The organism is Streptococcus sp. 27098_8_99 (assembly GCF_041431935.1).
GTDB classification, from domain to species: Bacteria; Bacillota; Bacilli; order Lactobacillales; family Streptococcaceae; genus Streptococcus; species Streptococcus parasanguinis_D.
Genome location: NZ_JAPVYQ010000017.1, coordinates 1 through 55,554, shown reverse-complemented (window position 1 = coordinate 55,554; position 55,554 = coordinate 1). Strand labels below are relative to the sequence as shown.

Sequence of the window (55,554 nt, the reverse complement as noted above, 5' to 3'; positions counted from 1 at the left end):
CTCTTTTTATGGAAGGTAAGATGGCAATTGGAGTTAGGTTTTGTCTTCAAATTTCAATATTCAAATTAAAAAATTCGACTAAAATAAAAAAATCAGGCGAACCTGATTTTTATTTTTTTCGTTTATTGTAGTAAATTCGGAATCCTTGAATACTAGCAAAGCTAGAACCAATAGCTAAGGCAAACGCAAAGAAGGTATTCATTTTCGTTGCTAAAAAGATAAAACTAAATACAACCGTCAACACACAGAAAATAGCGATATTTAAAAAATATAGCAATTCACTTAATTGAGGTGCGGGTTCAACTTCAGGAGCATAGTCCTCAATAGGGGTTTCTTGGGTTTGTTTGGTTAATTCGATATAATCGAATTCTTCTTCATAGTGTCTTAAATTTCTTACGGGCATTTTCTCTCTCCTAACAGTACTCTATTATTCTATCATGAATTCAGGTATATAAATGTTACAAAAATGTTACAAATTTTACAAAATGAATAAATTTTTCTAGAATATCGGAATTTTTGTTATAATGGTTCTATGAAAAATATTATGATTACAGCAACAGCAGAGAGTGTTGAGCAAGCGCAAGCCCTGATTGATGCAGGGGTTGACCGAATCTATGTCGGTGAAAAAGATTACGGATTACGATTGCCTCAAACTTTAAGCTATGACGAAATAAATCGAATTGCCCAACTGGTCCATGCTGCTGGCAAAGAATTGACAGTAGCTGTAAATGCACTCATGCACCAATCGATGATGGATTCAATCAAGCCTTTCCTAGATTTTCTAAAGGAAATTCAGGCTGATTATATTACTGTCGGAGATGCGGGCGTTTTTTATGTCTTGAAACGAGATGGCTATCCATTCAAAACGATTTACGATGCTTCAACCATGGTCACTTCTAGCCGCCAGATCAATTTCTGGGGAAAACAAGCAGGGGCTTCTGAAGCTGTTTTGGCTCGTGAGATTCCGTCTGCCGAATTATTCGTAATGGCTGAGAATCTTCAGATTCCAGCAGAAGTCTTGGTCTATGGCGCTAGCATTATTCACCATTCGAAACGACCGCTTCTTCAGAACTATTACAACTTTATCAAGACAGAAGAGTCTGTGACCAAAGATCGGGATCTGTTCTTGGCCGAGCCAGGAGATCCAAATTCTCATTACTCTGTCTACGAGGACAAACATGGAACCCATATCTTCTCGAATAATGACTTGAATATGATGACCAAATTGTCTGAGTTAGTTGAACATGGCTTTGATCATTGGAAACTCGATGGTGTCTACTGTCCGGGGGAAAACTTTGTCAAGATTACAGAGTACTTTGTCAAGGCACGTGATTTGATTCAAAAAGGAACATTTACACAGGATCAAGCCTATCTGTTTGATGAAGAAATCCGCAAATTACATCCAGCTAATCGTGGTTTGGATACTGGTTTCTATGATTATGAACCAGATCGTGTAAAATAATAAAAAAACTAGGGCTTCTTCGTTTGTGAGTTTTCCTTTTTCAGGGAACGAAGAGGCTATTCATTATATCGACAATCTTGTAAATTGGAGAAAACATGACAAATACAAAAAAACGTCCAGAGGTTTTGGTACCTGCTGGAACATTAGAAAAATTAAAAGTTGCCGTTAATTATGGGGCAGACGCTGTGTTCGTTGGTGGACAGGCCTATGGTTTGCGTAGCCGTGCCGGAAACTTCACCATGGATGAGCTTCGTGAAGGTATCGAATATGCTCATGCACGTGGCGTAGATGTACACGTGGCTTCGAACATGGTAACCCATGAGGGAAATGAACAAGGGGCTGGTGAGTGGTTCCGTGAATTGCGGGATATGGGACTTGACGCCGTGATCGTCTCAGACCCGGCCTTGATTGAAATCTGTGCAACTTATGCACCTGGACTCAATATTCACTTGTCTACGCAAGCTTCTGCAACCAACGTGGAGACCTTCCATTTCTGGAAAGAATATGGCTTGACCCGTGTCGTCTTGGCCCGTGAGGTATCCATGGAAGAGTTGGCAGAGATCCGTAAGCGTACCGATCTTGAGATCGAAGCCTTCGTTCATGGAGCCATGTGTATTTCTTATTCCGGACGTTGTACCCTTTCTAACCACATGTCTGACCGGGATGCCAACCGTGGTGGTTGTTCTCAATCTTGTCGTTGGAAATACGATCTCTATGATATGCCATTTGGCCAAGAACGCAAGAGTATCAAAGGACAAGTCCCAGAAGAATATTCTATGTCAGCCGTGGACATGTGTATGATCGAAAATATTCCAGACATGATTGACAATGGGGTTGATAGCTTGAAGATCGAAGGTCGGATGAAATCTGTCCATTACGTATCAACAGTTGCCAACTGTTACAAGGCAGCTTGTGATGCCTATATGGAAAGTCCAGAAGCCTTTTATGCCATTAAGGATGATTTGATCAATGAATTGTGGAAAGTCGCTCAACGTGAATTAGCAACTGGATTCTACTACCAAACACCGACTGAAAATGAACAATTGTTTGGGGCACGTCGTAAGATTCCGCAATACAAATTTGTAGGAGAAGTGGTGGACTTTGATCCATCTACCATGACTGCGACGATTCGCCAACGGAATGTCATCAATGAAGGCGACCAAGTGGAATTCTACGGACCAGGCTTCCGTCATTTTGAATGCCAGATCCAAGACTTGCATGATAAGGATGGAGTGAAGATTGATCGCGCACCAAATCCGATGGAACTTCTTACGATCACCGTTCCACAAGAAGTCAAGCCAGGAGATATGATTCGTTCTTGCCAGGAAGGTTTAATCAATCTCTACTCAAAAGATGGGGCAAGTAAAACTGTTCGAGTATAACAAAAAAAGAGAGGGTTAAATCTCTCTTCAGAATATAGAAAAACTCTATTAGGACTAGAAAAACTTCTCCTTTAGAGTTTTTTCTTTATATAATTATGAAAAAAGATTGAAGAAAATTGTCAAAATGGACTTTTTCTTCAATCTGTATAATCAACTTTTAATTGAATGCATTCTGTTTGGTTTTATTCTTTTCCATAAAGGTAACGACTAGCAATTAACCAAGTAGCAATATACATTATCACGTTAACCAAAAATGCGACAACGATAACCATATTCCAATTATGGGATAAATTAGTAGTTAGAATCCCCATAATTGTTGTACCAAAAAGTCCACCAATTTGTTTGTTAGCGTTTAAAGTTGCACCAGCAATTCCAGATAATTCTTGACCAGCAGCTTCCATAAGAATGGTAGTAGTTGCTGGAGTTAACACTCCGATACCAAGGCTCATTAAAGAAAATAAAGGGATTAGGATGTATAGTTGAATTTCATGAAAAAGGACTCCAATTCCAAAAATTCCTGCTGCTCCTACAATGGCAAAAATAATTGAGACAGTAGCGAGGCTTCCCACGGAAAATCGTTTTACAACACGTGCGTAAAATAAATTACCAATAATTAAGACAATCATTCCTGGTAGAATGAGGAGTCCAGAAACCATTGAGGAGAGGTTTAAATAAGTTTGAAAATAAAGTCCTAGCACCAAAACAATACCATATAATGAAATGTTAACTACTAAACCTAACAGATTAGAGACAATAAACTTAGCATTTTTTAATAGTTGGTGGGGAACAATAGGTGCTTTACTTTTTTTATCGTGGACTACTAAACCAACAGTAAATAATATAAACAGGAGAAGAAACAATAAAAGATTTAGGTTACTATAGCCATATTGATTCCCTTCAACAAGGTAAATAACTAGACTTCCGATAGTTGCAACAAGAAATATATTACTGAAAATGTCAATTCTAGTCTTTGGATTGGCAATATTGTTTTTCACAAGAAGTAATATTGAAATTACTGTCAAAATTCCCAATGGAATATTGATTAAGAAAATACCCCTCCATCCGAAGTAGTTAATAATTAGTCCACCAATAAAAGAACCAGTACCGGTTGCAACAGAAATAATTGCTGTCCAAATTCCTAACATACGTGCTCTTTTAGTAGAATCAGGGTATGAAATGAATAAAAGTGCTAATGAACTAGGCATAAACAAAGAAGCACCGAAACCTTGAACGAATCTAAGTATGATTAATGTTTCAATATTTGGTGAAAAAGAGCACCCAAATGAGGCAAGTGTAAAAATTGTCATTCCAAATAATAAAATTCGTTTAGCACCATATTTTGTTGTTAGATTTCCTGAAAGTAGGAGTAAAGAGCCTAAAGCTAGTGTATAGGCGTTAATAATCCAAATGGATTGCTCTAATGAGACGCTCATAGCTGTTTCAATATGGGGAACAGCAAGAACCACTCCGGTTGTATCTAGGACCGCCATAATGTATCCTAGTGAAAGAATAAAAAGTAGATAAGCTGGCGCTTTTGTATTTGTTTTTTTCATCAAGCTTCCTCCGTTATTTCATCAAACCAATTTTCATTTATCAATCAAAAGCAATATATTTAACTTTCTGAAAATATTTTACTTGAGTATATCCAGTGCCAAAGTATCTTCCATCAGCGCAACCGAGAATATCTTTGATACGGTCAAACTTAGTTGTAATATCCATAGTAATTTCCCCTTTCAAATGATATAATTAGCTTATCATGTAATAATTTCTGAAACAAGAAGGGAAAAAAAGTATAGTAACTATCAAAAAAGGAGGAAATGAATGGAGACTTGCAAGAAGCAATCTTTGAAAAAATCAATTTGTCCAGCAAGAAGGGTCTTGAATTTACTAAAAGGTAAATTTACTCTTGAGATCTTATCTGAAATTATTGATGGTAATATACATTATAGTAGTCTTTTGCGTAGTGTAGAAGGTATTAATCCTAGAATATTAGCTCAACGATTACATGATTTTGAGCAAGAAGGTATTTTATCAAGAAAAGTTTTACCGACATCGCCTCCACAGGTTGAATATAAAATGACAAAAAAAGGTATTGCTCTAAGAAGTATCGTTGAAGAAATGAAAAAATGGGAGCATACTTATGGTGATTAGAGATTAGATTGAATTTACATAATTTATTACTAATATTTTTCTTTAAATAGATAATGTAATTATGAAAGATTTGGTGACCTTTTTAATCAAGGCAACGTCAATACTAGTAGTATGTACTGGAACTTTAACTTTTTACTAGGTTCAAAAGTTAAAGTTAAAATTTGATAGAATTTTTTTGATACTCTAATAAATTTAGAAATGAGATTAAAAGTAATAAAAACAAACGCCAAAAATGACGTTTGTTTTCAATATAAAAGAGAGGGTTAAACCTCTCCTTTTTGTTGAGCGATGCGAATATTATTGGGGACCAAACTGATTTTCTGGATCTCAGAAATCCGAATAATCGTGGACATACTCTTTTTAAAATTTTTCACGATCAGTTGTCGGCGTTCTTGGTCATACTTGACAATGTCGCCTGTAAAACTCTTATTTGAAAAAATAACATGTACCCCTTGTTTTTTTCGCAATGCTTGTTGAATGATGTCAATAATTCTCTCATCTTCTAATGGGGCAGGGGTACTGACTTTTCCATTGAAAAATTCATTTGCTCGGTCTTTAACGATCTCGAGAAATTTTTTCATAGCTAAATTCTCCATAACTTGATACAATATATTATAGATAATTTAAACGATTTTGTAAATGATTTACGAATATTAGAGATGAGAAGGCAAGAAAGGAGTCGTGAAATGGCAGAATTTTCATTCCAAATCGAAGAACATTTGCTAGTCTTGTCAGAAAATGACAAGGGTTGGACCAAAGAATTGAACCGTGTGAGTTTTAATGGTGCTCCTGCTAAGTATGATATCCGGACCTGGAGTCCCGACCATACAAAAATGGGGAAAGGCATTACACTCACAAACGAAGAGTTCCAAGTCATGCTCGATGCATTTAAAAATTAAGAAAAGGGGTCCTTCAAGGACTTCTTTTTTGTTATAGTCTAAGGCTATATAGATATCAAAGATATTAGATTATCCCAAACCCTTGTTTATCAGGTGTTGGACTGCTATAATGGTTGCATTGATGAATTAATGTAAAACTTATAGGAAAGAGGGAATCATATTGACACATACACATGCACCTTATCGCGTAGACCATGTTGGTTCATTTCTTCGTCCAGCTACTTTGGTTCAGGCTCGTGAAGATTTCGCAGCTGGAAAAATCAGTCAGGCTGACTTAACAAAAGTAGAAGATCAGGCGATTCGTGACCTCGTTGAAAAAGAAATTGCCGCTGGTCTGAAGTCAGTAACTGATGGAGAATTCCGCCGAGCTTATTGGCATTTGGATTTCTTCTGGGGCTTTGGGGGCATTGATCATGTCCAAGCTGCTCAAGGCTATCAATTCCATGATGAAACAACCAAGGCGGACTCAGCGCTTGTCGTTGGAAAAATCACAGGAGCCAATCATCCATTTGTAGAGCATTACAAGTTCTTGCGGGATCTTGTGGCAGATGTAGATGGTGTAGAGGCTAAATATACCATTCCAGCACCTGCACAATTCTATTTTGAATTGATCCGTGATGCAGAACATGTAGAACAATTGAATACCATCTATCCTGATTTTGCGGCTGTTCGTGAAGACATCAAGCAAGCCTATCTTCAAGTGATTCAAGATTTGTATGATGCAGGTCTTCGGACTCTTCAAGTAGATGATTGTACTTGGGGTGTCTTGGTAGATGATAATTTCTTGACGGCTTGGGGAGCAGCTCAAGGCAAGTCAAAAGATGAGGTTCGCCGGGAACTCGCTGATCTCTTCTTGACCTTTAACAACGATGTCTACCAAAATGTTCCAGCTGGTTTGACCGTCAATACGCACGTTTGTCGTGGGAACTTCCATTCCACTTGGGCTTCATCAGGTGGCTATGCGCCGATTGCCAAAGAACTCCTTGGAGAAGAAGCCGTTAATGCTTACTTCCTAGAGTTTGATACCGATCGGGCTGGTGGTTTTGAACCACTTGCAGAAGTAACCCCTGGTAAAGGAGTGGTGTTAGGCCTCTTGACATCTAAGAGTGGTCAACTGGAGAATAAGGACGAAGTGATTGCTCGTATTAAAGAAGCGAGTCAGTATGTACCGTTGGAAAATCTTTACCTGTCTACTCAGTGTGGCTTTGCTTCGACAGAAGAAGGAAACATTTTGACAGAAGAAGACCAATGGAAAAAAATCGGTTTGATTAAGGAAATTGTCGCTGAAGTTTGGGGCGAATAAGGAGGAAGAAACATGTCAGATTTACTAAGTATTTATAAAGAATTGCAAGCTAAAAAATGGGTGGACTTGAGTCACCAAATCAATGCGGAAAGTCCACACTTCCCAGCCCTTCCTGCTTTGCAACAAGAAGATCTTTTCACATTAAAAGATGGTTTCCATGTTCAAAAATTTACAGTGGTTGGTCAATACGGAACGCATATTGATGCACCGATTCACTTTGTAGAAGGTGGTCGTTGGTTGGATGAGATTGACCTCAAAGATCTCCTCTTGCCACTCTATGTTATCGACAAGTCTAAAGAAGTTGCTGCCAATCCAAACTTTATCTTGAGTAAACAAGATATCTTAGACTTTGAGGCAGAGCATGGACAAATTGCTGAGGGTGCTTTTGTTGCCTTCCGCAGTGATTGGTCAAAACGTTGGCCAGATCAAGATGCTATGCGTAACCTAGATGAAAATGGGGTTCAACAAAGTCCAGGATGGAGCCGTGAAGCCTTGGAATTCTTGATTCATGAACGCCATGTTAAGGCTGTGGGTCATGAAACCTTCGATACAGATGCAGGTATTCCAGCAGCAGAGCATGGCTTGGTCAATGAATACTACCTCTTGGAACAAAATATCTACCAAGTTGAAGTCTTGAACCAATTGGACCAAGTTCCAGCTGTAGGTGCCTTGATTTCGATTGCTTTCCCTCACTGGGACAAGGCAACTGGTTCACCTGTCCGTGCCATTGCCATCTTACCATAAACAAAGAAAAAGAGAGTGGGACAGAAATCGGTAATTCGTTAGAATTCGATTTCGTCGTCCCACCTCCGCACAGTTGAGTAGGGCTGTAAAAGCTGATGAAATCAGCGTAGTAGAGCCCACTCAACCACTGCGTCTTGCTCGACAATCCAAAAATAATTGAGAGGCTAGGACTTGTGTCCCAGCCTCTTATTTTTTATCTCATGGTCACAAATTCTTCGGATCCGGTTGGGTGAATGGCGACGGTTGCGTCGAAATCGGCTTTTGTCGCTCCCATCTTGATAGCAACTGCAAATCCTTGGATCATTTCGTCCACTCCGTAGCCAAGACCATGAAGGCCAACGACCCTTTCTTCGGGACCAGCAGTGATGAGTTTGAATTTTGCTTGCTGGCGGTGTTGGGTAACAGCAGTGTACATGGAAGCAAATTGAGAAGTATAGACTTTGATATTCTCTTTTCCATAAGTTTGCTGGGCTTCTTCCTCCGTTAGGCCAACGGTTCCAATAGCAGGGTGAGAAAAGACAACGGTTGGGATGTTTGTATAATCCATTTTGGCATTGACTTTTCCATTGAATAGTCGTTCAGAAAGAGTGCGTCCAGCTTTAATAGCGACAGGAGTTAATTCTTTTTCTCCTGTAACATCCCCAAGAGCATAGATTCCTGGAATAACTGTATTCTGGTATTCATCCACTGCAATGAATCCTTTTTCATTTAAGGTGACGCCTGCAGCTTCTAGATTGAGATCCTGGACGTTTGGTTTTCGCCCTGTTGCCCAGATAACATGATCTGCCACGTGGCTGGTCATATCCTCAAAATAAATCTTCACACGACCGTCTTCAAATTTTTCAAGCTTCATGGGAACCTTATGTTTGTGAAGCGGAAGGTTTTGTTTTTCCATTTCTTCCATTAAGCCATCGACAATGTAGGAATCAAACTTTCTTAAGGGACGATCACCGCGAACGAAGAGATCGGTCTGAACACCTAGGGCATGGAGCACACCGGCTAGTTCCACTGCAATGTAGCCAGCTCCAATAATGGCAACAGATGTAGGAAGTTCTTCCCAAGCAAAGACATCATCAGACGTTTCGCCAAATTCAGCTCCAGGAACAGAAGGAATAAAAGGATGGGCACCGGTCGCAATTACGATATGCTTGGCCTTAATGGTTTCTCCATTTACCTCAACCGTATGAGCATCCACAAAACGAGCACGTCCTTCAATTCGTTCAACCCCATTGCGTTTGAAACTGCCATCATAGGAATTACGGGAACGGTCAATATAGGCTTCGCGATTTTTTCTTAAGGTTGCAAAATCAAATTTTGTTTGTTCAGAAGTAAATCCATAGTCTGGTCCATAATCGCGAATAGCTTCTGCAATTTGCGCACCATACCACATAATCTTTTTAGGCACACATCCTCTGTTGACACAGGTGCCACCCAATTGTTTTTCTTCAATGACAGCAGCGCTCGCTCCGTACTCTCCAGCCCGGTTCATCGTAGCGATTCCTCCACTACCTCCACCGATTGAAATAATATCAAATTCTTTCATGTTTTCCTCCTAAATGGGATTTCAGTTTGATTGTAATATCAACTGTTACAAAAGTCAAGGGTTTAGCATGTTACCAAGCATTTAAATTTCATTTTGCCGTATCAATTTTAGATAGAAAAGTAAGGAAATATGGTATACTATGGTATAGAATAAAACGCTTTCTTTGATGGAGAAAAACGATGAAGAAATTGAAAAAATGGCAACTATTTACAGCTGCAGGTGCAGCAATTGTGGTGATTGGAACAGGAAGTGTGATGATGTTTTCGCACCCAAGTACTCCTGATCAAGCAATCACGAAAGAAACTCCAATGGTGCAAACGGTCAAGGATGGATCGATCGCTTCTTCGGTCTTGTTAACTGGGAAAGTCACTGCCAACCAGGAACAGTATGTCTATTTTGATGGAACCAAAGGGGATTTGCAGTCGATTTTGGTCAATGTAGGAGATCAAGTGACGGCCGGTCAGCCAATTGTTCAGTATAGCAGTACAGAGGCCCAAACCGCTTATGATGCAGCCGTTCGTTCTGTCAATAAGGCAGATCGTCAGTTAAATGACTTACTGACAAATGGTGTGACCATTGATACGACAGGAGATGAAGAAGCAGATGCCAAATCAGCTTCGCAGACCCAACGAACAGTCGATTCTCAAGCTAGCGATTTACGAGATGCTAAGTCAGATGCGGTCGATAATATGAACAAGGCTAAGGCTCTTCTGGATGCGACAACAGTTAGGAGTAATACAGATGGTACCGTGGTCGAAGTCAATAAAGATGTTTCAAAATCGACTACAGGGACCAACCAAACTCTGGTGCACATTGTGAGCAACGGGAATTTACAAGTCAAAGGGGAGTTGTCTGAATACAATTTGGCCAATATCTCTGAAGGTCAGGAAGTGGTCCTCACTTCCAAGGTTTATCCGGATAAAACCTGGACAGGAAAGATTTCTTATGTAGCCAACTATCCGACCGACGCGGGTCAAGCAGGTGCCAATGCAGCAGGTGGAACACAAGGAAGCGGTGGAGCCAAGTACCCATTTACAGTGGATATTACCAGTGAGATTGGGGAACTCAAACAAGGCTTTTCTGTCAATATTGAAGTCAAAAGTTCTACTCAACATCCCCTTGTTCCCGTGACAAGTGTCATGGCTGATGGGGATACGAGCTATGTATGGACGGTCGAAAATGGCAAGGCTAAGAAAGTAAAAGTGACGCTTGGTAACGCCGATGCTGAAAACCAGGAAATCTTGTCAGGCTTGAAGAAAGATGCTCAAGTTATTGTGAATCCTAATGAGAAACTGGAAGATGGAAAAGAGATCGGAAAATATGACAAAATTGATTGAACTAAAAGGAATCAATAAAACCTATAAAAATGGGGATCAGGAACTTCGTGTCTTAAAAGACATCGATTTAGAAGTCGAAGAGGGAGAATTTGTGGCCATTATGGGTCCATCTGGCTCAGGGAAATCGACCTTGATGAACGTCATTGGCTTGTTGGACCGCCCGACCAGCGGAGAGTATTTCCTAGAAGGACAGGAGGTTGGAAATCTCAGTGAGAAAAAATTAGCACGTGTTCGTAATGAACAGATCGGTTTTGTCTTTCAACAATTCTTTCTTCTCTCTAAGCTCAATGCCTTTCAAAATGTGGAACTGCCTCTCATTTATGCAGGAGTTCATCCTGCTAAACGGAAGGAATTAGCTGAGCAGTACCTTGAAAAGGTAGAGCTCCATTCTCGCATGCACCATTTGCCTTCAGAACTCTCAGGAGGTCAAAAACAGCGGGTTGCGATTGCCCGAGCCCTTGTCAATCAGCCAGCCATCGTCTTAGCAGATGAGCCGACTGGTGCCCTAGATACCAAGACGGGGGAGCAAATAATGGACTTGTTAACCAAGTTAAACCAAGAAGGAAAAACCATTATCATGGTTACACACGAGCCAGAAATTGCAGCCTTTGCGCATCGTCGCATCGTCATTCGTGATGGAGTGATCTCCTCAGATAGCAAGCTGGAAAGGGGGACCTAATGCAAAATTGGAAATTTGCGATCAGCTCAATTATGAGCCATAAATTACGGTCTTTCTTGACCATGGTGGGGATCATTATTGGGGTCGCTTCTGTCGTTGTCATCATGGCTCTGGGAGATGGTATGAAAGCTGGTGTCACCAAGACCTTCACCAAGGACCAAGAGTATGTACAAATCTCTTATTCTCCCAACAAGAGTGGCTATGTGACTGGGATCAATATTGGTCCTTCTGATGATACTGGAGAAGGAGAAGGCGGAGGCGAAAGTGGCCCTGCAGCTGAAGACCGAGGGATGGCTGCTCCATCGGATATCGATGGGGAAAACGCTGAAGATGTTGATGGTCAAGTCCAAGAAGCACCACCAGTTGTGCAAGAATCTTGGGTTAAGGAATTAACCAAGATTCAAGGCATCGATGGTTACTATGTTAGCAATACCTCCAATGCAACCATTGCTTTTCAAAAGAAAAAAGCAGAAGGGGTAAACATCCAAGGGGTAAATGAAACCTATTTTTCTGTCAAAAAGGTTGAGCTCTTATCTGGACGAAAATTAACCCCTTCAGACTATAGTAATTTCTCCCGGGTGGTGCTCCTTGATGAAGGATTGGCCCAACAATTATTTGGAACGGAGAATCCACTGAATCAGGTGGTCTCTGTTGGGGATAACAATTATCGCGTCGTTGGTATTTTCAAGGATCCAAATGCAGGAACAGCTCTTTACGGAGCTTCCTCAGGTGGAAGTGCCTTGATGGCCAATACCCAGCTGGCATCTGAATTCGGAACCGATGAAATTCAAAATATTGTCGTCCATGTACCGGATGTGAAACAGATCAAAACCGTTGGGATCGAAGCTGCTCAAAAGTTAACAGAACTTTCAGGTGTTCGCCAAGGAGAATTCCAAATCTTTAATTTGGATAGCATCCTAGAGGAAACCAATAAAGTAGTAGGAATTATGACGACAGTGATTGGTGCCATTGCTGGGATTTCCCTCTTAGTTGGTGGCATTGGAGTCATGAATATCATGTTGGTTTCTGTTACTGAGCGGACGAGAGAAATTGGTCTTCGCAAGGCTTTGGGAGCAACTCGGGGTAAGATTCTGGTTCAATTTTTGATTGAGTCGATGGTCTTAACCATCATTGGTGGACTGATTGGACTTGGCCTTGCTTATGGTGTGAATAGCTTGATTACTACACTCGCAGCAGCTTCCCTAGAAGGACCACCGATTATTTCCTTAAATGTCGCCATCGGCAGTATTATTTTCTCTGCTTTTGTAGGCATCATCTTTGGAATTTTACCAGCGAATAAGGCTTCTAAGTTAAACCCGATCGAAGCACTGCGTTATGAATAAAAAAATAGGAGCGGGTCAGGATGAATTGCTTAAGATTCTCCACGCTCCTTTTTGATGCTGTTTTGGAATAGCTTGTCGAAACCTTGTCTTATACAGGTCAAACTATTTGGACAGTCAACGACGGTCTTCAGGTGTTTTTGAGTATTCATTCAAGAAGCTGCATTTTTTCTTCCATCTTATTTTTGTTTAATTGGTAAATATTAGTGAATTTCTGGCCTAAATATGATAGAATAGGGGAGAATAACTTAGGAGGTTCCAAATGACTACTGAACATATGGAAGAATTGAATGACCAGCAGATTGTCCGTCGTGAGAAAATGGCGGCCCTTCGTGAACAAGGAATCGATCCATTTGGGAAACGATTCGAACGTACTGCAAATTCAGGTCAATTAAAAGAAAAATATTCAGAATTAGATAAAGAACAACTCCACGACTTGAACGAAACAGCTATTATTGCCGGTCGTCTTGTAACAAAACGTGGAAAAGGAAAGGTTGGCTTTGCCCATCTTCAAGACCGTGAAGGTCAAATTCAGATCTACGTTCGTAAGGATGCAGTTGGAGAAGAAAACTACGAGATCTTCAAAAAAGCAGACCTTGGTGATTTCCTTGGTGTTGAAGGGGAAATCATGCGCACAGATATGGGTGAACTTTCGATTAAAGCAACTCATATCACTCACTTGTCAAAAGCCCTTCGTCCCTTGCCTGAAAAATTCCACGGACTTTCAGATGTTGAAACCATCTATCGCAAACGTTATTTGGATTTGATTTCAAACCGTGAAAGCTTCGAACGCTTTGTAACCCGTTCAAAAATCATCTCTGAAATCCGTCGTTATTTAGATGGTCAAGGCTTCCTTGAAGTGGAAACACCAGTGCTTCACAATGAAGCTGGTGGTGCGGCTGCTAAACCATTTATCACTCACCACAATGCACAAAATATTGACATGGTGCTTCGTATCGCGACTGAGCTTCACTTGAAACGTTTGATTGTTGGTGGGATGGAACGCGTTTACGAAATCGGACGGATCTTCCGTAACGAAGGTATGGATGCCACTCACAACCCTGAATTCACTTCGATCGAAGTGTATCAAGCTTACGCTGACTTCCACGATATCATGGACTTAACTGAAGGCATTATCCAACATGCTGCGAAAGCGGTCCATGGTGATGGTCCAATTGACTACCAAGGAACAGAAATCAAAATCAACGAACCATTCAAACGGGTTCACATGGTTGATGCGATTAAAGAAATCACAGGTATTGACTTCTGGCAAGACATGACCTTTGAAGAAGCTGTAGCACTTGCAAACGAAAAACATGTACCAGTTGAAAAACATTACACAGAAGTGGGACAAATTATCAATGCCTTCTTCGAAGAATATGTTGAAGAAACCTTGACGCAACCAACTTTTGTTTATGGTCACCCAGTAGCAGTGTCACCTTTGGCTAAGAAAAATCCAGAAGACCCACGCTTCACTGACCGTTTCGAACTCTTCATTATGACCAAAGAGTATGCCAATGCCTTCACGGAATTGAATGATCCGATCGATCAATTGCAACGTTTTGAAGCGCAAGCGCGTGCGAAAGAATTGGGAGATGACGAAGCTACAGGCATCGACTATGACTACGTTGAAGCCCTCGAATATGGTATGCCACCAACAGGTGGACTTGGAATTGGTATTGACCGCCTCGTTATGTTGTTGACCAATGTAACAACGATTCGCGACGTTCTTCTCTTCCCAACTATGAAATAAGCTAAAAGAAAACACTGATCTTGCGATCAGTGTTTTTTAGTCCTCTATATAAGAGGTATCATTCCATTTTTCTAAGTGATAGTGCTCAAAATCATCTGTTGTCAAAATCGTCACGCTGGCATTATCTAGTCCACCATTTTTGCGGAGTTCTCCTGTTTCATAACCGAGCAAGGTTCGAATAGAAGCTGTCAAATTAGCTCCGTGTCCAACAATGAGAACGGTATCGAGCTCTTTTCCTTTCAGACTTTTTACAAAATCACAGGTACGTTTGGTTGTTTCATAAACAGATTCTGCATCAAAGATTTCATTTTGAAAACGGGCGAGGTTATGTCGAAACGCATCCATTTGTTGGGGATAGATGGCCGAAATGGTAGAAATTTTAGCTCCTTCTAATTTTCCCAAATTCCACTCACGAAGAGCAGGCGTTGGTTGCAGTTTTAGAGGTGTCTCCAATTGATCGAGAATGATCTGTGCAGTATGGACTGTCCGTGGCAGATCACTTGCAAAAGCTGCATCAAAAGGGACAGTAGCTAGATGCATTCCTAATTTTTCAAGCTGATGAATGGAGGCTGGTAACAGCGGAGAATCTCCATTTGATCCTTGAAAACGTCCTTCTTCATTCCATTCTGTCCGTCCGTGTCGAATAAAATATAGTTTCACAATCTTGTCTCCTTCTCTGTCTTTATTCCAAAATATCTGCAAAAGTTGCCTTTACGAAGTCTGCTAGAAGTTGTGGTTTGATTTGAATACTATGGCCAATTTCCCCAGCAGATACGATCATGTACTCTAACTGAAGGGCTGATTCATCGATAAAGATAGGGAAAGGATGCTTTTGACGAATGCCCACCGGATTATTGGCCCCATGAATATAACCCGTTGTTTTTTCAAGATCTTTTTGAGGAATCATAGCGATTTTCTTATTCCCTGATAATTTGGCTAACTTTTTCTCTGAAAGATGCTCTGTAATAGGAATGATCCCAATCACGGGACCCGTTTTATCTCCTTTGAGAGCTAGGGTTTTGAAAATAGTAGAGCGATCAATTCCTTCTGGTAAGATCCCTTCTAAAGCGTTGATTTGTAAGCCTATGTGCTCAATTTTTGCTTTAGTCAAGATCTGCTCGACCAAGGTTTTCTTCACTTTATTTTTTTTTGCCATGCCTCTCTCCTTTTCTCATTTTCTCTACAAAATCAGATTTCATTAGACCATTATAACATATAATAGTGGCGATATTGCCTTCTCCTTTAAAAATAGAAAACAGCAGAAAAAGTGAAGATCACTTGATCTGCTGTTTTAAGGCTATGAGGAAGAGCCATCTTTTTGTACCTTAAATAGTTTCCGATAAATTGCTTCTTGGTCTTGCGTCGGAGCAATTTGGTTGAGATCCAAGTAGTGTGAGAATCCATTTAATTGCCCTTGAGAGGTATATTGATGCAAGTCGTATTCCGTATTGGTATCTGGCGCAGCATTATAGTAGCCATCATCAAATCCATAAGTAGGAATCCAAAGAGCCGTAAATTTATCAGTGGAGATACTATGTTCTTCCATGAAGTAGGTTCCGATATAGAGTCCAATATTTTTGGCACCCAAAGCTTGTAGTTTTGCTCGGAAAGCTTCAACGCCTGCGTTCATATCCTTCATGGTTTTTTCCTCAACATCTAACCAATAGTAGGTCGGCTTGTAAGGAGAAGCAGCCTTGTAAAATTCTTCTGCTTCTTTTTCCATTTCTTTTTTATCCTTAGCAGCGACATAAGCATAGACCGCGACTGGGATATTTCGTTTTTGGAATTCTTGGATATGGGTTTTATAGGATTTATCCAGACCATTTAAGTGGGTCGCCGCATTTTCCTTTTTAGCTTGAGCCCCACTATGGACACGAACGATCACACCTCCCACATTTTGGGAGAGAACATCGTAGTCAATTTCACTAGGCAATTGCCAGCCAGAGATATCAATGATCGGGCGGCCAACCAGTTCTGGATTGATATCTTCTTCTTTTTTAGAAGAAGAGCTTGCAGTGGTTGTTTTTTTAGGTGTATTGGAGTTCGGAATGGTTTTGGTTGTTGCTTGTTGCTCTCTGGCTTGCAGATCGGCAATCGTTCGTGAAAGAACCAGAAAAGAAATGATACCGATAAAAAAGACAAAGAGAACAACGGGTTTTATCCTTTTTCTCATACAAAATCATTTTACCGTAAATAAGACGAAAAGGCAAAACTTAATGCTTAAAAGATCACGATTTCAGCCATTATTTTCAAAAAAAAAGGAATCTTTTCATCGAAAAAGGATAAAAATATATGAAAATAAGAAGAATGACTAGAATATTTCTCGAAAATTGGGAAGAAGCCGAATCTTTTCGGGCCTTTCCTTGGTTTTGCTTCTTAAAAATGATATAATGAAGGTTGAACATTAGGAATATGGTGAATTATGAAAATTGAGAAAAGACATCTTTTAAATTATTCCATCCTCATTCCCTATTTGATTTTATCCATCATTGGCTTGATTGTTGTTTATTCGACAACAAGTGCCTTGGCAATTCAAAGTGGAGTGAGTTCGATTCGAATGGTACGGACACAGGGGCTCTTTTTCATCCTAAGTCTCCTAACCATCGCTTTGATTTATAAATTTAGCTTAAACTTCCTTCGAAATAAAAAAGTGCTGGCTTTTGTCATCTTTATTGAAGTGATTTTGTTGATTCTGTCCAGGTTTATCACAGATACGGTCAACGGTGCTCACGGTTGGTTGACGATCCCAGGAGGGTTTAGTATCCAGCCAGCAGAATACCTCAAGGTTATCTTAGTCTGGTATCTGGCTTTGATTTTTTCTAAGCGACAAGACGAAATCCGTGATTATGATTACCAAGCCTTGACCCACAATGAATGGATTCCTAGAAATTTAAATGATTGGCGTTGGCTGACCTTGATTCTGATTGGAATCGTTGTGATTATGCCGGACTTGGGAAATGCGACGATCTTGGCCTTAACGGTCTTGATCATGATTACAGCTAGTGGAGTGGGCTATCGTTGGTTCACCTCTTTACTTGGTTTAGTTGTTGGAGCGTCGTCCATTGTCCTTGGTTCAATTTGGATTATCGGTGTGGACCGTGTCGCTAAAATTCCTGTCTTTGGTTATGTAGCCAAACGGTTTAGTGCCTTCTTTAACCCCTTTAATGACTTGTCTGGCGCGGGTCACCAATTAGCTAATTCCTACTATGCCATGAGTAATGGTGGTTGGTTTGGCTTGGGGCTTGGAAATTCCATTGAAAAACAAGGTTACTTACCAGAAGCCCACACAGACTTTGTATTTGCGATTGTGATTGAAGAATTAGGTTTTGTTGGAGCTAGCTTGATCCTTGCTCTCTTATTCTTCTTAATTCTTCGGATCATTTTAGTCGGTATTCGAGCAAAGAATCCTTTTAATTCGATGATGGCCATTGGGATCGGTGGGATGATCTTGGTACAAACCTTCATTAACATCGGAGGAATTTCTGGTTTGATTCCGTCTACTGGAGTGACCTTCCCCTTCTTGTCTCAAGGAGGAAATAGTTTATGGGTCTTATCTGTAGCGATTGCTTTCGTTTTGAATATCGATGCGAGTGAAAAACGGGCCAAGATGGAACAAGAAGGCATGGTTTTTGAAGAAAAAGGTAAAATTAAACCATATTATTAAAAGGGTATTGTTTAATGGCTATTCAAAAAGGAGAAAAAATGGTCTTACAAAAATTAGAGAACTTTAGAAATAAAGATATTGTTAAAGAAGAAGCCGAAATTTTAACCAATTTATTGGATGATATTACGAAAAATTTGGTTCGTCCGGAAACCTTTGATAAAATTACGCAGTTGAAGGATCTATCAAAAACACAGAACTATCGTGAGTTGAATCAAATAGTGGAACAATTGACAAATGAAGAAATGACAGTCATTTCACGTTATTTTGCCATTTTACCACTCTTAATTAATATCTCAGAAGATGTCGATTTGGCCTATGAAATCAATCATTTGAATAACGTGGATGGTGATTACCTCGGAAAACTTTCTTCAACCATTAAAGAAGTTGCGAAAAATGAAGATGCACAAGAAATTCTTGAAAATCTCAATATTGTGCCTGTTTTGACAGCCCATCCAACTCAAGTGCAAAGAAAGACTATGCTGGATCTGACCAATCATATCCATGCTCTTCTTCGTCAGCACCGGGATGTTAAAGCTGGTTTAATGAATGAGAATAAGTGGTATAACAACCTTCGTTGTAATATCGAAATCATGATGCAAACGGATATGATTCGTGACAAAAAATTGAAGGTTACTAATGAAATCACCAACGTCATGGAATATTACAATAGCTCCTTCTTGCAAGCTGTTCCAAACCTGATGTTGGAATACAAACGCTTGGCAAAAGAGCATGGATTAGAGCTTGAACAACCACGTCCGATCACAATGGGTATGTGGATCGGGGGAGACCGGGACGGGAATCCATTTGTAACAGCTGAGACCTTGAAGCGTTCAGCAACTATTCAAAGTGAAGTCATTTTGAACTATTACATCGAAAAGATTTCAAAATTATACCGTCATTTCTCCCTTTCAACGAGTCTTTCTAAAACAAGTGAAGCAGTAGCTGAAATGGCCGCCCTATCCAGTGATACATCCGTCTTTCGTGAAAAAGAACCTTACCGTCGGGCTTTCCACTATATCCAGTCAAAATTGATCCAAACCTTGGTCAATTTAAAAGAATGGACTATGGTTGGGGAAACTAGAGAAGATCGTTATGCTGTCGAGAGGTTATTAGGAGCAAATGCTCATCAACAAGGGCCAGTTTCTGATTATATCGGCAATCGTATCTCTGGGGCTCTAAAGAAAATTTCTGAGAAAGAAGCTCCAGCTTATGCATCAGCTCAAGAATTTAAAGAAGACCTTGAAAAGATAAAAGATTCCTTGTTAGAAAACAAATCAGAGTATTTGATTTCTGGTGAATTTGCAGAACTTCTAGAAGCCATCGATGTTTTTGGATTCTATCTGGCCTCTATTGATATGCGCCAGGATTCGAGTGTGCATGAAGCCTGTGTGGCAGAATTGCTGAAATCAGCTGGAATTAATGACCATTATTCTGATTTATCAGAGGATGAAAAGTGTCAAGTTCTCTTGAAAGAACTTTTAGAAGATCCACGTATTTTATCAGCAACTCATGCTGAAAAATCTGAACTGCTTGAAAAAGAATTAGCGATTTTCCAAACGGCCCGTGAATTGAAGGATCGTTTAGGAGAAGAAGTCATTCGTCAAAACATCATTTCTCATGCAACCAGTGTGTCAGATATGTTGGAATTGGCTGTGATGTTGAAAGAAGTGGGCTTAGTCGATACGGAAAAAGCTCGTGTGCAAATCGTGCCTTTGTTTGAAACCATCGAAGATTTGGATCACTCAGAAGAAACCATGAGAAGTTACTTGTCTCTTCCGATTGCCAAACGTTGGATTGCTTCTAAGAACAACTACCAAGAGATTATGTTAGGTTATTCTGATTCCAACAAAGATGGTGGATACTTGTCTTCTTGCTGGACCCTCTTTAAAGCCCAACAACAATTGACCGCTATCGGAGATGAGTTTGGAGTGAAGATTACCTTCTTCCATGGTCGTGGTGGTACTGTTGGTCGTGGTGGAGGTCCTACTTATGAAGCCATCACGTCTCAACCATTGAAATCCATTAATGACCGTATCCGCTTAACTGAGCAAGGGGAAGTAATCGGCAATAAATATGGAAATAAAGATGCTGCTTACTACAACCTTGAGATGCTCGTCTCTGCAACCATTAACCGAATGATTGCCGAACAAAAGAGTCCATTCTCTATGTTTGATCGTTTCGGGGAAGTCATGGATAAAGTCGTGAATCGCAGTTACGATATCTATCGTGATTTGGTCTTTGGAAATGAGCACTTCTATGACTACTTCTTTGAATCAAGTCCGATCAAAGCAATTTCAAGCTTTAATATTGGTTCACGTCCTGCTGCTCGTAAGACCATTACAGAAATCGGTGGTTTGCGTGCTATCCCATGGGTCTTCTCATGGTCACAAAGTCGGGTGATGTTCCCTGGTTGGTACGGAGTAGGTTCTAGCTTTAAGGAATTTATCGATGAGGATCCTGAGAATATCGAAACCCTTCGATACATGTATAAAAACTGGCCTTTCTTCCAATCTCTCTTGTCAAATGTGGACATGGTCTTATCCAAAGCCAACATGGACATTGCCTTTGAGTACGCCCAATTGTGTGAAGAAGAAGAAGTTCGTAATATCTATCAGATCATCTTACATGAATGGCAATTGACCAAGGACATCATCTTGATGATTGAAGAGCAAGACGAGTTGCTCGCTGAAAACCCTTATCTGAAAGAAAGTTTAGATTATCGGATGCCGTACTTTAACGTTTTGAACTATATTCAGTTAGAATTGATTCGACGTCAACGGACCGGAGAATTATCAGCCGATCAAGACAAGCTAATCCATATCACCATCAACGGTGTGGCGACAGGATTACGTAATTCAGGTTAAAAAAATCGGAACGACTGTTCCGATTTTTTTATTCCCTGCCCCCAAAGAAGCAAAAGGTACAGAAAGGCTTAAATAGCAGATTTTAAATGAGAATTTTCAAAGCTAGATCAGGATCTTTCAGCAAGCTGATAAAATAAAAGAAAAGAAGAGGAATAATTAAGAAAATATAGGTAAAAGGCTTGCAATTTTATCTAAAATTCGATAGAATAGTAAGGAAAGTTAGACTGTATTGCCTACTGTCTATCTATAAAATATATTTTATTGGAGGCTTTTACTCAAATGGCAAAAGAAAAATACGATCGTAGTAAACCGCACGTTAACATCGGTACAATCGGACACGTTGACCACGGTAAAACTACCCTAACTGCAGCAATCACAACTGTTTTGGCACGTCGCTTGCCTTCATCAGTTAACCAACCTAAAGACTATGCGTCTATCGATGCTGCTCCAGAAGAACGCGAACGCGGTATCACCATCAACACTGCACACGTTGAGTACGAAACTGCTAAACGTCACTACGCTCACATCGACGCTCCAGGACACGCGGACTACGTTAAAAACATGATCACTGGTGCCGCTCAAATGGACGGAGCTATCCTTGTAGTAGCTTCAACTGACGGACCAATGCCACAAACACGTGAACACATCCTTCTTTCACGTCAGGTTGGTGTTAAACACTTGATCGTCTTCATGAACAAAGTTGACTTGGTTGACGATGAAGAATTGCTTGAATTGGTTGAAATGGAAATCCGTGACCTTCTTTCAGAATACGATTTCCCAGGTGATGACCTTCCAGTTATCCAAGGTTCAGCTCTTAAAGCTCTTGAAGGTGACTCTAAATATGAAGATATCATCATGGAATTGATGGATACTGTTGATGAGTACATCCCAGAACCAGAACGCGATACTGACAAACCATTGCTTCTTCCAGTCGAAGACGTATTCTCAATCACTGGACGTGGTACAGTTGCTTCAGGACGTATCGACCGTGGTGTTGTTCGTGTCAACGATGAAATCGAAATCGTTGGTATCAAAGACGAAATCCAAAAAGCAGTTGTTACTGGTGTTGAAATGTTCCGTAAACAACTTGACGAAGGTCTTGCAGGGGATAACGTTGGTGTGCTTCTTCGTGGTATCCAACGTGATGAAATCGAACGTGGACAAGTTATCGCTAAACCAGGTTCAATCAACCCACACACTAAATTCAAAGGTGAAGTTTACATCCTTACTAAAGAAGAAGGTGGACGTCATACTCCATTCTTCAACAACTACCGTCCACAGTTCTACTTCCGTACAACTGACGTAACTGGATCTATCGAACTTCCAGCTGGAACTGAAATGGTAATGCCTGGTGATAACGTGACTATCGACGTTGAGTTGATCCACCCAATCGCCGTTGAACAAGGTACTACATTCTCAATCCGTGAAGGTGGACGTACTGTTGGTTCAGGTATGGTTACTGAAATCGAAGCTTAATTCGATCTAGTTCCCAGATTAACAATTATATAGACAGACAGAAAACCCCGTGAAGACGGGGTTTTTATTTTGGTAAAAAGTAAAATGAGCTTGTGCAACCTTTCATTATGACGAAAATTATGGTAAAATAGATAGTATAAAATTAGAAAAAAGAGGTATGTGAAATGTCACGTAAACCATTTATCGCTGGTAACTGGAAAATGAACAAAAATCCAGAAGAAGCAAAAGCATTCGTTGAAGCTGTAGCATCAAAACTTCCTTCAGCTGACCTTGTTGAAGCTGGTATCGCAGCTCCTGCAGTTGACTTGACAACTGTTCTTGCTGCTGCTAAAGGTTCAAACCTTAAAGTTGCTGCCCAAAACACTTACTTTGAAAATGCTGGTGCCTTCACTGGTGAAACTAGCCCACAAGTTTTGAAAGAAATCGGTACTGACTACGTTGTGATCGGTCACTCAGAACGTCGTGACTACTTCCATGAAACTGATGAAGATATCAACAAAAAAGCAAAAGCAATCTTTGCGAACGGTATGCTTCCAATCATCTGTTGTGGTGAAAGCCTTGAAACTTACGAAGCTGGTAAAGCAGCAGAATTTGTAGGGGCTCAAGTTTCAGCTGCTCTTGCTGGATTGACTGCAGAACAAGTGGCTTCAACAGTTATCGCATACGAACCAATCTGGGCGATCGGTACTGGTAAATCAGCTTCACAAGACGACGCACAAAAAATGTGTAAAGTTGTTCGTGACGTTGTAGCTGCTGACTTTGGTCAAGAAGTGGCTGACAAAGTACGTGTTCAATACGGTGGTTCAGTGAAACCTGAAAACGTTGCTGAATACATGGCTTGTCCAGACGTTGACGGAGCTCTTGTAGGTGGTGCATCACTTGATCCAGAAAGCTTCTTGGCATTGCTTGACTTCGTTAAATAATGACATATAAAAAGGCGAGAGGTTTCTCGTCTTTTTTATAGTAGAAAAGACCAGCTACAAAGCTGGTCTTTTAAGTTAGGAACGTCCTAATAGTTTCTTAACGAGAGAAATCAGTTTGTATTTCAGAGGACTTGGGTAATAACGGAAGGTCCCCATCTTACGGACGATGTAGCCGTTGAAGTTTTGTTTGAAACGAAGAACACCGTCTGACCCGTCAAAGATTCCTTGAATACCAAGGAAGTTATATCTTGGGATACCACGTTTGATGGTTTCAAGCATCATATATTCTTGGAGAACAGCAGGAGCATAGAACTTATTAAATTCTGTATAAGAGCCACTGAATAAATAGGTGGATTCTTGTGGCATATAGACGAAGAGGCTACCTGCAAGAATGACGTCTTGATCTCCATATTTTTCAATATATTCCTTTGCTTCATTAATCCGAATGGAAAGTTTACTTATTTGCAGATTTAATTGTGATATTTGTTTATTTACTTTCGCAGAATTAATACCTGATGAAACTTTTTCTATTAGAGGGTTAATTTGAGATTGAAGATCATTATGTTTTGATTGTAATATTGCTAGATAGTGTTCGAAATTCAGTGTCGCAATCATAAATTCCACTTTGTCGCCAAAACTATCATAGAAGGTTTGGTAATAATCTAAGGTCTTATCTTGATAGTCTCGACGGTCACTGGTAGAAGAAGTAATTTCCTTGAAGAGCTGCAGTTCATCTCTGTTTAACCGTTTCAATTGAATGCCAAAAGCCTTAGCTTTCTTAACAAGTGGCTTTCCTTTTTTACTGAAGCTCGTAAGAAGATTTTTTTCGGTGATGCCCTCCATGTCTTTTACATAATGCCAATCAGGTTCTCCTCCTGGATAACCTGTTGTTAAACCATCATGCTGATAGCCCAATTTTTTAAGGGTATCCATGAAATGGGTTTGCTCTTCACTGGTTGGATTGCCGTCACTGTCAAAAGTTTGATAGGTATCATAGGGCTTAATAACGAGTTCAATAGCTCCATTTTCTTTCGCATAGTCTTTTAAAGCTGCATAGAAGGGTTCTAGCATAGCCTCCTCTTGGTAAAGGGGGCCAGAATTGATTTCCATATGGAGACCACCTGTCATAGGAAGACTGTACAAGATCGCTGCCACTTGGACTTGATCTTCTTGTTTCCAAGCGATAAATTGGACCGTGTTTCCTCGCTTTTCAAGCAGATCTGCCATTTCAGCAGACTGGATAAAAGAGCGATGGGAGACAGTATTTGCGAATGAGGTAAATTCTTCTTTTGAAATTGTCGTAAGAGTCATGTAACTTATTTACTCCTTAATTTTTTCCGGACCTTGTAGACTTTGTTTACAAGTGGATAGAGTGGACTGGTTGGGAGGTTGAATTCCCCAACAAATTCTTCAATGACAGGATTAAATTTTGATTTGAAATGATAGAGACCACCATCGAGTGAATTTTCAATGCCCCCCATATTTTGCCAAGAAGCACCACGGTCGAAAGCGTGTTGGGCAGTTTCATACCAGGTGAGGATAGCAGGTTGGTAACGGCGGAATTCTTCATCCATCCCTGCATAAACATTTTCAGACGTCCCACCGAATTCAAGGGTTAAGGTCCCAGATAAAGGAACAACCTGTCTACCTGCTTGGAGATGCTGTTCAAGAAATTGCAGTTCTTCCTCTATCCGCTCTTTTTCTTTTTGGTTATTCTCAACCTTGCCAGGCTTTGTTTTTTCTGTGAATTTTTCAGCCTCTGCCTTGTTTTTTTCAAGATCTTTTATAAGGGAGGTTTTCCGTTCCTCGAGATCTAGAGTAGACAAAGTAATGTAGGATTGTCCTTGGTAGGTAGTGAGCAGTTTTTCGTAGTAGTCTTTTCCACGTAAATGAATGCTTTTACGAGCCTCAGTCTTTTTCATGAGAGAAGCAAAGTCCTTCAACAATTCAGTCCCGCCAAATTGGACATGGATCCCTTTGTTTCGAGCAGTTCGGATGGCTTGTCGAGTAGATTTTGAAAGATCTTGCTCAGTGAAAAACTCTTTGTGGATATTTGCTTGAAAGCGTGGTTGGATATTTTCTGCCATATCACTGGTTCGGCCAGTCCATTCAACCCCTTCTTTAGTTAAGGTGTCGATCATCGCTTGCACAGCAGGAGCTTGCGTCTGTTCTTGTCCAATCAAATGTTTACTCAAGAAAAGACTTGGATCAAATTTCACAAACAAGGCCTTGTATTGTTTGGCAATTTTTTTAAGAGACTGGATCACATAGGAAACCAGCTCTTTGTTTTGGTAATTCATGATTGGGCCTCGAGGAATGTAAAGCATGGAAAAGCCAAGTGGCAGGGGTTGAATCAAGATGCTAGCAACAGCGACTAATTGGTCTTCTTGATAAAAACCAACCCGTTCATTTCCCCAATTATCTTTGATTTTTGCCCATGAGCTGCTTTGTAAGAGATTGGTTTGTTCACTCTGAATAACAAAGTCATTATGCTCACTAGCTGAAATTCCTAGCTGGTAATGGTACATTTCTTATAATACCCACTTTCTAATGGCGTATGCAACGCCAGATTCATCATTTGATTTGGTAATAGTTGTAGCAATTTTTTTAAGAGCTGGATTGCCATTCTCCATAACGACGGCATGTCCCACGACTTCTAGCATGGAACGGTCATTTTCCTCATCTCCGATGGCCATGGTTTCTTCTTGCTGAATTCCAAGTCGTTCAGCTAGATGAAGAACAGCTGATCCCTTATTGGTTGTTTTCCCTAGAATTTCTAAATAAAAAGGGGCTGATTTGACCATAGTGAAGCGATCCTTGAATTCTTTAGGGATTTTTGCAATCGCAGCATCTAGAATATCTGGTTCATCGATATACATGGCCTTGACAAATTCTTTCTCACGAACTTCTTCAGGCGTCTGGTAATAAACGGGCATATTGACCAGTTGAGATTCATGAATGGTGTAGCGTCCGATATCGCGATTGCTGGTATAGATGCCGTCTTTTGTAATGGCATGAGAGTGGATTTGGAGTTTGTTAGCAAGAGCCTCGATATCGAGATAGTCCTCATAATGTAAAAGGTCTTTGATGAGTTCTTTTCCCGTAGCGGTTTCTTGAACCAGACCGCCATTAAAGGTAATGACATAGTCTCCAGGATCCATCAGATGGAGTTCGTTTAAGAGTTTTGAAACGCCTGCAATGGGACGTCCAGTTGTAATGACAATTTTGACTCCCGCAGTCTTTGCATCTTGAATAGCTTGAAAAACATCTGGTGTGATCTCTTTTTTTGAATTGAGGAGTGTACCATCGATATCGATCGCAACTAATTTAATGGACATCTGTCTCTCCTGTAAAATAATCATTGGTGATATAGGAAGTGAATTCCTCTACTTGCTTACTGAAAAGTCCATTAACCTCCAGCATTTCTTTTGGGAAATAGAAACGGTTGTCCCCATAGCGAGTTCCTGCTAAAGCAGCGACGAGTGGAGACAACTGAGACAATTCAGCGAGACTACCATCTTTTCGGATCATCTCGATTTGGGTCCGCGGTTTTTCAAGCTCTGGTCGATAAATATCGTAGGGCAGGTCAAAATTTTGATGAATAGCTGTGTAGTAGGTTGGATTAAAGCCAACCTCTTTAATCAGTTTTTCAAGGATTGCTAAGTCATTTCGCTTATCTTCTGTAAATAGAATCGATTTAAAGACTTTCCGATTAATATAGCGCTGAGCAAGATCAGACAAGATGGTATCCGGACTATCCATCCAGACTTGGAAATAGGTATTCATCACACCGTCATCTAGGTTTAGGTAGTCTTGAATGGTGACCTCTTCTTCAAAAAATGGAATCAAGCGAGGTGAAGTCAGTTGAAAATACTCTTTCTGATCTGGATAAATGGTTCTAGCGCGTTTGAGTAGATTTTGAAGGAGGACTTCCATGGCACGAGTAGCCGGGTGGAAGTAGACCTGCATATACATTTGGTAACGGCTGACCACGTAATCCTCGACAGCATGCATGCCATTTTGTTGGAAGGCAATGCCATTTTCAATCGGTCGAATGACGCGCAAAATACGGGTCAAGTCAAATTTTCCATAGGAAGCCCCTGTAAAATAGGCATCCCGCAGTAAATAATCCATCCGGTCCACATCAATTTGACTAGAAATTAATTGCACCACTTGTTTATTGGGATAGGTATGATCAATGACGCTGGCTACACGATTTGGGAAATCAGGAGCCACTTGCAAGAGGATTTGATTGACCTCCGTCTCTGGACTGGTGATGATCAGCTGGGTCATCTTTTCATGATCGGTCCCAAACAGTCCTTCAAAGGTATGGGAATAGGCACCATGTCCAATGTCATGAAGAAGAGCGGCTGTCATGGTCAGTAAGTTTTCATCAGAATTCCATTGCTCTGCATACTTTTCCTCAAAAATGGACAGAATGCGTCTTGAAATTTCATAGGCGCCAAGACAGTGAGAAAAACGACTATGCTCCCCACCGTGGAAGGTAAAACCAGATGTCCCCAGTTGTTTGATGCGGCGTAGTCGTTGAAATTCTTTACTATTAATTAATTGATAAATGATGGGATGATCCACATGAACGTAATCATGAACGGGATCGCGAAAGACTTTTTCATTCATGGGTCTATTATAGCAAAAAAAAGCCTATTTTGCGATCTAGAGGCTAATAGGGGCAGTCAAAATGCGTAAAATTTGATAGAATAGTAAGGCAAGAAAAGAAGAGAAGGAGACAAAGATGCAAGTTCGCATTCAAAATACCATTCGATTTGGAGAAGAAATGGAAATCGTTGATCAGTACTATCAAGGTGAATGGAAGGAAAAAGCAGGTTTTCAATATCTCTTGTATACCAATGAAGAAGATGAAAAGGTTGCTTTGAAATTTTCCAACGATGAATTGGTCATGACACGATTTTCAACTCCCAAATCCATCATGCGCTTCTACAAAAATGAAGATGGTGGGGCGATCATCCCAACTCCGATGGGCATTCAGCAGTTTTTGATTACGACAGATCTCTTTCAATTAGAGGAAGGGCATTTGCAAGTGTCTTATCGCTTGTTAACTCTTGATGGAGAACAGGAATTTGCCAATTATCAATTACTGGTGGAATGGGAAGAGTAGACCTCATTAAATTATTAGAGATCCCGCTTGCTTTATTCTATAAAAATGGTATAATAAAACCACTCAAGGGAGTAGCTGGCGGTTTTCCGCGATAGTGTCGTCATTACGAAATTATTTCCGGCACTATATTAAACGGCGAGACTTGTTTTTTCAAACAGGTCTCTTTTTTGTGCAAAAGAGACTTAGTAGAAAGATATAAGGAGGAAATTATTTTGTCAAAAGAACAAAATAAAGCTTTGTTTTATACACAGAGTAAAGAAGAAGTTCTAAAGGAATTAGACTCTTCAATTGAAGGCTTGTCAGCTGCTCAAGCTCAAGAACGTTTAGCGACTTATGGTCATAATGAACTGGACGAAGGTGAAAAACGTAGCCTCTTGTCTAAGTTTATCGATCAGTTTAAAGATTTGATGATCATCATCTTGTTGACCGCCGCAGCTCTCTCTGTGATCACAGAAGGAATGGACGGCCTTACAGATGCCATGATCATCTTAGCCGTTGTTGTTTTGAATGCAGCCTTTGGTGTCTACCAAGAAGGACAAGCCGAAGCAGCTATCGAAGCACTGAAAAACATGTCTAGTCCATTAGCGCGTGTCCGACGTGATGGTCACGTGATTGAAATTGATTCCAAAGAATTGGTCCCAGGGGATATCGTTCTTCTGGAAGCTGGAGATGTGGTTCCTGCTGATATGCGCTTGTTGGAAGCAGCTTCTCTTAAGATCGAAGAAGCAGCTCTTACAGGGGAATCGGTTCCAGTTGAAAAAGATGTAACTGGTCTTGTTGAGGCAGATGCTGGTATCGGAGACCGTGTCAATATGGGTTACCAAAACTCGAACGTAACCTATGGTCGTGGTACTGGGGTTGTGACCAACACAGGTATGTATACAGAAGTTGGTAAGATTGCAGATATGTTGGCCAATGCCGATGAAACGGAAACACCGTTGAAGCAAAGTTTGGAACAACTCTCTAAAGCCTTGACTTACCTCATTGTAGCCATTGCTGCAGTTACCTTCCTGGTTGGTGTCTTCGTTCGTGGGGAACATCCATTGGAAGGCTTGATGGTAGCAGTTGCTCTTGCGGTTGCGGCGATTCCAGAAGGACTTCCTGCCATTGTAACCATCGTTCTCTCTTTGGGAACAACAACCCTTGCCAAACGCAATTCGATTGTTCGTAAATTGCCAGCCGTTGAAACACTTGGTTCAACAGAAATCATTGCATCTGATAAAACAGGTACTTTGACCATGAACCAAATGACGGTTGAAAAAGTCTATACCAACGGTCAATTACAAAGTGCAGCAACCGAAATTGGATCAAACAATAATACGCTTCGCATCATGAACTTTGCCAATGATACCAAGGTGGACCCATCTGGCAAGTTGATTGGAGACCCAACAGAGACTGCTTTGGTACAGTTTGGTTTGGACCACAACTTTGATGTTCGTGAAGTCTTGAAGGATGAGCCACGTGTGGCAGAATTGCCATTTGACTCAGACCGTAAGCTTATGTCTACTATCCATAAGGAAGTAGACGGTTCATACTTTATCGCTGTCAAGGGGGCTCCTGACCAATTGCTCAAACGTGTGACGCGTATTGAAGTCAATGGGGAAGTTCGTCCTATCACGGATGAAGATAAGAAAGCTATCCTTGCTACCAACAAAGACTTGGCTAAACAAGCCCTTCGTGTCTTGATGATGGCTTATAAGACAAGCAATGAAATTCCGACCTTGGAATCTGAAATTGTTGAGTCTGACCTGATCTTCTCTGGTTTGGTCGGAATGATTGACCCTGAGCGTCCAGAAGCTTCAGAAGCTGTTCGTGTCGCTAAGGAAGCAGGTATCCGTCCGATCATGATCACGGGTGACCACCAAGATACAGCAGAGGCGATTGCTAAACGTCTTGGAATCATCGATCCAAATGATACAGAAGACCATGTCTTCACAGGGGCTGAGTTGAACGAACTCTCTGACGAAGAATTCCAAAAAGTCTTCAAGCAATATTCTGTCTATGCGCGTGTATCACCTGAACACAAGGTTCGGATCGTGAAAGCTTGGCAAAATGAAGGAAAAGTTGTTGCCATGACTGGTGATGGGGTCAACGATGCACCATCACTTAAGACAGCTGACATCGGTATCGGTATGGGGATTACAGGTACAGAAGTTTCTAAGGGAGCTTCAGACATGGTCCTTGCAGATGATAACTTTGCAACCATTATCGTAGCGGTAGAAGAAGGACGTAAGGTCTTCTCAAATATCCAAAAATCTATCCAATACCTCTTGTCTGCCAATATGGCTGAAGTCTTCACCATCTTCTTTGCAACCCTCTTTGGATGGGATGTTCTTCAACCAGTACATCTTCTCTGGATTAACCTGGTTACCGATACTCTTCCAGCTATCGCTCTTGGTGTGGAACCAGCTGAGCCAGGTGTCATGACCCACAAACCTCGTGGACGTAAATCGAACTTCTTTGATGGTGGGGTCTTCGGAGCTATTCTTTATCAAGGTGTCTTCCAAACCATGCTGGTTCTTGGTGTTTATGGCTGGGCCTTACTCTCTCCAGAACATGCGACTCGTGCCGAAATCCATGCAGACGCTTTGACCATGGCCTTTGCAACTCTTGGTTTGATCCAATTGCTCCATGCCTTTAACGTTAAATCGGTTTACCAATCCATCTTTAAAGTGGGACTCTTCAAGAACAAGACCTTTAACTGGTCGATTCCAGTTGCCTTTGTTCTCTTGATGGCGACCATCATTGTCCCTGGATTTAACAAACTCTTCCATGTCTCTCATTTGAGTTTGACACAATGGTTAGCTGTTATGATTGGTTCGCTCTTGATTGTTGTTCTCGTTGAGATTGTTAAAGCTGTTCAACGTGCACTTGGAAAAGATAAAAACGCCATTTAAGCATAAAAAAAGTCATCTTCGGATGGCTTTTTTTGCGTGCAAAATAGACTGGGCATATTTCTTGAGGTACGTGTGGATTTTTGATAAACTAGTCAACAGTTTGAAGAAAGGAAACTTAGTTATGAAAAAGTTTTTTGCTGAAGTAATTGGCACATTTATGCTTGTCTTTATCGGGACTGGCGCAGTTGTTTTTGGAAATGGGACAGAAGGTCTGGGACATTTAGGAATTGCCTTGGCATTCGGTTTATCCATTGTTGCAGCAGCTTACTCAATTGGGACTGTTTCGGGTGCCCACTTGAACCCGGCTGTTTCGATTGCCATGTTTGTGAACAAACGCTTGTCTTCAAAGGACTTGGTTAATTATATTGCAGCGCAAGTAGTGGGTGCGGTACTCGCATCTGCAACAGTACTCTTCCTCTTGTCAAATTCAGGTATGTCAACAGCTAGTCTTGGTGAAAATGCCCTAGCGAAGGGTGTGACTCCATTTGGCGGATTCTTGTTTGAAGTAATTGCTTCCTTTATCTTTATTTTGGTCATCATGACTGTGACATCAGCTACCAAAGGTAATGGGAAGATCGCTGGTCTTGTGATCGGTTTGAGCTTGACTTTGATTATTCTTGTTGGTTTGAACATTACAGGACTTTCCGTTAACCCAGCTCGTAGCTTGGCGCCTGCCCTTTTTGTTGGTGGTGCGGCTCTTAAACAAATTTGGATCTTTATCTTGGCTCCAATTGTCGGAGGAATTCTCGCAGCAATCGTTGCAAAAAATCTCTTAGATACAGAAGAGTAAAAAAATTGGTCCCAGAGGGACCAATTTTTTTTTATAGTTCAAGAATCGTCATGGCTTGAGAAAATTCATGAGCGAGCTGTTTTTTCTTGTATGCTTTAAATTCGGGGAGGTCTTTAATTCTGCGATAGCGTTTGTAGGGATCGTATTGTTTTGGAAAATCATATTCAGGAAAAGCTTCGAAAAATTGTTTGCAAAGCTCCCATTCTCGGACATAGCCTAAAGGTCTGGCATGATAGGTGATGGTGTCAATCGTTGTCGCTGGCATTCGGTGGTGGCTATGACCAAAAATCACCTCTCTGACTGGATATTGTCTAAACAGATCATGAAAGGCTTGGCTCCCTAGAAAAGCATTAAAGCGTTCAAAATAAGGATGGCGTAGGAGAAACTGACTATGAGGAACAAAGTGCATGGCGATAATCAAAGGTTGATTTACACGCATGAGCTCTTGTTTCAGCTCTTGCAAAAGATTTTTGGTAATGGCTGGATCAGATCCTATTCGTTGGAGGCGTCTGTCAAACCAAAATAGATTTTTGGTTTGGAGATGTTTTTGGGGAGAGATGGCAGGAACAAAACTGTAGTCATACCAGCCCGAAAAGGCAAGAAGCGTATGATTGGAGAAGGGAATCTTTTGAAATTCAAAAGGTCTTATGGCTTCTTCTGACAGGCCAAGCATATCATGATTTCCTAGGCTAAAGGTCACTGGAAGGTGACATTGAAGTTGGTCTAAAAATTCCTGTGAGGTCTTTTCAAAGCCGTTGGCAATATCTCCTGCAATATGGAGATGTTGAATTTTTTTGTCCTTGAAAAGAGTGATCAGGGTCTCTAATTCTTCTTTGCCGAAGTTGTTTGAATCAATATGTAAATCGGACATAAAAGCTACTGTTGTCATGCTACCAGCCTAGCATAAGAGAATCTTTTTTTCTAACAATTAGGTTACAAATGAATAGAAAAAATGCTGAAAATCAGCTGGCTTGGCAGTGGTCAACCAGTAGATCCAATATTGGAAGGTGGGCAAATAGTGAAGGTTATGATATAATAGACTAGATACATAGAAAGAGGTACTTATGGACATTTCAGAAATTCGTCAAAAAATTGATGCAAATCGTGAAAAATTAGCTTCTTTCAGGGGGTCTCTTTGACTTAGAGACATTGGAAGAAGAAATTGCCATTTTAGAAAATAAAATGACAGAACCTGATTTTTGGGATGATAACATTGCTGCGCAAAAGACATCTCAAGAATTAAATGAACTCAAGCAGACCTATGAAAATTTCCATCAAATGGTGGATCTCTTTGATGAGTCAGAAATCTTACTGGACTTTTTGGCAGAAGACGATTCGGTCAAAGAAGAATTGATCGAGAAGTTGGAGGAGCTGGATAAACGTATGACCAGCTATGAGATGACCTTGCTATTGTCTGAACCCTATGACAATAATAATGCCATCTTAGAAATCCACCCAGGTTCAGGAGGAACAGAAGCTCAGGACTGGGGCGACATGCTTCTTCGGATGTATACTCGTTTTGGAAATGCTCATGGCTTCAAGGTTGAAGTCTTGGACTATCAGGCTGGAGATGAGGCTGGAATCAAGTCTGTGACTCTATCCTTTGAAGGGCCACATGCGTACGGTCTTCTTAAATCTGAAATGGGCGTACACCGTTTGGTTCGGATCTCTCCATTTGACTCCGCTAAACGTCGTCATACCTCCTTTACATCTGTTGAGGTCATGCCCGAATTAGACGATACCATCGAAGTCGAAGTTCGTGATGATGATATCAAGATGGACACCTTCCGCTCTGGTGGAGCTGGTGGACAAAACGTCAACAAGGTTTCTACAGGGGTGCGCTTGACCCACATTCCGACAGGGATTGTAGTGGCGTCCACCGTGGATCGGACCCAATACGGGAACCGTGATCGTGCGATGAAGATGTTGCAAGCTAAACTCTACCAATTAGAGCAAGAGAAAAAAGCAGCAGAAGTGGATTCCCTAAAAGGGGATAAAAAAGAAATCACCTGGGGAAGTCAAATCCGCTCCTATGTTTTTACCCCTTACACCATGGTTAAGGATCACCGGACCAACTACGAAGTAGCGCAGGTGGACAAGGTGATGGATGGAGATATCGATGGCTTTATCGATGCCTACCTTAAATGGCGTCTCCAATAACCTAGAGGGAATCAACCAGAAAAGAATGAAAGGAATTTCATTACATGTCAATGATTGAAATGAAAGATGTTGTCAAAAAGTATGACAACGGGACTACAGCCCTTCGCGGGGTCTCTGTCCAAATTGAACCAGGAGAATTTGCCTACATCGTAGGACCTTCTGGTGCAGGGAAGTCGACCTTTATTCGACTTTTATACCGTGAAGTCAAACACGATAAAGGAAGTTTGAAAGTAGCTGATTTTGATTTGGATAAAATCAAAAAACGCGATATTCCTATGTTGCGACGCAATGTAGGAGTGGTCTTCCAAGATTATAAATTGCTTCCAAAGAAAACCGTTTATGAAAATATTGCCTACGCAATGCAAGTTATCGGTGAGCGCCGTCGCAATATTAAAAAGCGTGTGATGGAAGTTTTGGATCTTGTCGGATTGAAACACAAGGTCCGCTCATTCCCGAATGAATTGTCCGGTGGAGAGCAACAACGGATTGCGATTGCTCGTGCGATCGTCAACAATCCGAAAGTCTTGATTGCGGATGAGCCAACGGGGAACTTGGACCCAGATAATTCATGGGAAATCATGAATCTTTTGGAGCGGATTAATCTGCAAGGGACCACAGTATTGATGGCGACCCACAATAGCCAGATTGTAAATACTTTACGTCACCGTGTCATCGCGATTGAAAATGGTCGTGTAGTGCGTGATGAAGCGGAAGGAGAGTACGGATACGATGATTAGAAGATTTTTCCGACACTTAATCGAATCGCTTAAAAGCTTGAAACGAAATGGTTGGATGACGATTGCAGCGGTCAGCTCGGTTATGATTACCCTTAGCTTGGTTGCTATTTTCGCCTCAGTTATTGCCAATACCATTAAGCTTTCAGATGATATTCAAAACAGTGTGCGGGTTGTAGTATACATGCGCAAGGATATTCAAGATCAGAGCGAGCAGATTGAAAAAGACGGTCAAACCGTGACCAATGAAAACTACCATAAGGTTTACGATGCTCTGACAGCCATGAAGCATGTCGACAAGGTTGATTTTTCTAGCAAGGAAGAACAGTATGATAAACTGATCAAAACGGCTGGGAACAACTGGAAGATTTTTGATGGAGATGCCAATCCTCTCTATGATGCTTATTATGTAGAGACAACTGCTCCAAAATATGTGAAGCAAGTCTCAGCAGATGCTAAAAAAATTGAAGGAGTTTCTGAGGTTAAAGATGGTGGGGTCGATACCCAACGCTTGTTTGCTCTTGGAACCTTCATCCGAAACTGGGGCTTGATTGGTGTAGCTTTATTGATCTTCATCGCAGTCTTCTTGATTTCAAATACCATTCGGATTACCATCATTTCACGTAGTCGTGAGATTAAGATTATGCGACTGGTAGGAGCAAAAAATGGCTATATTCGTGCACCATTCCTTTTAGAAGGTGCTTGGATCGGTCTTTTGGGAGCCTTGGTTCCTTCGGCTTTGGTCTTCTATGTTTATAATGTTGTCTATACATCTATGAACAATAACTTGGCAGATCAAAACTTGTATCTCTATAGTCCTCATCTCTTGGTACCGATCATGGTCGGTGGCCTCTTTGGATTAGGAATTTTGATTGGAGCGATTGGTTCTTCAATCTCCATGAGACGTTTTCTTAAGATATAATAAAAAAGCAAGTTCGCACTTGCTTTTTTTGTCTACTTTTATGAGGACAGGAAGGATGATATAGTCCTCTTTAGGATTGTCTAAAGAAAGGATTGAACATCTTCTCGTGACCAATAGAAGTTTCAGGGCCATGACCGGGATAGACGGTGTAGGAAGATGGAAGGGGAAAGAGTTCTTCTCTGATACTGCTAAGCAACTGTGCCGCGTTCCCTGTTGGAAGATCGGTCCGTCCAATGGTTTCACGAAAAAGGGCATCACCAGATAGAACCAAGTGATCCTCAGGAAAGACGATGGAAACCCCTCCTGCAGAGTGGCCTGGTGTCTCCAGAACATAAAAGTGGAAATCAGCTATTTGGTAATCAGAGCGAATGTCATAAAGGAAGTCGGCCTCCTTGCATACAACATCTTCTAAATCTGCATGACGATCCAAACCAGATAAATTATCGACAGGAGAAGACAACCAACTGGCTTCTGCTGAATGGACATAAACAGGTGGGAAATGATACGTCTGACGAACCTTTTCAAGACTCATAATGTGATCGTAATGCGTATGGGTTAAAAGAATCGCTACGATTGGTTTACCGATACGATCAATTTGTTTTTGAATGGTCGTCCAGTCGCTACCTGGATCGACAAGAATGAGGGAGTGGTCATTTTCAAGGTAGTAGGTGTTTTCATAAGCTACAGGATTAACAGTGCGATAGATTTTCATAAGGACTCCTTTCTAGAATAGTGTATCAAATTGCGAAGAAAATAACAGGATTGAAGTCAGCATGAAAGGAGAAAAAAATCTGCAGAGCTTGCTCAAACGTGATATAATTTTAAGTATTATGACAAGACAGAAACGGAAATATGCCATTGTGGATCTGGAAGCGACCAGTGCTGGAAGCAATGCTAAGATCATTCAGGTTGGGATTGTCATCATCGAAGATGGGAGGATTAGGCAATCCTATGAGACGGATGTGAATCCCCATGAACGATTGGATGAGCATATCAAACAATTGACTGGCCTGACAGATGCTCGCTTGAAAAAAGCACCAGAGTTTGCACAAGTGGCAAAAGAAATTTTTGAATTAATAGAAGATGCCGTCTTTGTGGCCCATAATGTCAAATTTGATGCGAATTTATTAGCAGAAGCCCTCTTTTGGGAAGGATTTGAGCTAACGACTCCTCGGATTGATACGGTTGAATTGTCTCAAATTTTCTATCCGACTTTAGAACGCTACAATTTAGGAGCTCTTGCGGCTGAACTGGAAATTGAGTTGCACCATGCTCACTCCGCTCTAGCGGATGCTATGGCAACAGCCCAGCTGCTGTTGAAATTGAGAGAGAAAATTGCGAACTTGCCAAGAGGATTGATCGAAAAACTTCTTTCGATGGCAGATTGTTTGATTTATGAATCACGACTCTTAATAGAAGATGCGCTTGAAGACAGTAGCCTTTTTTTACCAGCTCATTTAGTAGAAGTTCATGGTCTCTATCTGCGAAAGCCACAGCAGTTTTTAGAAAGTCGTCATTTGTCTGAACAGTTTGAACTCAATATGCAGCTGTTGGGAATGGAGGCTTATCCGGAGCAGAGAGAATTTGTTGCCTATATCGAGGATAGTTTGCAACAGCCACTTCCGAGTTTTATTGAAGCGCCAACGGGTATTGGGAAGACCTACGCTTATCTATTAACGCTTTTGGCGAAAACCTCTAAGCGCATTCTTGTCAGTGTTCCGACTAAAATTCTTCAGGATCAAATTATGAAGAAGGAAGGAAAGACCATCCAAGATCTTTTCCAAATTCCCTTTCATAGTCTGAAAAGTCCCAAGGATTACATCCAACTCGATAAATTTTATGAGGCCTTACAGAGTGAGTCAGATAATGGGATGGTTCGACGCTTTAAAATGCAACTGTTGGTTTGGCTGACCATGACGGAAACGGGAGAATTCAGTGAAATTGGTCAACTCTATCGTCATCTTCATTTTGTATCTGAAATATGCCACGATGGCCAATTGTCAAAGCGTTCGCTTTTTTATCAGGAAGATTTTTGGCGTCTCGGCCAGGAAAAAGTGAAAACCAGCCGGGTAATTCTGACTAATCATGCCTATCTGTTGACCCGTCTAGAGGATGATAAGAGTCTACTTCAAGAGTCTGTTCTGGTAGTGGATGAAGCGCAAAAACTCTTCTTTGCTTTGGAGCAGTTTTCACAGAGAGAAGAAACCTTGCAATCTCTTCTTCTAGGCTTGCAACACGCCATCGAAGAGGAAAAAGATCTTCTGCAACGGCGTTTGCTGGAAAGTATTCAATTTGAATTAAATGCCTGCTCTAAGGAAGTTGTACAAGGAAAAGTAGCGATCTTATCAGATCAAACAGTGGTAAAAATTCGACAGGATGTATCGGAATTAAAAAACGAATCTTTAGAGAATCTAAGGGAATTGTTTGATGAGCGCTACCAGACCTTTTGGATGGACAAGGAAGTGGTTGAAAGCCACCAGATTCTTCGTCTCCATGGTGGAGTTGAGGACTTGCTATCCTTTAAGGAGTTTGTCCCTGAAGAAGTGCCCGTGCTCTTTGTATCAGCAACGATCGCGATCAGTAAAAAGGTGCATTTACCTGCTCTTTTAGGATATCAAGAGCAGCAGATCTACCGGGTGCCAATAACAGTCAAACAACACCAGGAATTGCTGGTGCCGATAGATTTTCCAGATGTCGTTTCTCTATCTTCCGTGGAGTATGCAGGAGAGATTTGTCAGCTCATCGATAAACTTTTTCCTCTAAGAAAACCAATTTTTCTCTTGTTTACCTCAAAAGAATTGTTACTGGAGACGTCAAACGCCTTGAAGTTTCCTCATTTGGCCCAGTATCGAAATGGCGATGCAGCTAATATTAAGCGACGATTTGACCGAGGAGAAACCTCTATTTTATTGGGTACAGGAAGCTTTTGGGAGGGAGTCGATTTTTCCCAACAAAAAGAAGTGATTCAAATCATCACGCGCCTTCCTTTTGACAACCCTAAAGATTATATGGTTCAAAAGCTGAATACAAAACTCAGAGAACAGGGGAAAAATCCCTTTTATGACTATAGTCTTCCAGTCGCGATTTTAAGACTTAAACAGGCTATTGGGAGAACCAGCCGTTTTCAAGATCAGGAATCTTTGGTGCTTTTATTAGATCAGCGGGTGGTAACCAAGCGATATGGAAAACAAATTTTGGACGGGTTGCAACAAGTGTTGCCCCTTCACACGACAGTGAGAGAGCGGCTTGTTGAGCAAGCAGCTGACTTTTTTGAAAGGAATTGAGAAAATGAAAAATAAAGGATTTGGACTTGCAATTGCATTTGTACTGGCACTTTGTGCTATGTTGTTGGGAACTTTCTTTCCCATTATTGGCTCCAGTGTTTTTGCCTTAATTTTAGGAATTGTCCTTAATGAATTTGTGGATTTGCCGGAGAATTCACGACCAGGCTTGAACTGGTCCGGTAAGAAATTGTTACAGTATTCGATTATCTTCATGGGATTTAGCTTGCCCATTGCGACGGTTGCCTCTACAGGTTTGTCTTCTTTAAAGATTAGTCTGCCAACGATAACCGTTGCCTTTCTTGCAGCTATTATTTTTGGGAGAGTCTTCCACCTGAAATCTCACCTACGGACCTTAATTGGGTTTGGTACAGCTATTTGTGGTGGATCTGCTATTGCAGCAGCAGCGCCGATCATTGAAGCAGACGAAGAGGAAATAGCCCTATCTATGTCAACTATCTTCTTCTTCAACATTTTGGCTGTCTTTATCTTTCCAGTATTAGGCCATTTATGGCATATGTCTAATTTTCAATTTGGCCTCTGATCAGGAACAGCCATTAACGATACGTCATCTGTTGTAGCAGCAGCATTTTCTTACAGTAAAGCAGCGGGGCAAATGGCTACAATTGTTAAGTTAACACGCGCCCTGATGATTGTACCAGTTTGTTTGGGCTTGATCGGTTTAAAATGGTATCGGAGTAAACAACAAGGAAGAAACAAAGGAATGTTAAAGAAAATTATTCCTTGGTTTATTATCTGGTTTATTGTGGCTTCCATTCTTTCTTCTATTGGCCTGGTACCTAAAGTGGTCCTACCATACCTAAATGACCTTTCTCACCTCTTTATGGCCATGGCCTTGGTTGGAATCGGAAGCAAGGTTTCTTGGAAACAGTTCCGTTCGGCTGGAGCAGCCCCCCTTCTGGTAGGTTTGATTGCTTGGTTCTGTGTGGCAGGATCTAGCTTGATTCTACAGATGTTGTTCTATTAATTAATTTGATGATTCTCACAGAAAGGAACGTGAATGAAGAAAAATCATTTTTGGACGATCCACCTGGATTATTCGATCATTGGAATTGTCTTCACCCTACTTATGATTGGGATCTTATCCGTTTATGTGGCAGTTTCTCATGATTATCCCCAAATGGTGTGGCCTTTTTTGGGGCAGCAATTGGCCTGGATTGGTGTGGGATGTATCATTTGCCTGATTGTGACGATTTTTAGTACGAAATTTCTTTGGAAAATCACTCCCTTTCTTTACCTACTAGGCTTGGCCTTGATGGTTCTTCCTCTTGTTTTTTATAATCCCAACTTGGTGGCTTCAACAGGAGCTAAAAACTGGGTGGCTTATGGGAACATCACCTTATTTCAGCCCTCAGAATTTATGAAGATCCCCTTCATCCTGATGCTGTCACGCTCTATTGTCCGATTTTTGCAAAGAAATAAGGGGCGTGAGCGATTATTACGACAAGATTGGTTTTTGATTCTAGAGTTGACCATCTATACGATTCCGGTCTTTGCCTTATTGGCTCTCCAACAGGACTTGGGAACGGCCTTAGTATTCTTGGCCATTTTTGCGGGCTTAGTGCTCGTTTCAGGAGTTTCCTGGAAAATTATTTTGCCGGTCATCTTGCTTCTGGCAGGTGGATTAGCAGGCTTTCTCTTCCTCTTTCTTTCAGAAGGGGGGCGAGCTTTTCTGCACCAGCAAGTAGGGATGCCAACCTATCAGATGAACCGTATTTTAGCCTGGTTAAATCCTTTTGACTATGCACAAACCACCACCTACCAGCAGGCACAAGGACAGCTAGCTATTGCTAGTGGTGGTCTCTTTGGGCAAGGCTTTAATGTCTCCAATTTATTGGTTCCCGTACGGGAAAGCGATATGATTTTTACGGTCGTCGCAGAAGACTTTGGCTTTGTTGGAGCTCTGGTGCTGTTGATTTTATATGTGACCCTGATTTACCGCATTTTAAAAATTACCCTCCAGTCCAATAACCAATTTTATACCTATATTTCCATCGGATTTATCATGATGCTGGTCTTTCATATTTTTGAAAATGTCGGAGCAGTAACGGGTCTTCTCCCTTTGACGGGGATTCCCCTCCCCTTTATCTCACAAGGTGGATCGTCTATTATTAGTAATCTGATTGGTATTGGTCTGGTCCTCTCAATATATAATCATAGCAGCAAAAAGAAAGAGCCAGAAGAAGGGCCTCCAATCCGTAAAAAAGTAGTCCTTAAAAAGGCGCAATAGATAGAAAGAAGGAATGAAAATGAAAAAAGTAGCAACGATTTTAGCAAACGGTTTTGAAGAAATTGAAGCCTTGACCATTGTCGATGTTTTGAGACGGGCTGGGATCGACTGTGACCTTATTGGCATGGAAGAAACGGTCACAGGTTCTCACCAGATCACAGTGGAAGTCGATCGCCTCTGGAATGGGGACCTGTCAGATTATGATGGAATCTTCTTACCAGGTGGGATGCCGGGAGCTGCGAATTTGCGGGATAATTCGGAATTGATTGCAGCTCTTCAAGAAGAAAGTAGAAAAGGAAAAATCATTTCTGCGATTTGTGCAGCACCAATTGTCTTGGCGCGTGCCGGCCTCTTAAAAGATAAACACTATACCTGTTACGATGGTTTTGAAGAAGAGATTCAAGATGGACACTATCAGAAAGAAACAGTGGTGAAAGACGGTAATCTCCTGACCAGTCGTGGTCCTTCAACTGCTCTTGCCTTAGCCTATGCCTTGGTAGAGCAATTTGGAGGAGATGCCCAAAACCTTCGTAAAGGAATGCTCTATCAAGACGTCTTTGGAGATGCTTAAAAGAGCTCTTTTGGACACCATTTTTTCTGGTGAAAGATCACATTCTATGACGGAAAATGACTTCTCTTTGATTTAAAATGAAATGACCGTAAAAAATGGCTAAAATCCCCCTAAATGAGGGTTTTAGCTTATTTTTTTTGTCCATTTGTGGTATAATATTGACTATGAATTATCATGATTTTATATGGGATCTTGGTGGGACGCTATTGGATAATTACGAAACGTCCACAAATGCCTTTGTAGCGACATTGAAGGACTTTCACATCCAAGCCGATCATGATTCTGTTTATGCAGCATTAAAAATCTCAACACAGGATGCAATTCAAACTTTTGCACCTCATATTTCCAATTTTCGTACGGAATACAAGAAAAAAGAAGCCTTAGGCTTGCAAGAGCCGGTCTTATTTGAGGGGGTAAAAGAGTTACTAGCAGAGATACAAGCACATGGAGGACGCCATTTTTTGGTATCTCATCGGGATCGCCAAGTTCTGACCCTCATTGAACAGACAGGAATTGCCCCCTTCTTTACGGAGATTGTAACAGCAGACGAGGGATTTCCTCGAAAACCAGATCCAGCCTCTATGCTTTATTTGAAGGAAAAATATGGCATTCAAGATGGTTTGGTCATCGGAGATCGTCCGATCGATATAGAAGCTGGGGAGGCTGCAGGGCTTTCGACCTATTTATTTGATTCCATGCCACACTTACACCAGTTTATATTTGAATAGAAAAGGGAAATTATGACAGAGGATAAACAGCAAGAAAATCAAGCACAAGAATATGACGCCAGTCAGATTCAGGTCTTGGAAGGACTAGAGGCCGTTCGGATGCGTCCGGGGATGTATATTGGATCTACCTCAAAAGAAGGTCTTCATCACCTGGTCTGGGAAATCGTAGATAACTCGATTGACGAAGCCTTAGCCGGTTTTGCTAGCCATATTGAAGTTTTCATTGAAGCAGATAATTCTATCACGGTTGTCGATGATGGTCGTGGGATCCCAGTGGATATCCAAGAAAAGACAGGCCGACCTGCCGTTGAAACTGTCTTTACCGTGCTTCACGCGGGAGGAAAATTTGGCGGAGGCGGCTACAAGGTTTCTGGTGGTCTTCACGGGGTAGGGTCATCCGTTGTGAATGCCCTCTCCACATCCCTCGATGTTCGCGTCTATAAAAACGGCAGTATCTATTACCAAGAGTATCGACGTGGACAGGTTGTGGATGATTTGAAAGTCATCGGGGAGACTGATCGGACAGGGACAACTGTCCACTTTATTCCAGACCCAGAAATCTTCACGGAAACCACCGAGTATGATTTTGAAAAATTAAATAAACGGATTCAAGAACTAGCCTTTTTGAATCGTGGCTTGCGTATTTCTTTGACGGATAAGCGAGAAGGCCTGGAGCAAGAAAAGCATTACCACTACGAAGGTGGGATCTCTAGTTACGTCGAATACATCAATGAAAACAAGGATGTCATCTTTGAAAAACCAATCTACACAGATGGTGAAATGGATGATATTACAGTTGAAGTAGCTATGCAATATACCACAGGCTACCATGAGACGGTCATGAGTTTTGCTAATAACATTCATACCCATGAAGGTGGGACGCATGAACAGGGCTTCCGTACAGCTCTCACTCGTGTGATCAATGATTATGCTAAGAAAAATAAGCTCTTAAAAGAAAACGAAGACAATCTAACTGGGGAGGATGTTCGAGAAGGCTTAACAGCAGTTATCTCGGTTAAACATCCTAATCCACAGTTTGAAGGACAAACCAAGACCAAACTTGGAAATTCAGAAGTTGTTAAAATTACCAATCGACTCTTTAGTGATGCCTTTTCTGATTTCCTTTTGGAAAATCCACAAATTGCTAAGAAAATCGTCGAAAAAGGGATTTTAGCGGCGAAAGCTCGGGTGGCTGCTAAGCGAGCTCGTGAGGTGACCCGTAAGAAATCGGGGCTTGAGATTTCCAACTTACCTGGTAAATTGGCAGATTGTTCTTCAAATAATCCACAAGAAACAGAACTCTTTATCGTCGAAGGGGATTCAGCCGGAGGATCTGCAAAATCCGGTCGGAATCGGGAATTTCAAGCGATTCTCCCAATTCGTGGTAAGATCTTAAACGTTGAAAAAGCAAGTATGGACAAAATTCTAGCCAATGAAGAAATTCGTAGCCTATTTACAGCAATGGGAACTGGATTTGGTGCAGAATTTGATGTTACAAAAGCGCGTTATCAAAAATTAGTGATCATGACCGATGCTGATGTCGATGGCGCTCATATCCGAACTCTTCTATTGACCTTGATCTATCGCTATATGAAACCAGTCTTGGAGGCGGGATATGTTTATATCGCGCAACCACCGATCTATGGGGTCAAAGTGGGTAGTGAAATTAAAGAATATATCCAACCAGGTGCTAACCAAGAAGCAGAATTAGCTGCAGCCTTGGAACGCTATTCAGAAGGTCGCTCAAAACCAACTATCCAACGATACAAAGGTCTTGGAGAAATGGATGATCACCAACTGTGGGAAACAACTATGAACCCTGAACATCGTTTGATGGCGCGTGTATCTGTAGATGATGCTGCTGAAGCAGATAAAATTTTTGATATGTTGATGGGAGATCGAGTAGAACCCCGTCGTGAGTTTATCGAAGAAAACGCTGAATATAGTACACTCGATGTATAAAATTCAACGAACGCTTCCCATTAATGGATATTTTATGGTATAATTACTAGGATTACGTTCAAGTAATACGATGAAGGAGTTTTTATATGTCTAGTGGACTAATTATTCTCATCATTGTTGTAGCCCTCATCTTAATTGTAGGATATGTGGTTGCAGTGATTTTGAGAAAACGGAACGAAGCCTTACTGGCTGCACTGGAAGAAAGAAAAGAAAAGTTATACAACCTTCCAGTCAACGATGAAGTAGAGGCTGTGAAAAACATGCATTTGATTGGTCAAAGTCAAATTGCATTTCGTGAATGGAATCAAAAATGGGTAGATTTATCCTTAAATTCATTTGCTGATATTGAAAACAATCTGTTTGAAGCGGAAGGCTATAATAATTCTTTCCGTTTCATGAAGGCCAAACAAGCCATTGACAATATCGAAAGTCAGATCCAATTGATCGACGAAGATATCAAGGCGATTCGGAAAGCCCTTTCTGATCTGGAAGAGCAGGAACAAAAGAATAGCGGACGTGTGGTTCATGCCTTGGATATGTTTGAGGAACTTCAAAAAGAAGTCACTTCAGACCCAGATCGTTATGGCAGTGCGCTTCCTGAAATTGAAAAACAAATTGGAAATATTCAATCTGAGTTTTCACAATTTGTAACCTTGAATTCTTCAGGTGACCCTGTTGAAGCGGCTGAAATCCTTGATACAGCTGAAAATCATATTGTAGCCTTAAAACAAATTGTTGAGCGAGTGCCAGAAATTGTCACTGCTCTTCAAACAAAACTTCCTGATCAATTAGAGGATTTGGAAAGTGGCTACCGCAAGCTTTTGGAATCTGGATACCACTTCACTGAAACAGATATTGAATCTCGTTTCCAACAGTTGCATGCTTCCTTGAAGAACAATATGGCCAATGTATCTGCCCTTGAATTGGACAATGCCATTTACGAAAATGAACAAATTCAAGAAGAAATCGATGCGTTGTATCACATCTTTACTCGTGAAATTGAATCACAAAAAGTTGTGAAGAAGTTAGTGAAACAACTGCCTGGCTATTTGAAACATGCTAAAGATAACAATAGCAAGCTTGCGGCAGAAGTGGAACGTCTCGGTAAAACATTCGTCTTGAATGAAAGCTTCAGCCAACAGTTAAAAGAGTTGGAAGCTGAGCTATCTTCACAAGAAAATGTGGTAGAAGATGCCTTGAAAGATTCATCTGAAACACAAAAGGCCTATTCTATCGTAGAAGAAGAGTTAGAAGCTATTGAAGCTCGCTTGAAAGAAATCGAAGATGAGCAAATTGGCTTAAGTGATTCCCTTTCAAAAATTGAAAAAGACGATGCCAATGCTCGCCAAAAAGTCAACATCTATGCTAATCGTTTGCATGCTATTAAACGCTATATGGACAAACGAAACTTGCCAGGAATTCCTCAAGAATTCTTAGAAATTTTCTTCACTGCAAGTAACAATACAGAAGCTTTGATGGATGAGTTGGAAGGGGATAAAATCAACATCGAATCAACCAATCGTTTGTTGGAAATCTTGACCAATGATATGAATGAATTGGAAGAAGCGGCGTATCGAATTGTTCAAAATGCGACATTAACAGAACAATTGTTGCAATACTCGAACCGTTACCGTTCATTTGATGATCATGTACAGGCAGCCTTTGATGAGTCCCTTTATATTTTCGAAAGAGAATATGACTATGCGGCTTCCTTCAAAGTTATCTCAGATGCTTTGGAAATGGTAGAAGCTGGTGTAACTGATCGCTTTGTTACTTCCTATGAAAAAACCCGGGAGCAAATTCGCTTCTAATAATAGAAAAATGACCTTTTAGGAGGTCATTTTTTTATCTTCAAATCATCATTGAAACTTGAAATTTAAACCCTATTTTTGTATAGTAAGGGAGAAATAAGAAAGGAAAGCGATGAAAGAAGTAACAGGTCTCCTCGTTATGGATGTGGATGGAACCTTGATAAGACAGGAAGGGATTGATCTACTAGCTCAAGAAGCTGGCGTGGGAGAAAAAGTGGCAGAGATTACAGCACAAGCGATGAAAGGGGAGCTGGATTTTTCAGCATCTTTAGAGGCGCGTGTTGCTTTATTGAAGGGATTAGAGACCTCTATCTTTCCGAAAATTTTGGAACAGATGGAAGTCACGCCGGGTGCTGAAAGCTTAATCACGGAACTACATCAAAGAGGTTACAAGGTTGGTCTTGTTTCCGGGGGATTTCATGAAGTCATCGACCCTATTGCGAGGTCTTTAGGAATTGATCTAGTCCTAGCAAATCGTTTAGAGGCTTCTGATGGCCGTTTGACAGGGAAAGTCCTCGGTGGGATAATCACACCTGAAAGGAAAAAAGAGTCTCTCCTGACGTGGGCGAAAGAAAATCATGTCCCACGAAGTCAGACGATTGCCGTGGGTGATGGTGCCAATGACCTTCCGATGATTGAAACAGCCGGTATCGGGATTGCCTTTATGGCTAAGCCAATCGTCGCTGAGCGAGCCCCATATCGTATCGAGAAGAGGGATTTAAGCCTTGTTCTTGAAATTCTAGACCAGCATAGAAAGGAAACAGCATGCATATCCTACTAGCACCGGATTCATTTAAAGAATCCTTATCTGCCAAACAAGTAGCAGAGGCCTTGAAAAAAGGATTTCAAGAGGCTCTACCAGATGTAACTTTTGACCTCCTTCCTATAGGGGATGGTGGCGAAGGCACCATGGAAACCCTAGCTGGAGTTCTGGATGTAACGGAGTACCAAACGCAAGTAACCGGACCATTTGAACAGCCTGTTTCAATGTCTTACTACCAAAAAGATGAGATGGCCTTTTTTGAGATGGCTTCTCTTGTCGGTTTAGGTTCGATTCCAGCTGAAAAACGAAATCCTCTTGAACTGGAAACACGAGGAATTGGTGAACTCATTTTGCAATTGGTTGACCAAGGGGTTAAAACGATCTGTGTGGGAATTGGCGGTTCTGCAACGAATGATGGTGGGATTGGGATGGCTGCTGGACTTGGGGTAGCCTTCTATGATGAACAAGGCCATCTGCTTCGTCCTGTCGGTGCTTCGCTCGGTCGTGTGGCTAGAATAGATACCAGTGCGGTTCCAAAAGCTTTAGAAGACATCGAGCTCCAAGTCTTAACGGATGTAACCAATCCTCTCTGTGGCAGTCAAGGAGCGACCTATATCTTTGGTGGGCAAAAGGGATTGAATCCGCTTCTGTTTCCAGCTGTTGATCAGGCTATGCAGGATTTTTACCAGCTAGCTGATGCACGAATATTGTCCATGCCTGGCGCCGGAGCTGGAGGTGGCATGGCTGCTGGCTTGGTCGCTTTTGCGGGTGGTCAGATTTCATCAGGAATTGAAAAAAGCCTCGATTTGATTGACTTTGATCACAAAGTACAAAAAGCTGATCTGGTCGTGGTCGGGGAAGGTAGGATGGATCTCCAATCCCTTTCTGGGAAAGCACCTGTCGGGGTGGCCAAACGAACACCAGAGAAGATCCCAGTGCTTGCTATTTGTGGTAGCTTAGCGGAGGATTTGCCTGTTTTTCCTAGTCATCACATTGATGCTGCCTTCTCTATCGTACCTGGTCCTTGTGAGGTAGCAGATGCACTCGCTCATGCTGAAAGGAATCTGATTTCCTGTGCTCGAAATATTGGGAACCTTTTAAAAATAAAAGCAAACTAAAAAACCAATGGAAAAGGGATGTTCCCTTCCATTGGTTTTTCTTTAGCTAAAGAGACGTTTCCAAAATGATTTCTTTTCTGGACTGGCAGTCTCTTCTTTCTTTTCAAATAAATTTGGATACTGGAGACTCATATCTGTTGGTGAAATTCCAGATGGGTGGTCAGTATGGATGATGAGACCAAATGGAGAATGGCGACAGTCATCCGAAACGATACTTGCCACAAGTCCAAGATCCTTGGTTTTTTTCAAATATTGTAGCTGACTGCCTTCATCTAAAGCTGGGGAGATCTTGACCAAAACAGGATGAAAGCGATCTGAAATATCAGTGAGGATTGTCGAATACTGCTCCAGGTACATCTTGTCCCTTGCCTCCTCCAAGGTGCATGAAGCAATCACCCGCTCCTCATAAGTCTCCAAAAATCGACGCTGCTCATCCGGATTGAATCGAGTAGGACCAGCAGCTTTTTCTAAAATTGTTTTATTAATATCTGTCATAAGCTTAGTATAGCATAAAGCGTAGCAGAAGAATAGAAGAATGCGAAAAAATTAAATAAGGAGGGAAATAGAAGAAAAAAAGAAAGTGGAACCGTTTTCTTGTTAAAAACTTCTCAATTTTCGTAGATTTCCTTGTTTTTTCTTGAAAAAATAGCCTAATTACGATATGATAGAGGAGTAAAAAATATAACTCAATAAGGAGAGTAAGAAATGTCAATTATTACTGATGTTTACGCTCGCGAAGTCCTAGACTCACGCGGTAACCCAACACTTGAAGTAGAAGTTTATACTGAATCAGGTGCTTTCGGACGTGGTATGGTTCCATCAGGAGCTTCTACTGGTGAACACGAAGCTGTAGAACTTCGCGACGGTGACAAATCTCGTTACGGTGGTCTTGGAACTCAAAAAGCTGTTGACAATGTAAACAACATCATTGCTGAAGCAATCATCGGCTACGATGTTCGTGACCAACAAGCTATTGACCGTGCAATGATCGCTCTTGACGGTACTCCTAACAAAGGTAAATTGGGAGCAAACGCAATCCTTGGTGTGTCTATCGCTGTAGCTCGTGCTGCTGCTGACTACCTTGAAATCCCACTTTACAGCTACCTTGGTGGATTCAACACTAAAGTTCTTCCAACTCCAATGATGAACATCATCAATGGTGGATCTCACTCAGATGCTCCAATCGCTTTCCAAGAATTCATGATCGTACCTGCTGGTGCACCTACATTCAAAGAAGCTCTTCGTTGGGGTGCTGAAATCTTCCACGCACTTAAGAAAATCCTTAAAGGTCGTGGTCTTGAAACTGCCGTTGGTGACGAAGGTGGATTCGCTCCTCGTTTCGACGGAACTGAAGATGGTGTAGAAACTATCATCGCTGCTATCGAAGCTGCTGGTTATGTTCCAGGTAAAGACGTATTTATCGGATTTGACTGTGCATCATCAGAATTCTACGATAAAGAACGTAAAGTTTACGATTACACTAAATTCGAAGGTGAAGGAGCTGCTGTCCGCACTGCTGCTGAACAAATCGACTACCTTGAAGAATTGGTAAACAAATACCCAATCATCACTATCGAAGATGGTATGGACGAAAACGACTGGGACGGATGGAAAGCTCTTACTGAACGTCTTGGTGGTAAAGTTCAATTGGTTGGTGACGACTTCTTCGTAACAAACACTTCTTACCTTGAAAAAGGTATCGAAGAAGGTGCTGCTAACTCAATCCTTATCAAAGTTAACCAAATCGGTACTCTTACTGAAACATTCGACGCTATCGAAATGGCGAAAGAAGCTGGTTACACTGCCGTTGTATCACACCGTTCAGGTGAAACTGAAGATTCAACAATCGCTGATATCGCAGTTGCAACAAACGCAGGACAAATCAAGACTGGTTCACTTTCACGTACAGACCGTATCGCTAAATACAACCAATTGCTTCGCATCGAAGATCAACTTGGTGAAGTAGCTGAATACCGTGGATTGAAATCATTCTACAACTTGAAAAAATAATCTAGTTTACTAGACTAGAAAGATCCTTGAGTTTTCTCAAGGATCTTTTTTTGCGATTGGGGTAAACAAAAATGAGGCTGGGACAAAAGTCCTGGCCTCTCAATTATTTTTGGATTGTCGAGCAAGACGCAGTGGTTGAGTGGGCTCTACTGTGCGGAGGTGGGACGACGAAATCGAATTCTAACGAATGACCGATTTCTGTCCCACTCTCATCGTCTTATTAGAACAAGCCTTTGATTTTGTCCAAGGCACCGCTGACCATTTCATTTCCAGATACAAGCCCTTTGGCTTGTTCAAGGTAGTCACCGAGGTTATCTTTGTTGTCATCAACAAATTTCTTTGCAGCGTCGAAATCTTTCTTTTCGATCATCTCTTTAACTTGGTTAAATAAGTCCAATGGATTCATGTTAGGGTCTCCTAAAATATAAGTTGTGAAGTCAGGCTCGCGCCTTTTTCTCATCTATTTAATCATTTTTTTAGAGGTTTGACAACTAAAACGACTTAATGAAAAACCGTACAAACGGCCTCTGGAACATAGAAGTCGTCAGATAGAAGGGTCAATTTTCCGCTAGCAGGATCCCGCTTGAAGACGGTGGCATTAGGTGAATCTTGATGGGCTGCGATTAGGTGGTTTTGATCAGGACTAAGTGTGAAATCACGTGGATTGAGCCCTTGAGTTGGAACAATTTCAATGAGTTCTAGGCTACCATCAGCCACAACTTTGAAGACAGCGATGGAATTGTGAGCACGGTTAGATGCATAGAGGAATTTTCCATCAGCTGAGAGCTTGATCGCAGAAGCCCATTTTTGACCATCGTAGTCTGATGGAAGTGTGGAAACAGTTTGGAAGTGTTCGAATTCACCCATACCATCATAAAAGAGTACATCGATTGTAGCATTTAACTCATTGATGAGATAAGCAGTCTTATAGTGAGGATGAAAGACCAGGTGACGAGGTCCTGCCCCTGGAACTGTTTGGTACTGATTGATCAGGGTTAGGTTTCCTTGCTCACTGACATCATAGACATGCAAACTGTCTGTTCCTAGGTCACACGTGATCAGGTACTGATCTGGTGTAAGGTCTGCATAGTGGGTATGTGGACTTGCTTGATTGGCATGAGGACCACTTCCTTGGTGGGTGTCTTGATCGACAAAGGACAAACGTCCATCTGCCTCTAGCTTATATACGAGAACTTGGCCTTTGTGATAGTTGGCTCCATAGACCAGTTGACGCTTGTCATCGACAGAGACATAGCAGAGTGGTGCTCCCTCTTCAACGACGTGATTGAGCGGCTGAAAATCAGCTGTAAAACTTGCGATTCCTCCTTTTCCCTCTTCAGCTCCGACACTGTAGAGGTTGCCTTTTTCAGAAAAAGCGATATAGGTTGGATTGGGCTCAGCTGCCACTAGTTCCAGATGGTTCAATGTCCCTGTTTCAGGGTCAAATTGTGCCTTGTATATTCCTTTGGATTCTTTTTTGGTATAGGTACCGAAATAAATGGTTTGAGACATAGGTCACCTCGTATGATTTGTTAGGTTTATTATATCAAAGGTCCTATTGGAAGGCAATTGCTAGTTGAAAAGGGGAGGGCCTTTCTTTCTTATTTTGCTAGTTTTTTCGTAACTTCAAGCTCAAAAAATGCTAAAATAGAAACAGATTGAAATGAAAAGGAGTTCTCTGTGGATAATAAAGAAAAACAGTTTAGTTTGTCCTGGTTTTTTAGATGGTTTTTAGACAACAAGGCCATTACCGTATTTTTAGTTACCTTGCTGTTGGGCTTGAACCTTTTGGTTTTGAGTAAAATCACCTTTATTTTTATTCCTATTTTTGAGTTTGCAGGAGCCGTCATGCTGCCTGTTATTATCTCTGGTTTGCTCTATTACCTGCTTAACCCCATTGTTGACTTTCTTGAAAGAAAAGGACTCAAGCGGATTTTTGCGATTTCCTTAGTCTTTTTCTTGATTGCAGTGCTTTTAATTTGGGGTCTAGCTGTAGTGATTCCATCCGTCCAACGACAAGTGGTGAGTTTCTTTCATAACCTGCCAACTTATTTGGAAAAGGCCAATGCAACCATCGATGATTTTCTAGATAATCGCGTCTCCTCTGATATCAAACCCCAATTAGATGAGATCACCAAGGAATTGTCTGCAAACATTACTTCTTGGGCGAGTTCGATCTCTGGGCGGGCTGTCAATTGGGTCAGCAACTTGATTGGAGTGGCTTCGCAAGTTATTGTTGCCTTGATCATCATGCCTTTTATTGTCTTTTATCTTCTTCGAGATGGAAAAAATTTAAAGGGCCACATTGTTCGCTTCTTACCGACTAAGATTCGTAAATCGGCTGAACAAGTTCTCTCAGATGTCAATACCCAACTCTCCAACTACGTTCGAGGGCAAATTACGGTAGCCATTGTCGTCGCCATTATGTTCATCATCTTCTTTAAGATCATTGGCTTGCGCTATGCGGTGACACTAGGGATCTCTGCAGGGATCTTGAATTTGATCCCTTACTTGGGTAGTTTCTTAGCCATGTTACCTGCTTTGGTATTGGGCTTGGTAGCAGGACCAGAGATGTTTATCAAGGTCTTGATTGTATTTGCAGTGGAGCAAACCATCGAAGGACGTTTTGTATCACCTTTGGTTTTGGGAAGCCAGTTAAATATCCATCCGATTACCATTTTATTTGTGCTCTTGACATCAGGATCTATGTTTGGAATCTGGGGAGTTTTCCTTGGAATTCCAGTCTATGCATCTGCTAAGGTGGTGATCGGAGCTATCTTTGAATGGTATAAGGTCGTCAGTGGCTTGTATGAAGAACACAATGAAATAGAAGAGGAAACACACAGTGAGTCATAGTCAGCAAATGGTAGAAGCTCTCGATCGGCAAGAGCTAGAAGAGGCAGAAGTTCAATTTCAACAGGCCTTGTTAGAAGATAGTGAATCACAATTATTGGATTTAGGTCAATATCTTGAAAGTATCGGTTTTTATCCTCAGGCAAAAGAAATCTATGAACAGATTGCAGAAACCTACCCAGAAGTGTATCTGAGTTTGGCAACCATCCTTGCAGAGGAAGGCCAAACAGAAGAGGCCTTTGCTTATTTAGAAGAAATTGGACCTGAATCAAACTGGTATGTGGCGAGTCTCTTGGTTAAGGCGGATCTCTATCAGATGGAAGGCTTAGCAGATGTGGCGCGTGAAAAATTAGTTGAAGCTGCTCATTTGTCTGATGATCCCATCATTCAATTAGGGCTAGCTGAAATTGATCTGGAATTGGAACGCTACCAAGAGGCTATCCAAGAGTATGCCCAGTTAGACAATCGGGAGATTTTGGAAGCAACAGGAATTTCCACCTATCAACGGATTGGTTTTGCCTATGCCAATCTTGGTAAGTTTGAAGCAGCTGTTCCCTTCTTAGAGAAAGCTCTGGAGATTGAGTTTGATGACCAGATTGCTTACGAATTAGCGACCTTATTGTCTGACCAAGAAGAATTCCAAAAAGCCCTGATCTACTACAAACAAATTGATACCTTGTCGCCTGATTTTGAGGGCTATGAGTATGGTTATTCTTTAGCTTTACAGGCTGAAAATGACCGTGAAAAAGCGCTTGAGATTGCTAAACAAGGGATCCAGAAGAATCCCTTTGATGCCCAATTGAAGCTTCTTGCTTCTCAGCTTTCTTATGAACTTCACCAGCCTGAACAGGCAGAAGCTTATCTATTAGAGGCTAAAGAAGTGGCAGATGATCTCGAAGAGATTGCTCTTCGCCTGACCACCCTTTATTTAGAACAGGAACGCTTTGACCAAGTCTTGGCTTGGCAAAATGAAGAAGTCGAAACAGTTGTCACTCGATGGAACATTGCCCGTGCCTTGTCTGCCTTGGAGAAAACAGAAGAGGCCGTCTCAGCCTACCAAGAGCTCTATGAAGACTTAAAGGACAACCCAGAATTCCTCGAAGCCTATGTTTATTTGTTGCGTGAGGCTGGGGATGTGACGAAGGCGCGTGAAGTGGCTAACCAGTATTTGGCGATCGTACCAGACGATGTGCAGATGCAAACCCTCTATGATAGCCTCTAATCAAAACCATATCGTGAAGATTCGGAATAGTTTGTGGTATACTGGTAGAAGATAGAATGAGGAGAGAAAAACATGGAACCAGTGAAACTTTTTCAATACAATACCTTAGGTGCCCTAATGGCGGGTCTGTACGGGGGTTCATTTACGATTGGAGAACTCTTGGAACACGGAGATCTAGGAGTTGGGACGCTTGATTCTATTGATGGAGAGTTGATCGTATTAGATGGTAAGGCATATCAGGCCAAGGGATCAGGAGACCATCCTGAAATAGTCGAAGTTTCTCCGGATGCTAAGGTTCCTTATGCAGCAGTCGTCCCTCACCAAGCAGAAGTGATTTTCCGCCAACGCTTTGAAATGACGGACGAGGAATTGGAAGCCCGTATTGAGTCTTATTATGATGGGGAAAATCTTTTCCGCTCCATTAAGATTCGTGGTGACTTTGCCAAGATGCATGTCCGTATGATTCCAAAATCAACGCCAGAGATGAAGTTTGCAGAGGTTGCAACCCATCAGCCAGAGTATACACGGGAAAATGTCACTGGAACCATCGTCGGTTTTTGGACACCAGAAATTTTCCATGGCGTGAGTGTGGCTGGTTATCATTTGCACTTTATCTCAGATGACCACACCTTTGGTGGCCATGTCATGGATTTTGTCATCACAGAAGGGATTGTAGAGGTGGGGGCCATCGATCAGCTGGATCAACGTTTCCCAGTTCAAGACCGTCAGTACCTCTTTGCTAAATTCAATGTTGATGAGGTCAAAGAAGACATTAATAAAGCAGAATAAAAAGAGGCTGGGACAAAAGTCCTAGCCTCTAAATT

The 55,554-nt window shown here is 41.3% G+C and carries 49 protein-coding genes and 1 pseudogene; 33 read left to right on the top strand and 17 right to left on the bottom strand.

The window, feature by feature from the left end:
* Nucleotides 1–109: 109 nt before the first annotated feature.
* Nucleotides 110–403, bottom strand: a complete 294-nt coding sequence (locus O3605_RS09290) for a DUF3270 family protein (RefSeq protein ID WP_049497399.1) — start codon at nucleotides 401–403, stop codon at nucleotides 110–112.
* 129 nt (nucleotides 404–532) lie between these two features.
* Here O3605_RS09290 and O3605_RS09285 point away from each other — a divergent pair, with 129 nt between their 5' ends.
* Complete coding sequence (locus O3605_RS09285; RefSeq protein ID WP_049497401.1) at nucleotides 533–1,462, top strand: peptidase U32 family protein; 930 nt, start codon at nucleotides 533–535, stop codon at nucleotides 1,460–1,462.
* A 95-nt stretch (nucleotides 1,463–1,557) separates the two neighbouring features.
* The gene (locus tag O3605_RS09280; protein WP_003002878.1) at nucleotides 1,558–2,844 is read left to right on the top strand and encodes a peptidase U32 family protein; all 1,287 of its coding nucleotides are present in this window, start codon (nucleotides 1,558–1,560) and stop codon (nucleotides 2,842–2,844) included.
* Nucleotides 2,845–3,026: 182 nt separating this feature from the next.
* Here O3605_RS09280 and O3605_RS09275 read toward each other — a convergent pair whose 3' ends face one another.
* Both O3605_RS09275 and O3605_RS09270 read right to left on the bottom strand, forming a co-directional pair.
* Nucleotides 3,027–4,397: an MFS transporter gene (locus O3605_RS09275; RefSeq protein ID WP_049497404.1), complete on the bottom strand. Its 1,371-nt coding sequence runs from the start codon at nucleotides 4,395–4,397 to the stop codon at nucleotides 3,027–3,029.
* A 40-nt stretch (nucleotides 4,398–4,437) separates the two neighbouring features.
* Nucleotides 4,438–4,563 carry a 3-hydroxyacyl-ACP dehydratase gene (locus tag O3605_RS09270; protein WP_013903887.1) on the bottom strand — a complete coding sequence of 42 codons (126 nt, stop codon included), beginning with the start codon at nucleotides 4,561–4,563 and terminating at the stop codon, nucleotides 4,438–4,440.
* Between the two features lie 102 nt (nucleotides 4,564–4,665).
* Here O3605_RS09270 and O3605_RS09265 point away from each other — a divergent pair, with 102 nt between their 5' ends.
* On the top strand, nucleotides 4,666–4,995 hold the full coding sequence (locus O3605_RS09265; RefSeq protein WP_013903886.1) for a winged helix-turn-helix transcriptional regulator: 330 nt from the start codon (nucleotides 4,666–4,668) through the stop codon (nucleotides 4,993–4,995).
* 263 nt (nucleotides 4,996–5,258) lie between these two features.
* On the opposite strand, the gene O3605_RS09260 is transcribed toward O3605_RS09265, so the two are convergent.
* Entirely contained in the window at nucleotides 5,259–5,591 is a 333-nt protein-coding gene (locus tag O3605_RS09260; protein ID WP_003008097.1) for a hypothetical protein, read from the bottom strand.
* 90 nt (nucleotides 5,592–5,681) lie between these two features.
* On the opposite strand from O3605_RS09260, the gene O3605_RS09255 reads away from it, so the two are divergent.
* The 3 genes from O3605_RS09255 to O3605_RS09245 all read left to right on the top strand — a co-directional run bounded on the left by O3605_RS09255 (nucleotide 5,682) and on the right by O3605_RS09245 (nucleotide 7,941).
* Nucleotides 5,682–5,894 (top strand): YdbC family protein, encoded by a 213-nt coding sequence (locus O3605_RS09255; RefSeq protein ID WP_003002541.1) that lies wholly within the window; start codon nucleotides 5,682–5,684, stop codon nucleotides 5,892–5,894.
* Between the two features lie 160 nt (nucleotides 5,895–6,054).
* The gene (locus O3605_RS09250) at nucleotides 6,055–7,197 is read left to right on the top strand and encodes a 5-methyltetrahydropteroyltriglutamate--homocysteine S-methyltransferase (protein WP_021153584.1); all 1,143 of its coding nucleotides are present in this window, start codon (nucleotides 6,055–6,057) and stop codon (nucleotides 7,195–7,197) included.
* A gap of 12 nt (nucleotides 7,198–7,209) precedes the next feature.
* On the top strand, nucleotides 7,210–7,941 hold the full coding sequence (locus O3605_RS09245) for a cyclase family protein (protein ID WP_003015569.1): 732 nt from the start codon (nucleotides 7,210–7,212) through the stop codon (nucleotides 7,939–7,941).
* Nucleotides 7,942–8,134: 193 nt separating this feature from the next.
* Here O3605_RS09245 and gorA read toward each other — a convergent pair whose 3' ends face one another.
* Nucleotides 8,135–9,484 carry a glutathione-disulfide reductase gene (gene gorA / locus O3605_RS09240; protein ID WP_155198818.1) on the bottom strand — a complete coding sequence of 450 codons (1,350 nt, stop codon included), beginning with the start codon at nucleotides 9,482–9,484 and terminating at the stop codon, nucleotides 8,135–8,137.
* 179 nt (nucleotides 9,485–9,663) lie between these two features.
* Here gorA and O3605_RS09235 point away from each other — a divergent pair, with 179 nt between their 5' ends.
* The 4 genes from O3605_RS09235 (at nucleotide 9,664) to lysS (ending at nucleotide 14,593) form a co-directional block, all read left to right on the top strand.
* On the top strand, nucleotides 9,664–10,821 hold the full coding sequence (locus tag O3605_RS09235; RefSeq protein ID WP_371585993.1) for an efflux RND transporter periplasmic adaptor subunit: 1,158 nt from the start codon (nucleotides 9,664–9,666) through the stop codon (nucleotides 10,819–10,821).
* Nucleotides 10,805–11,500 carry an ABC transporter ATP-binding protein gene (locus O3605_RS09230; protein ID WP_003002759.1) on the top strand — a complete coding sequence of 232 codons (696 nt, stop codon included), beginning with the start codon at nucleotides 10,805–10,807 and terminating at the stop codon, nucleotides 11,498–11,500. The genes O3605_RS09235 and O3605_RS09230 overlap by 17 nt, the downstream gene beginning before the upstream one ends.
* Nucleotides 11,500–12,843, top strand: a complete 1,344-nt coding sequence (locus O3605_RS09225; RefSeq protein WP_371585992.1) for an ABC transporter permease — start codon at nucleotides 11,500–11,502, stop codon at nucleotides 12,841–12,843. Before O3605_RS09230 ends, O3605_RS09225 begins: the two co-directional genes overlap by 1 nt.
* Nucleotides 12,844–13,102: 259 nt before the next feature.
* Nucleotides 13,103–14,593: a lysine--tRNA ligase gene (lysS, locus tag O3605_RS09220; RefSeq protein WP_371585990.1), complete on the top strand. Its 1,491-nt coding sequence runs from the start codon at nucleotides 13,103–13,105 to the stop codon at nucleotides 14,591–14,593.
* 36 nt (nucleotides 14,594–14,629) lie between these two features.
* Here the strand turns inward: lysS and O3605_RS09215 are convergent, their stop codons facing one another.
* The 3 genes from O3605_RS09215 to O3605_RS09205 form a co-directional block, all read right to left on the bottom strand.
* Nucleotides 14,630–15,253 (bottom strand): histidine phosphatase family protein, encoded by a 624-nt coding sequence (locus tag O3605_RS09215; protein WP_371585988.1) that lies wholly within the window; start codon nucleotides 15,251–15,253, stop codon nucleotides 14,630–14,632.
* 22 nt (nucleotides 15,254–15,275) lie between these two features.
* Nucleotides 15,276–15,749, bottom strand: coding sequence for an aminoacyl-tRNA deacylase (locus tag O3605_RS09210; protein WP_371585986.1), 474 nt, complete (start codon nucleotides 15,747–15,749; stop codon nucleotides 15,276–15,278).
* A 141-nt stretch (nucleotides 15,750–15,890) separates the two neighbouring features.
* Nucleotides 15,891–16,766 (bottom strand): GH25 family lysozyme, encoded by an 876-nt coding sequence (locus O3605_RS09205; protein ID WP_371585984.1) that lies wholly within the window; start codon nucleotides 16,764–16,766, stop codon nucleotides 15,891–15,893.
* A 249-nt stretch (nucleotides 16,767–17,015) separates the two neighbouring features.
* Here O3605_RS09205 and ftsW point away from each other — a divergent pair, with 249 nt between their 5' ends.
* The 4 genes from ftsW to tpiA all read left to right on the top strand — a co-directional run bounded on the left by ftsW (nucleotide 17,016) and on the right by tpiA (nucleotide 23,520).
* Nucleotides 17,016–18,257 (top strand): cell division peptidoglycan polymerase FtsW, encoded by a 1,242-nt coding sequence (gene ftsW, locus O3605_RS09200; protein WP_023918658.1) that lies wholly within the window; start codon nucleotides 17,016–17,018, stop codon nucleotides 18,255–18,257.
* A gap of 38 nt (nucleotides 18,258–18,295) precedes the next feature.
* Entirely contained in the window at nucleotides 18,296–21,121 is a 2,826-nt protein-coding gene (gene ppc, locus O3605_RS09195; protein WP_371585982.1) for a phosphoenolpyruvate carboxylase, read from the top strand.
* 279 nt (nucleotides 21,122–21,400) lie between these two features.
* A complete protein-coding gene (tuf, locus tag O3605_RS09190) occupies nucleotides 21,401–22,597 on the top strand; it encodes an elongation factor Tu (RefSeq protein WP_003008055.1) in 1,197 nt (398 codons plus the stop codon).
* 164 nt (nucleotides 22,598–22,761) lie between these two features.
* A complete protein-coding gene (gene tpiA / locus O3605_RS09185) occupies nucleotides 22,762–23,520 on the top strand; it encodes a triose-phosphate isomerase (RefSeq protein ID WP_003002560.1) in 759 nt (252 codons plus the stop codon).
* Nucleotides 23,521–23,595: 75 nt separating this feature from the next.
* Here tpiA and O3605_RS09180 read toward each other — a convergent pair whose 3' ends face one another.
* The 4 genes from O3605_RS09180 to O3605_RS09165 are packed head-to-tail and all read right to left on the bottom strand — an operon-like array spanning nucleotide 23,596 to nucleotide 28,158.
* Nucleotides 23,596–24,831, bottom strand: coding sequence for an aminoacyltransferase (locus O3605_RS09180; protein WP_371585980.1), 1,236 nt, complete (start codon nucleotides 24,829–24,831; stop codon nucleotides 23,596–23,598).
* Between the two features lie 5 nt (nucleotides 24,832–24,836).
* Nucleotides 24,837–26,048: an aminoacyltransferase gene (locus O3605_RS09175; protein WP_371585979.1), complete on the bottom strand. Its 1,212-nt coding sequence runs from the start codon at nucleotides 26,046–26,048 to the stop codon at nucleotides 24,837–24,839.
* Nucleotides 26,049–26,051: 3 nt separating this feature from the next.
* Nucleotides 26,052–26,858 carry a sugar-phosphatase gene (gene yidA / locus O3605_RS09170; RefSeq protein WP_049497428.1) on the bottom strand — a complete coding sequence of 269 codons (807 nt, stop codon included), beginning with the start codon at nucleotides 26,856–26,858 and terminating at the stop codon, nucleotides 26,052–26,054.
* The gene (locus O3605_RS09165) at nucleotides 26,848–28,158 is read right to left on the bottom strand and encodes an HD domain-containing protein (protein WP_371585978.1); all 1,311 of its coding nucleotides are present in this window, start codon (nucleotides 28,156–28,158) and stop codon (nucleotides 26,848–26,850) included. The genes yidA and O3605_RS09165 overlap by 11 nt, the downstream gene beginning before the upstream one ends.
* 115 nt (nucleotides 28,159–28,273) lie before the next feature.
* On the opposite strand from O3605_RS09165, the gene O3605_RS09160 reads away from it, so the two are divergent.
* The 3 genes from O3605_RS09160 (at nucleotide 28,274) to O3605_RS09150 (ending at nucleotide 32,344) form a co-directional block, all read left to right on the top strand.
* Nucleotides 28,274–28,657 (top strand): YwiB family protein, encoded by a 384-nt coding sequence (locus tag O3605_RS09160; RefSeq protein WP_049497432.1) that lies wholly within the window; start codon nucleotides 28,274–28,276, stop codon nucleotides 28,655–28,657.
* A gap of 212 nt (nucleotides 28,658–28,869) precedes the next feature.
* The gene (locus O3605_RS09155; RefSeq protein WP_049497434.1) at nucleotides 28,870–31,554 is read left to right on the top strand and encodes a cation-translocating P-type ATPase; all 2,685 of its coding nucleotides are present in this window, start codon (nucleotides 28,870–28,872) and stop codon (nucleotides 31,552–31,554) included.
* A gap of 121 nt (nucleotides 31,555–31,675) precedes the next feature.
* A complete protein-coding gene (locus O3605_RS09150; RefSeq protein WP_049497435.1) occupies nucleotides 31,676–32,344 on the top strand; it encodes an MIP/aquaporin family protein in 669 nt (222 codons plus the stop codon).
* 31 nt (nucleotides 32,345–32,375) lie between these two features.
* Here the strand turns inward: O3605_RS09150 and O3605_RS09145 are convergent, their stop codons facing one another.
* Nucleotides 32,376–33,233, bottom strand: a complete 858-nt coding sequence (locus O3605_RS09145) for a putative phosphoesterase (RefSeq protein WP_371585976.1) — start codon at nucleotides 33,231–33,233, stop codon at nucleotides 32,376–32,378.
* Nucleotides 33,234–33,408: 175 nt separating this feature from the next.
* On the opposite strand from O3605_RS09145, the gene prfB reads away from it, so the two are divergent.
* From prfB to ftsX, 3 genes are all read left to right on the top strand, one after another.
* A protein-coding gene (gene prfB, locus O3605_RS09140; RefSeq protein ID WP_214254792.1) for a peptide chain release factor 2 occupies nucleotides 33,409–34,504 on the top strand; the annotation gives its coding sequence in 2 pieces (ribosomal slippage) (nucleotides 33,409–33,480 and nucleotides 33,482–34,504; 1,095 coding nt in all).
* 44 nt (nucleotides 34,505–34,548) lie between these two features.
* A complete protein-coding gene (ftsE, locus tag O3605_RS09135; protein WP_003008021.1) occupies nucleotides 34,549–35,241 on the top strand; it encodes a cell division ATP-binding protein FtsE in 693 nt (230 codons plus the stop codon).
* Nucleotides 35,234–36,160 carry a permease-like cell division protein FtsX gene (ftsX, locus tag O3605_RS09130; protein WP_042759907.1) on the top strand — a complete coding sequence of 309 codons (927 nt, stop codon included), beginning with the start codon at nucleotides 35,234–35,236 and terminating at the stop codon, nucleotides 36,158–36,160. The genes ftsE and ftsX overlap by 8 nt, the downstream gene beginning before the upstream one ends.
* A 70-nt stretch (nucleotides 36,161–36,230) precedes the next feature.
* On the opposite strand, the gene O3605_RS09125 is transcribed toward ftsX, so the two are convergent.
* The gene (locus O3605_RS09125) at nucleotides 36,231–36,872 is read right to left on the bottom strand and encodes an MBL fold metallo-hydrolase (protein ID WP_371585974.1); all 642 of its coding nucleotides are present in this window, start codon (nucleotides 36,870–36,872) and stop codon (nucleotides 36,231–36,233) included.
* A 118-nt stretch (nucleotides 36,873–36,990) separates the two neighbouring features.
* On the opposite strand from O3605_RS09125, the gene O3605_RS09120 reads away from it, so the two are divergent.
* From O3605_RS09120 to O3605_RS09080, 9 genes and pseudogenes are all read left to right on the top strand, one after another.
* On the top strand, nucleotides 36,991–39,444 hold the full coding sequence (locus O3605_RS09120) for a bifunctional DnaQ family exonuclease/ATP-dependent helicase (protein ID WP_371585995.1): 2,454 nt from the start codon (nucleotides 36,991–36,993) through the stop codon (nucleotides 39,442–39,444).
* Nucleotides 39,445–39,448: 4 nt separating this feature from the next.
* Nucleotides 39,449–40,429, top strand: a pseudogene (locus tag O3605_RS09115) (putative sulfate exporter family transporter).
* A gap of 33 nt (nucleotides 40,430–40,462) precedes the next feature.
* Entirely contained in the window at nucleotides 40,463–41,692 is a 1,230-nt protein-coding gene (locus O3605_RS09110; RefSeq protein WP_023918634.1) for an FtsW/RodA/SpoVE family cell cycle protein, read from the top strand.
* 19 nt (nucleotides 41,693–41,711) lie between these two features.
* Nucleotides 41,712–42,263, top strand: coding sequence for a DJ-1 family glyoxalase III (locus O3605_RS09105; protein ID WP_371585972.1), 552 nt, complete (start codon nucleotides 41,712–41,714; stop codon nucleotides 42,261–42,263).
* Between the two features lie 164 nt (nucleotides 42,264–42,427).
* Complete coding sequence (locus O3605_RS09100) at nucleotides 42,428–42,991, top strand: HAD-IA family hydrolase (protein ID WP_371585970.1); 564 nt, start codon at nucleotides 42,428–42,430, stop codon at nucleotides 42,989–42,991.
* Nucleotides 42,992–43,003: 12 nt separating this feature from the next.
* Nucleotides 43,004–44,953: a DNA topoisomerase (ATP-hydrolyzing) subunit B gene (gene gyrB, locus O3605_RS09095; RefSeq protein WP_061455066.1), complete on the top strand. Its 1,950-nt coding sequence runs from the start codon at nucleotides 43,004–43,006 to the stop codon at nucleotides 44,951–44,953.
* 86 nt (nucleotides 44,954–45,039) lie between these two features.
* On the top strand, nucleotides 45,040–46,764 hold the full coding sequence (gene ezrA, locus O3605_RS09090) for a septation ring formation regulator EzrA (RefSeq protein ID WP_371585969.1): 1,725 nt from the start codon (nucleotides 45,040–45,042) through the stop codon (nucleotides 46,762–46,764).
* A 112-nt stretch (nucleotides 46,765–46,876) separates the two neighbouring features.
* The gene (serB, locus tag O3605_RS09085) at nucleotides 46,877–47,545 is read left to right on the top strand and encodes a phosphoserine phosphatase SerB (RefSeq protein WP_371585968.1); all 669 of its coding nucleotides are present in this window, start codon (nucleotides 46,877–46,879) and stop codon (nucleotides 47,543–47,545) included.
* Nucleotides 47,530–48,645 carry a glycerate kinase gene (locus O3605_RS09080; RefSeq protein WP_371585966.1) on the top strand — a complete coding sequence of 372 codons (1,116 nt, stop codon included), beginning with the start codon at nucleotides 47,530–47,532 and terminating at the stop codon, nucleotides 48,643–48,645. The genes serB and O3605_RS09080 overlap by 16 nt, the downstream gene beginning before the upstream one ends.
* A 42-nt stretch (nucleotides 48,646–48,687) precedes the next feature.
* Here the strand turns inward: O3605_RS09080 and O3605_RS09075 are convergent, their stop codons facing one another.
* Entirely contained in the window at nucleotides 48,688–49,140 is a 453-nt protein-coding gene (locus tag O3605_RS09075) for a DUF1694 domain-containing protein (RefSeq protein ID WP_371585964.1), read from the bottom strand.
* 210 nt (nucleotides 49,141–49,350) lie between these two features.
* Between O3605_RS09075 and eno the strand changes: the two genes are divergently transcribed.
* Nucleotides 49,351–50,655, top strand: a complete 1,305-nt coding sequence (eno, locus tag O3605_RS09070; RefSeq protein ID WP_003018962.1) for a surface-displayed alpha-enolase — start codon at nucleotides 49,351–49,353, stop codon at nucleotides 50,653–50,655.
* A 220-nt stretch (nucleotides 50,656–50,875) separates the two neighbouring features.
* Here the strand turns inward: eno and O3605_RS09065 are convergent, their stop codons facing one another.
* Both O3605_RS09065 and O3605_RS09060 read right to left on the bottom strand, forming a co-directional pair.
* Nucleotides 50,876–51,061 (bottom strand): hypothetical protein, encoded by a 186-nt coding sequence (locus O3605_RS09065; RefSeq protein ID WP_003002861.1) that lies wholly within the window; start codon nucleotides 51,059–51,061, stop codon nucleotides 50,876–50,878.
* A gap of 95 nt (nucleotides 51,062–51,156) precedes the next feature.
* Nucleotides 51,157–52,167 (bottom strand): lactonase family protein, encoded by a 1,011-nt coding sequence (locus O3605_RS09060; RefSeq protein WP_371585961.1) that lies wholly within the window; start codon nucleotides 52,165–52,167, stop codon nucleotides 51,157–51,159.
* Nucleotides 52,168–52,335: 168 nt separating this feature from the next.
* On the opposite strand from O3605_RS09060, the gene O3605_RS09055 reads away from it, so the two are divergent.
* The 3 genes from O3605_RS09055 to budA all read left to right on the top strand — a co-directional run bounded on the left by O3605_RS09055 (nucleotide 52,336) and on the right by budA (nucleotide 55,519).
* Nucleotides 52,336–53,511: an AI-2E family transporter gene (locus O3605_RS09055; RefSeq protein ID WP_024054839.1), complete on the top strand. Its 1,176-nt coding sequence runs from the start codon at nucleotides 52,336–52,338 to the stop codon at nucleotides 53,509–53,511.
* Entirely contained in the window at nucleotides 53,501–54,730 is a 1,230-nt protein-coding gene (locus O3605_RS09050; RefSeq protein WP_371585960.1) for a tetratricopeptide repeat protein, read from the top strand. The genes O3605_RS09055 and O3605_RS09050 overlap by 11 nt, the downstream gene beginning before the upstream one ends.
* Nucleotides 54,731–54,802: 72 nt before the next feature.
* Nucleotides 54,803–55,519, top strand: coding sequence for an acetolactate decarboxylase (budA, locus tag O3605_RS09045; RefSeq protein ID WP_021153550.1), 717 nt, complete (start codon nucleotides 54,803–54,805; stop codon nucleotides 55,517–55,519).
* Nucleotides 55,520–55,554: the final 35 nt, after the last annotated feature.

Coding starts and splice junctions, on each gene's coding strand:
- O3605_RS09290 (WP_049497399.1), bottom strand. CDS start 403: ATGCCCGTAAGAAATTTAAGACACTATGAAGAAGAATTCGATTATATC.
- O3605_RS09285 (WP_049497401.1), top strand. CDS start 533: ATGAAAAATATTATGATTACAGCAACAGCAGAGAGTGTTGAGCAAGCG.
- O3605_RS09280 (WP_003002878.1), top strand. CDS start 1,558: ATGACAAATACAAAAAAACGTCCAGAGGTTTTGGTACCTGCTGGAACA.
- O3605_RS09275 (WP_049497404.1), bottom strand. CDS start 4,397: ATGAAAAAAACAAATACAAAAGCGCCAGCTTATCTACTTTTTATTCTT.
- O3605_RS09270 (WP_013903887.1), bottom strand. CDS start 4,563: ATGGATATTACAACTAAGTTTGACCGTATCAAAGATATTCTCGGTTGC.
- O3605_RS09265 (WP_013903886.1), top strand. CDS start 4,666: ATGGAGACTTGCAAGAAGCAATCTTTGAAAAAATCAATTTGTCCAGCA.
- O3605_RS09260 (WP_003008097.1), bottom strand. CDS start 5,591: ATGGAGAATTTAGCTATGAAAAAATTTCTCGAGATCGTTAAAGACCGA.
- O3605_RS09255 (WP_003002541.1), top strand. CDS start 5,682: ATGGCAGAATTTTCATTCCAAATCGAAGAACATTTGCTAGTCTTGTCA.
- O3605_RS09245 (WP_003015569.1), top strand. CDS start 7,210: ATGTCAGATTTACTAAGTATTTATAAAGAATTGCAAGCTAAAAAATGG.
- gorA (WP_155198818.1), bottom strand. CDS start 9,484: ATGAAAGAATTTGATATTATTTCAATCGGTGGAGGTAGTGGAGGAATC.
- O3605_RS09235 (WP_371585993.1), top strand. CDS start 9,664: ATGAAGAAATTGAAAAAATGGCAACTATTTACAGCTGCAGGTGCAGCA.
- O3605_RS09230 (WP_003002759.1), top strand. CDS start 10,805: ATGACAAAATTGATTGAACTAAAAGGAATCAATAAAACCTATAAAAAT.
- O3605_RS09225 (WP_371585992.1), top strand. CDS start 11,500: ATGCAAAATTGGAAATTTGCGATCAGCTCAATTATGAGCCATAAATTA.
- lysS (WP_371585990.1), top strand. CDS start 13,103: ATGACTACTGAACATATGGAAGAATTGAATGACCAGCAGATTGTCCGT.
- O3605_RS09210 (WP_371585986.1), bottom strand. CDS start 15,749: ATGGCAAAAAAAAATAAAGTGAAGAAAACCTTGGTCGAGCAGATCTTG.
- O3605_RS09205 (WP_371585984.1), bottom strand. CDS start 16,766: ATGAGAAAAAGGATAAAACCCGTTGTTCTCTTTGTCTTTTTTATCGGT.
- ftsW (WP_023918658.1), top strand. CDS start 17,016: ATGAAAATTGAGAAAAGACATCTTTTAAATTATTCCATCCTCATTCCC.
- ppc (WP_371585982.1), top strand. CDS start 18,296: ATGGTCTTACAAAAATTAGAGAACTTTAGAAATAAAGATATTGTTAAA.
- tuf (WP_003008055.1), top strand. CDS start 21,401: ATGGCAAAAGAAAAATACGATCGTAGTAAACCGCACGTTAACATCGGT.
- tpiA (WP_003002560.1), top strand. CDS start 22,762: ATGTCACGTAAACCATTTATCGCTGGTAACTGGAAAATGAACAAAAAT.
- O3605_RS09180 (WP_371585980.1), bottom strand. CDS start 24,831: ATGACTCTTACGACAATTTCAAAAGAAGAATTTACCTCATTCGCAAAT.
- O3605_RS09175 (WP_371585979.1), bottom strand. CDS start 26,048: ATGTACCATTACCAGCTAGGAATTTCAGCTAGTGAGCATAATGACTTT.
- yidA (WP_049497428.1), bottom strand. CDS start 26,858: ATGTCCATTAAATTAGTTGCGATCGATATCGATGGTACACTCCTCAAT.
- O3605_RS09165 (WP_371585978.1), bottom strand. CDS start 28,158: ATGAATGAAAAAGTCTTTCGCGATCCCGTTCATGATTACGTTCATGTG.
- O3605_RS09160 (WP_049497432.1), top strand. CDS start 28,274: ATGCAAGTTCGCATTCAAAATACCATTCGATTTGGAGAAGAAATGGAA.
- O3605_RS09150 (WP_049497435.1), top strand. CDS start 31,676: ATGAAAAAGTTTTTTGCTGAAGTAATTGGCACATTTATGCTTGTCTTT.
- O3605_RS09145 (WP_371585976.1), bottom strand. CDS start 33,233: ATGACAACAGTAGCTTTTATGTCCGATTTACATATTGATTCAAACAAC.
- ftsE (WP_003008021.1), top strand. CDS start 34,549: ATGTCAATGATTGAAATGAAAGATGTTGTCAAAAAGTATGACAACGGG.
- ftsX (WP_042759907.1), top strand. CDS start 35,234: ATGATTAGAAGATTTTTCCGACACTTAATCGAATCGCTTAAAAGCTTG.
- O3605_RS09125 (WP_371585974.1), bottom strand. CDS start 36,872: ATGAAAATCTATCGCACTGTTAATCCTGTAGCTTATGAAAACACCTAC.
- O3605_RS09120 (WP_371585995.1), top strand. CDS start 36,991: ATGACAAGACAGAAACGGAAATATGCCATTGTGGATCTGGAAGCGACC.
- O3605_RS09110 (WP_023918634.1), top strand. CDS start 40,463: ATGAAGAAAAATCATTTTTGGACGATCCACCTGGATTATTCGATCATT.
- O3605_RS09105 (WP_371585972.1), top strand. CDS start 41,712: ATGAAAAAAGTAGCAACGATTTTAGCAAACGGTTTTGAAGAAATTGAA.
- O3605_RS09100 (WP_371585970.1), top strand. CDS start 42,428: ATGAATTATCATGATTTTATATGGGATCTTGGTGGGACGCTATTGGAT.
- gyrB (WP_061455066.1), top strand. CDS start 43,004: ATGACAGAGGATAAACAGCAAGAAAATCAAGCACAAGAATATGACGCC.
- ezrA (WP_371585969.1), top strand. CDS start 45,040: ATGTCTAGTGGACTAATTATTCTCATCATTGTTGTAGCCCTCATCTTA.
- serB (WP_371585968.1), top strand. CDS start 46,877: ATGAAAGAAGTAACAGGTCTCCTCGTTATGGATGTGGATGGAACCTTG.
- O3605_RS09080 (WP_371585966.1), top strand. CDS start 47,530: ATGCATATCCTACTAGCACCGGATTCATTTAAAGAATCCTTATCTGCC.
- O3605_RS09075 (WP_371585964.1), bottom strand. CDS start 49,140: ATGACAGATATTAATAAAACAATTTTAGAAAAAGCTGCTGGTCCTACT.
- eno (WP_003018962.1), top strand. CDS start 49,351: ATGTCAATTATTACTGATGTTTACGCTCGCGAAGTCCTAGACTCACGC.
- O3605_RS09065 (WP_003002861.1), bottom strand. CDS start 51,061: ATGAATCCATTGGACTTATTTAACCAAGTTAAAGAGATGATCGAAAAG.
- O3605_RS09060 (WP_371585961.1), bottom strand. CDS start 52,167: ATGTCTCAAACCATTTATTTCGGTACCTATACCAAAAAAGAATCCAAA.
- budA (WP_021153550.1), top strand. CDS start 54,803: ATGGAACCAGTGAAACTTTTTCAATACAATACCTTAGGTGCCCTAATG.